53 protein-coding genes and 2 tRNA genes (2 of these 55 running past the window's edge) are annotated in these 57671 nt (G+C 50.4%); 31 read left to right on the top strand and 24 right to left on the bottom strand.

Going from position 1 to position 57671, the window contains the following annotated elements; all coding sequences use genetic code 11:
• From BLW37_RS07295 to BLW37_RS07280, 4 genes are all read left to right on the top strand, one after another.
• A protein-coding gene (locus BLW37_RS07295) for a flagellin (protein ID WP_091341452.1) crosses the window boundary here: on the top strand, positions 1 to 44 show its end. Its footprint begins 748 nt before the window's first position; only the last 44 of its 792 coding nucleotides appear in the window; its start codon lies beyond the left edge, outside the window; the stop codon is at positions 42 to 44.
• 135 nt (positions 45 to 179) lie between these two features.
• Positions 180 to 1622, top strand: a complete 1443-nt coding sequence (locus BLW37_RS07290; RefSeq protein WP_091341450.1) for a sigma-54 interaction domain-containing protein — start codon at positions 180 to 182, stop codon at positions 1620 to 1622.
• Positions 1623 to 1762: 140 nt separating this feature from the next.
• Positions 1763 to 2860 (top strand): sensor histidine kinase, encoded by a 1098-nt coding sequence (locus BLW37_RS07285; protein WP_091341448.1) that lies wholly within the window; start codon positions 1763 to 1765, stop codon positions 2858 to 2860.
• Positions 2847 to 4184, top strand: coding sequence for a sigma-54-dependent transcriptional regulator (locus BLW37_RS07280; RefSeq protein ID WP_091341447.1), 1338 nt, complete (start codon positions 2847 to 2849; stop codon positions 4182 to 4184). Before BLW37_RS07285 ends, BLW37_RS07280 begins: the two co-directional genes overlap by 14 nt.
• Positions 4185 to 4214: 30 nt before the next feature.
• Here the strand turns inward: BLW37_RS07280 and BLW37_RS07275 are convergent, their stop codons facing one another.
• On the bottom strand, positions 4215 to 5459 hold the full coding sequence (locus tag BLW37_RS07275; RefSeq protein WP_091341445.1) for a dicarboxylate/amino acid:cation symporter: 1245 nt from the start codon (positions 5457 to 5459) through the stop codon (positions 4215 to 4217).
• A gap of 372 nt (positions 5460 to 5831) precedes the next feature.
• On the opposite strand from BLW37_RS07275, the gene BLW37_RS07270 reads away from it, so the two are divergent.
• The 10 genes from BLW37_RS07270 to BLW37_RS07225 all read left to right on the top strand — a co-directional run bounded on the left by BLW37_RS07270 (position 5832) and on the right by BLW37_RS07225 (position 16477).
• A complete protein-coding gene (locus tag BLW37_RS07270; RefSeq protein WP_091341443.1) occupies positions 5832 to 6662 on the top strand; it encodes a beta-barrel domain-containing protein in 831 nt (276 codons plus the stop codon).
• A 37-nt stretch (positions 6663 to 6699) separates the two neighbouring features.
• The gene (locus tag BLW37_RS07265; protein WP_091341442.1) at positions 6700 to 6936 is read left to right on the top strand and encodes a hypothetical protein; all 237 of its coding nucleotides are present in this window, start codon (positions 6700 to 6702) and stop codon (positions 6934 to 6936) included.
• A gap of 94 nt (positions 6937 to 7030) precedes the next feature.
• Positions 7031 to 7717 carry a CPBP family intramembrane glutamic endopeptidase gene (locus BLW37_RS07260; protein ID WP_171907573.1) on the top strand — a complete coding sequence of 229 codons (687 nt, stop codon included), beginning with the start codon at positions 7031 to 7033 and terminating at the stop codon, positions 7715 to 7717.
• A 43-nt stretch (positions 7718 to 7760) separates the two neighbouring features.
• Positions 7761 to 8222 (top strand): cysteine peptidase family C39 domain-containing protein, encoded by a 462-nt coding sequence (locus tag BLW37_RS07255; protein ID WP_091341438.1) that lies wholly within the window; start codon positions 7761 to 7763, stop codon positions 8220 to 8222.
• 208 nt (positions 8223 to 8430) lie between these two features.
• The gene (locus BLW37_RS07250; protein ID WP_091341436.1) at positions 8431 to 9681 is read left to right on the top strand and encodes an HlyD family secretion protein; all 1251 of its coding nucleotides are present in this window, start codon (positions 8431 to 8433) and stop codon (positions 9679 to 9681) included.
• Between the two features lie 51 nt (positions 9682 to 9732).
• Complete coding sequence (locus tag BLW37_RS07245) at positions 9733 to 9876, top strand: class IIb bacteriocin, lactobin A/cerein 7B family (protein ID WP_091341435.1); 144 nt, start codon at positions 9733 to 9735, stop codon at positions 9874 to 9876.
• Positions 9877 to 10027: 151 nt separating this feature from the next.
• The gene (locus tag BLW37_RS07240; RefSeq protein ID WP_091341433.1) at positions 10028 to 10351 is read left to right on the top strand and encodes a hypothetical protein; all 324 of its coding nucleotides are present in this window, start codon (positions 10028 to 10030) and stop codon (positions 10349 to 10351) included.
• 50 nt (positions 10352 to 10401) lie between these two features.
• A complete protein-coding gene (locus BLW37_RS07235; RefSeq protein ID WP_091341431.1) occupies positions 10402 to 12489 on the top strand; it encodes a peptidase domain-containing ABC transporter in 2088 nt (695 codons plus the stop codon).
• A 373-nt stretch (positions 12490 to 12862) separates the two neighbouring features.
• The gene (locus tag BLW37_RS07230; RefSeq protein WP_091341429.1) at positions 12863 to 13501 is read left to right on the top strand and encodes a CPBP family intramembrane glutamic endopeptidase; all 639 of its coding nucleotides are present in this window, start codon (positions 12863 to 12865) and stop codon (positions 13499 to 13501) included.
• Positions 13502 to 13663: 162 nt separating this feature from the next.
• Positions 13664 to 16477 carry a M16 family metallopeptidase gene (locus tag BLW37_RS07225; protein ID WP_171907572.1) on the top strand — a complete coding sequence of 938 codons (2814 nt, stop codon included), beginning with the start codon at positions 13664 to 13666 and terminating at the stop codon, positions 16475 to 16477.
• Between the two features lie 30 nt (positions 16478 to 16507).
• On the opposite strand, the gene queC is transcribed toward BLW37_RS07225, so the two are convergent.
• Positions 16508 to 17164: a 7-cyano-7-deazaguanine synthase QueC gene (gene queC, locus BLW37_RS07220; RefSeq protein WP_091342015.1), complete on the bottom strand. Its 657-nt coding sequence runs from the start codon at positions 17162 to 17164 to the stop codon at positions 16508 to 16510.
• Between the two features lie 87 nt (positions 17165 to 17251).
• On the opposite strand from queC, the gene queE reads away from it, so the two are divergent.
• Entirely contained in the window at positions 17252 to 17917 is a 666-nt protein-coding gene (gene queE, locus BLW37_RS07215; RefSeq protein ID WP_091341426.1) for a 7-carboxy-7-deazaguanine synthase QueE, read from the top strand.
• The gene (locus tag BLW37_RS07210) at positions 17917 to 18321 is read left to right on the top strand and encodes a hypothetical protein (RefSeq protein WP_091341424.1); all 405 of its coding nucleotides are present in this window, start codon (positions 17917 to 17919) and stop codon (positions 18319 to 18321) included. The genes queE and BLW37_RS07210 overlap by 1 nt, the downstream gene beginning before the upstream one ends.
• Here BLW37_RS07210 and BLW37_RS07205 read toward each other — a convergent pair.
• Together BLW37_RS07205 and gloA are read right to left on the bottom strand one after the other, a co-directional pair.
• Positions 18302 to 18886, bottom strand: a complete 585-nt coding sequence (locus BLW37_RS07205; RefSeq protein WP_091341423.1) for an LON peptidase substrate-binding domain-containing protein — start codon at positions 18884 to 18886, stop codon at positions 18302 to 18304. The genes BLW37_RS07210 and BLW37_RS07205 overlap by 20 nt on opposite strands.
• A 66-nt stretch (positions 18887 to 18952) precedes the next feature.
• Positions 18953 to 19345 carry a lactoylglutathione lyase gene (gene gloA, locus BLW37_RS07200; RefSeq protein WP_091341421.1) on the bottom strand — a complete coding sequence of 131 codons (393 nt, stop codon included), beginning with the start codon at positions 19343 to 19345 and terminating at the stop codon, positions 18953 to 18955.
• 181 nt (positions 19346 to 19526) lie between these two features.
• On the opposite strand from gloA, the gene BLW37_RS07195 reads away from it, so the two are divergent.
• The 3 genes from BLW37_RS07195 to BLW37_RS07185 all read left to right on the top strand — a co-directional run bounded on the left by BLW37_RS07195 (position 19527) and on the right by BLW37_RS07185 (position 21140).
• A complete protein-coding gene (locus BLW37_RS07195) occupies positions 19527 to 19769 on the top strand; it encodes a type II toxin-antitoxin system Phd/YefM family antitoxin (protein ID WP_091341419.1) in 243 nt (80 codons plus the stop codon).
• Positions 19766 to 20029, top strand: coding sequence for a Txe/YoeB family addiction module toxin (locus tag BLW37_RS07190; RefSeq protein WP_091341417.1), 264 nt, complete (start codon positions 19766 to 19768; stop codon positions 20027 to 20029). The genes BLW37_RS07195 and BLW37_RS07190 overlap by 4 nt, the downstream gene beginning before the upstream one ends.
• Positions 20030 to 20198: 169 nt before the next feature.
• Entirely contained in the window at positions 20199 to 21140 is a 942-nt protein-coding gene (locus BLW37_RS07185; RefSeq protein ID WP_091341415.1) for a YihY/virulence factor BrkB family protein, read from the top strand.
• A 16-nt stretch (positions 21141 to 21156) separates the two neighbouring features.
• On the opposite strand, the gene nth is transcribed toward BLW37_RS07185, so the two are convergent.
• The 10 genes from nth to BLW37_RS07135 form a co-directional block, all read right to left on the bottom strand.
• A complete protein-coding gene (gene nth, locus BLW37_RS07180; RefSeq protein WP_091341413.1) occupies positions 21157 to 21789 on the bottom strand; it encodes an endonuclease III in 633 nt (210 codons plus the stop codon).
• A 10-nt stretch (positions 21790 to 21799) separates the two neighbouring features.
• A complete protein-coding gene (locus BLW37_RS07175) occupies positions 21800 to 22495 on the bottom strand; it encodes an electron transport complex subunit E (RefSeq protein WP_091341411.1) in 696 nt (231 codons plus the stop codon).
• Entirely contained in the window at positions 22496 to 23122 is a 627-nt protein-coding gene (gene rsxG / locus BLW37_RS07170; protein ID WP_091341409.1) for an electron transport complex subunit RsxG, read from the bottom strand.
• On the bottom strand, positions 23122 to 24186 hold the full coding sequence (gene rsxD, locus BLW37_RS07165) for an electron transport complex subunit RsxD (protein ID WP_091341407.1): 1065 nt from the start codon (positions 24184 to 24186) through the stop codon (positions 23122 to 23124). The genes rsxG and rsxD overlap by 1 nt, the downstream gene beginning before the upstream one ends.
• The gene (gene rsxC, locus BLW37_RS07160; RefSeq protein WP_091341405.1) at positions 24183 to 26402 is read right to left on the bottom strand and encodes an electron transport complex subunit RsxC; all 2220 of its coding nucleotides are present in this window, start codon (positions 26400 to 26402) and stop codon (positions 24183 to 24185) included. The genes rsxD and rsxC overlap by 4 nt, the downstream gene beginning before the upstream one ends.
• Complete coding sequence (gene rsxB / locus BLW37_RS07155) at positions 26402 to 26956, bottom strand: electron transport complex subunit RsxB (protein WP_091341403.1); 555 nt, start codon at positions 26954 to 26956, stop codon at positions 26402 to 26404. Before rsxB ends, rsxC begins: the two co-directional genes overlap by 1 nt.
• A complete protein-coding gene (gene rsxA, locus BLW37_RS07150) occupies positions 26953 to 27537 on the bottom strand; it encodes an electron transport complex subunit RsxA (protein WP_091341401.1) in 585 nt (194 codons plus the stop codon). Before rsxA ends, rsxB begins: the two co-directional genes overlap by 4 nt.
• A 115-nt stretch (positions 27538 to 27652) precedes the next feature.
• Positions 27653 to 29575, bottom strand: coding sequence for an EAL domain-containing protein (locus BLW37_RS07145; RefSeq protein ID WP_091341400.1), 1923 nt, complete (start codon positions 29573 to 29575; stop codon positions 27653 to 27655).
• Between the two features lie 149 nt (positions 29576 to 29724).
• Positions 29725 to 29801: transfer RNA gene (locus BLW37_RS07140), tRNA-Asn, on the bottom strand.
• Between the two features lie 15 nt (positions 29802 to 29816).
• A tRNA-Asn gene (locus BLW37_RS07135) sits at positions 29817 to 29893 on the bottom strand.
• A 476-nt stretch (positions 29894 to 30369) separates the two neighbouring features.
• On the opposite strand from BLW37_RS07135, the gene BLW37_RS07130 reads away from it, so the two are divergent.
• The 3 genes from BLW37_RS07130 (at position 30370) to BLW37_RS07120 (ending at position 34623) form a co-directional block, all read left to right on the top strand.
• On the top strand, positions 30370 to 31740 hold the full coding sequence (locus tag BLW37_RS07130) for an MATE family efflux transporter (protein ID WP_091342013.1): 1371 nt from the start codon (positions 30370 to 30372) through the stop codon (positions 31738 to 31740).
• The gene (uvrB, locus tag BLW37_RS07125; RefSeq protein WP_425426608.1) at positions 31737 to 33725 is read left to right on the top strand and encodes an excinuclease ABC subunit UvrB; all 1989 of its coding nucleotides are present in this window, start codon (positions 31737 to 31739) and stop codon (positions 33723 to 33725) included. Before BLW37_RS07130 ends, uvrB begins: the two co-directional genes overlap by 4 nt.
• Before the next feature lie 112 nt (positions 33726 to 33837).
• Positions 33838 to 34623 carry a putative porin gene (locus BLW37_RS07120; protein WP_091341397.1) on the top strand — a complete coding sequence of 262 codons (786 nt, stop codon included), beginning with the start codon at positions 33838 to 33840 and terminating at the stop codon, positions 34621 to 34623.
• On the opposite strand, the gene BLW37_RS07115 is transcribed toward BLW37_RS07120, so the two are convergent.
• Both BLW37_RS07115 and BLW37_RS07110 read right to left on the bottom strand, forming a co-directional pair.
• Positions 34607 to 36160: a diguanylate cyclase gene (locus BLW37_RS07115; RefSeq protein WP_091341395.1), complete on the bottom strand. Its 1554-nt coding sequence runs from the start codon at positions 36158 to 36160 to the stop codon at positions 34607 to 34609. The genes BLW37_RS07120 and BLW37_RS07115 overlap by 17 nt on opposite strands.
• Before the next feature lie 44 nt (positions 36161 to 36204).
• Positions 36205 to 36819 (bottom strand): thymidine kinase, encoded by a 615-nt coding sequence (locus tag BLW37_RS07110; RefSeq protein ID WP_091341393.1) that lies wholly within the window; start codon positions 36817 to 36819, stop codon positions 36205 to 36207.
• A 147-nt stretch (positions 36820 to 36966) separates the two neighbouring features.
• Here BLW37_RS07110 and BLW37_RS07105 point away from each other — a divergent pair, with 147 nt between their 5' ends.
• Together BLW37_RS07105 and BLW37_RS07100 are read left to right on the top strand one after the other, a co-directional pair.
• Positions 36967 to 37386 carry an MAPEG family protein gene (locus tag BLW37_RS07105; RefSeq protein WP_091341392.1) on the top strand — a complete coding sequence of 140 codons (420 nt, stop codon included), beginning with the start codon at positions 36967 to 36969 and terminating at the stop codon, positions 37384 to 37386.
• 34 nt (positions 37387 to 37420) lie between these two features.
• Positions 37421 to 37810 carry a DUF2750 domain-containing protein gene (locus BLW37_RS07100; RefSeq protein ID WP_245785647.1) on the top strand — a complete coding sequence of 130 codons (390 nt, stop codon included), beginning with the start codon at positions 37421 to 37423 and terminating at the stop codon, positions 37808 to 37810.
• Positions 37811 to 37858: 48 nt separating this feature from the next.
• On the opposite strand, the gene BLW37_RS07095 is transcribed toward BLW37_RS07100, so the two are convergent.
• The 3 genes from BLW37_RS07095 to tsaA all read right to left on the bottom strand — a co-directional run bounded on the left by BLW37_RS07095 (position 37859) and on the right by tsaA (position 41401).
• A complete protein-coding gene (locus tag BLW37_RS07095; protein ID WP_091341390.1) occupies positions 37859 to 39589 on the bottom strand; it encodes a proline--tRNA ligase in 1731 nt (576 codons plus the stop codon).
• A 77-nt stretch (positions 39590 to 39666) separates the two neighbouring features.
• Positions 39667 to 40719, bottom strand: coding sequence for a Kelch repeat-containing protein (locus BLW37_RS07090; protein WP_091341389.1), 1053 nt, complete (start codon positions 40717 to 40719; stop codon positions 39667 to 39669).
• Positions 40679 to 41401, bottom strand: coding sequence for a tRNA (N6-threonylcarbamoyladenosine(37)-N6)-methyltransferase TrmO (gene tsaA, locus BLW37_RS07085; protein WP_091341387.1), 723 nt, complete (start codon positions 41399 to 41401; stop codon positions 40679 to 40681). Before tsaA ends, BLW37_RS07090 begins: the two co-directional genes overlap by 41 nt.
• A gap of 187 nt (positions 41402 to 41588) precedes the next feature.
• Here tsaA and purU point away from each other — a divergent pair, with 187 nt between their 5' ends.
• Both purU and BLW37_RS07075 read left to right on the top strand, forming a co-directional pair.
• On the top strand, positions 41589 to 42425 hold the full coding sequence (gene purU / locus BLW37_RS07080; protein WP_091341385.1) for a formyltetrahydrofolate deformylase: 837 nt from the start codon (positions 41589 to 41591) through the stop codon (positions 42423 to 42425).
• Positions 42426 to 42500: 75 nt separating this feature from the next.
• On the top strand, positions 42501 to 43025 hold the full coding sequence (locus BLW37_RS07075) for an H-NS family histone-like protein (RefSeq protein WP_091341384.1): 525 nt from the start codon (positions 42501 to 42503) through the stop codon (positions 43023 to 43025).
• Positions 43026 to 43093: 68 nt separating this feature from the next.
• Here BLW37_RS07075 and BLW37_RS07070 read toward each other — a convergent pair whose 3' ends face one another.
• Positions 43094 to 43837: a YciK family oxidoreductase gene (locus BLW37_RS07070; RefSeq protein ID WP_171907571.1), complete on the bottom strand. Its 744-nt coding sequence runs from the start codon at positions 43835 to 43837 to the stop codon at positions 43094 to 43096.
• A 217-nt stretch (positions 43838 to 44054) separates the two neighbouring features.
• Between BLW37_RS07070 and BLW37_RS07065 the strand changes: the two genes are divergently transcribed.
• The 3 genes from BLW37_RS07065 (at position 44055) to BLW37_RS07055 (ending at position 48159) form a co-directional block, all read left to right on the top strand.
• Positions 44055 to 46436 (top strand): VolA/Pla-1 family phospholipase, encoded by a 2382-nt coding sequence (locus tag BLW37_RS07065; RefSeq protein WP_091341382.1) that lies wholly within the window; start codon positions 44055 to 44057, stop codon positions 46434 to 46436.
• An 80-nt stretch (positions 46437 to 46516) separates the two neighbouring features.
• Positions 46517 to 47509: a protease SohB gene (gene sohB, locus BLW37_RS07060; RefSeq protein WP_091341381.1), complete on the top strand. Its 993-nt coding sequence runs from the start codon at positions 46517 to 46519 to the stop codon at positions 47507 to 47509.
• Positions 47473 to 48159 (top strand): thiopurine S-methyltransferase, encoded by a 687-nt coding sequence (locus BLW37_RS07055; protein WP_091341379.1) that lies wholly within the window; start codon positions 47473 to 47475, stop codon positions 48157 to 48159. The genes sohB and BLW37_RS07055 overlap by 37 nt, the downstream gene beginning before the upstream one ends.
• Positions 48160 to 48170: 11 nt before the next feature.
• On the opposite strand, the gene BLW37_RS07050 is transcribed toward BLW37_RS07055, so the two are convergent.
• Complete coding sequence (locus BLW37_RS07050) at positions 48171 to 49514, bottom strand: dicarboxylate/amino acid:cation symporter (protein WP_091341378.1); 1344 nt, start codon at positions 49512 to 49514, stop codon at positions 48171 to 48173.
• Between the two features lie 169 nt (positions 49515 to 49683).
• Here BLW37_RS07050 and BLW37_RS07045 point away from each other — a divergent pair, with 169 nt between their 5' ends.
• Positions 49684 to 51912, top strand: coding sequence for an Ig-like domain-containing protein (locus BLW37_RS07045; RefSeq protein WP_091341376.1), 2229 nt, complete (start codon positions 49684 to 49686; stop codon positions 51910 to 51912).
• Between the two features lie 73 nt (positions 51913 to 51985).
• On the opposite strand, the gene astB is transcribed toward BLW37_RS07045, so the two are convergent.
• Complete coding sequence (astB, locus tag BLW37_RS07040) at positions 51986 to 53329, bottom strand: N-succinylarginine dihydrolase (protein ID WP_091341374.1); 1344 nt, start codon at positions 53327 to 53329, stop codon at positions 51986 to 51988.
• 218 nt (positions 53330 to 53547) lie between these two features.
• Between astB and topA the strand changes: the two genes are divergently transcribed.
• Positions 53548 to 56139, top strand: a complete 2592-nt coding sequence (gene topA, locus BLW37_RS07035; protein WP_091341373.1) for a type I DNA topoisomerase — start codon at positions 53548 to 53550, stop codon at positions 56137 to 56139.
• A 38-nt stretch (positions 56140 to 56177) separates the two neighbouring features.
• Here the strand turns inward: topA and BLW37_RS07030 are convergent, their stop codons facing one another.
• The gene (locus tag BLW37_RS07030; protein WP_091341371.1) at positions 56178 to 56948 is read right to left on the bottom strand and encodes a hypothetical protein; all 771 of its coding nucleotides are present in this window, start codon (positions 56946 to 56948) and stop codon (positions 56178 to 56180) included.
• Between the two features lie 37 nt (positions 56949 to 56985).
• Positions 56986 to 57671, bottom strand: the 3' portion of a protein-coding gene (locus BLW37_RS07025; RefSeq protein ID WP_091341369.1) for a sensor histidine kinase. It continues 7 nt past the right edge of the window; the window shows 686 of its 693 coding nt (coding positions 8-693); the start codon falls outside the window, past its right edge; it ends in the stop codon at positions 56986 to 56988.

Below are 57671 nucleotides of genomic sequence, written 5' to 3'. Positions count from 1 at the left end.
GGCGGGTGCAGCAGGAACAGGCATTACGTATTCTTGGTGGTTAGTTTAAAACCATGCGGTGCTCTGCTAAAGCGCTGGAAATTTGACATTACGTCAATTTTCCAGCGGTTTTTGTTTGGCAAGCGGGTGGTGCTTCGCTACAATGAGGACATAATCAGAATAATCGATCCCCGGTGACTATGCGCTCAACCCCCAAGCTGTATCTTGTTGATAGCAACCTTTCGCGCCAGCAGCGCCTTAGTACCATTCTCGACTTTGTGCAGGAGCCTTATCAGATCATTGCCTCTGCTGAACTGAAAAGCTGTTTGCAGCAGTCCGAGCCGGCTGTCGTTTTGCTTGGTGAGGTGGCCGATGAGTCACAAACCCTGATCGAGCAGTTTCCGGCCACCGCTTTTTTATTACTTGACAGTGGCGGAGAACGCTTGCTGCAGTTTGGCAATGTAGTGGCACTTCTGACTGAACCGTTTCGCTACGACAGCCTGATGCAATCTCTTCGCGATTGTCAGGAGTATCACCGCTTACTGCCTGGGCAACAGCGAAAAGATCAGACTGCTCGCCTCGTGGATATGGTAGGTTCTGCCGAGCCAATGCAACAGGTTCGCTTTTTGATTCAACAAGTCGCACCGACTGAAGCGAATGTCATGATCCTTGGTGATTCTGGCACGGGTAAAGAAGTGGTGGCACGTAATATTCACTTATTATCTCGTCGGGCGGATGGCCCCTTTGTGCCGATAAACTGTGGTGCAATTCCTGGCGAGCTCCTAGAAAGTGAGCTGTTTGGTCATGAAAAAGGTGCCTTCACCGGCGCATTTTCTACCCGTAAAGGCCGTTTTGAACTGGCACAGGGCGGCACCTTGTTTCTGGATGAAATTGGCGACATGCCGTTGCCGATGCAGGTCAAATTACTGCGCGTCTTGCAAGAGCGCATTTATGAGCGGGTGGGGGGGAATCAGCCAATCAAAGCCGATGTGCGCATTATCGCCGCCACGCACCGTAATTTAGAGCAAATGATTGCCGATGGCCGCTTTCGTGAGGATTTGTTCTATCGACTCAATGTATTCCCGATTGAAACCCCGGCGCTCTCAGAGCGCACGGAAGATTTACCTCAGCTGTGTCAGGAACTCATTCAGCGCCAACATCAAGCGGGCCATGCCAGGGTGAAATTTACCGAGCGGGCGATGGAAAGCCTGAAGCTGCATGCCTGGCCTGGCAATGTGCGCGAACTGGCCAACCTGGTGGAGCGTATGGCCATTATGTATCCGAATCAAGTGGTGGATGTGGCCGATTTGCCGCTACGTTATCAGCACCTGGAAGTGGACAGCTATGTACCGGACTATCCAGAGTCGTTGCAAGAGCGTGATTTGCTCAATGAGCTGTTTCAAGCTGATGACGATGAGGCGGCTTTTAGTGAGCTATCTGACGATAGCTTTCAAGCCGATCCACAACTGCCGCACGCAGGGCTCGATTTGAAGGAGCATCTGGCAGAGCTGGAAATTCAGTTTATTACCCAGGCACTGGAACGACATGACTTTGTGGTGGCGCGTGCTGCCGATATGTTAGGCTTGCGCCGGACGACTCTGGTGGAGAAAATGCGCAAGTACAATCTGGCGAAAGACGACTAAAAATCAACCACTGTGTCAGAATCCTGACGCAGCACCTTTCAATTGTTTTTTCTATCCATTTGTTTTTAAATGAATAATTTTTGGCACACTCTCTGCATGGTTCCGCTTAGAGAACCTGATATGCTTCGTAGAGGTGTGACATGCATACCGCCAGAACTTTGTTTGAGTTGGAATCGACACCTGATGCTGTGACCGATTTCAGCCGCTACCTAAAACCAGCCTCAGCCACCAGCGATCGTATGCATCACTTGGTGACCATGCTGCCGGTGGGGGTGGTGGTGCTGGATGAGCGTGGTTATGTTGCTGATGCAAACCCGATGGCACTGGATATGCTGGGTGAGCCGTTACAAGGCCAGCGTTGGCTGGATGTCATTACCCGCTCGTTCCGGCCTCGCAGTGACGATGGCATGGAAGTTTCCCTCTACAATGGTCGTCGGGTGAAACTGGCTATCAGTGCTCTGAGCCCAGAGCCTGGGCAGTTAATCGTGCTGACCGATTTAACCGAAACCCGTCAGTTGCAAAGCCGGCTGGCGCATATGCAGCGTTTGTCCACCCTGGGTAAGATGATGGCGACGCTGGCGCATCAAATTCGGACACCGCTCTCGTCAGCCATGCTTTATGCAGAGAACCTGACCAATCAACGGCTGAACGACGATGCTAAGTCGGTGTTTCAACAAAAGCTGGTGGCCCGATTGCAGGATTTGGAGCAGCAGGTTAATGATATGCTGCTGTTTGCCCGCTCTGGCAATGAAGCCAGTGTCAGCTGCATATCGGTTGAGGTCTTATTGCAGGAAGTACAGGCTGGTATTGAAGCGCAGTTGGCAGCCCATAATGCATCACTGAACATTGATCTCAGCAAGCCACAGCTTCAGCTATGGGCCAATCAGAGCAGCCTGGCTGGCGCTATTCAGAATCTGTTGCACAACAGCCTGGAAATTATCGGCCAAGGGGCAGAGCTTAGCATTCGTTGCCAGCAGCAGGGTGGATGGCTGCTGCTCGATGTGTGTGATAATGGCCCTGGTGTACCGGAGCATTTGCAGCAGCAAATTTTTGAACCTTTCTTTACCACCCGCAGCCAGGGCACTGGTCTTGGTCTGGCGGTGGTGCAGGCGGTCGCGAATGCGCACAAGGGCCAGATCAGTTATCTGCCACAAAGCCGTGGAGCCGGTTTCCGTTTGCAGCTTCCTTTGCACCATACCGAATTCAACACCCAGGAGAATACCCATGACGCCCACTAAAATCATGGTGGTAGAAGATGATGCCGGCTTGCGTGAGGCGCTGGTGGATACTTTGAGCCTGGCAAGCTACCAAGTGATTGCTGCCGACAGCGCTGAACAAGCCCTGCTGCACTTAAAGCAGCAAAGCATTAAGCTGATTATCAGCGATGTGCAAATGGCTGGTATCACCGGGTTGGAGCTGCTGGCGACTGTGCGACAGCACTACCCTCATATTCCGATGCTGATTATGACCGCTTATGCCAATGTGAATGATGCAGTTCAGGCCATGCGTCAGGGCGCGGTGGATTATTTATCCAAGCCTTTTTCACCGGAAGTGTTGGTCAATATGGTTGGCCGTTATGTCCCGGCTGAGCAGCTGGCTGGCATTGAGCCTATTGTGGCTGCCGAGCAAAGCAAGCAGCTAGTGCGTTTAGCGGCCAAAGTGGCCAAATCCGATGCCAGTGTCATGGTGACCGGCCCGAGTGGTTCCGGTAAAGAGGTGTTGGCGCAGTATATTCACCAGCAATCTCCCCGTGCCGATGGCCCCTTTATTGCGATTAACTGCGCGGCTATTCCGGAGAATATGCTGGAATCCACCTTGTTCGGTTACGAAAAAGGCGCTTTTACCGGGGCGGTGCAGGCTTGTCCGGGTAAGTTCGAACAAGCTCAGCAGGGTACCATTTTGCTGGATGAAATCACCGAAATGGACTTAAATCTGCAAGCCAAGTTACTGCGGGTGTTGCAGGAGCGCGAAGTCGAGCGCCTTGGTAGCCGCAAAACCATCAAGCTGGATGTGCGGGTGCTGGCCACCAGCAATCGCGATTTAAAAGAAGCGGTGCAGCAGGGGCGTTTCCGGGAAGATTTGTACTATCGACTGAATGTGTTTCCACTGAATTGGCCGGCCCTTAGCGAGCGGCCAGAGGATATCCTGCCTCTGGCCGAGCACCTGATGGAGCGGCATTGCCAACGCGATGGTATTGCTATCCCACAACTTGAAGGGGGCGCCATTCAAAAGCTGCTGCAACACAGCTGGCCGGGCAATGTTCGCGAGCTCGATAATGTGATGCAGCGGGCACTGATTATTCACAGTGATGGGGCGATTACTGCTGAGGATATCTACATTGAAGAGTTAGCACCACCTGCTATAGGGGTTGCTGAAGCGGATGCCGATGTCAGCCAGTTTAAGCAGGAAATCCATGAGCAGGAGCATCGTTTGATCCTGGCAACGATGCGGGCCTGTGACAACAAGCGCAAAGATGTGGCTGAGCGCTTGGGGATCAGCGACCGCACGCTGCGCTACAAGCTGGCGCGGATGCGTGAAGCCGGTATACAGCTACCGGCTTGAGTGGAAGTTAGCAGTTAAAACCAGTCCACACTAACTTTGGCTGGCTGCAACAGCAGCCGGCGCTTCGTCCTCTTGCCCAATCAAACCTTCAGAGTGCGCTATCACCCGGGCCACCATGGTATCACCGGTCACGTTAGTGGCGGTGCGCATCATATCAATAATTCTGTCCACCGCGGCAATAAAGGCAATGCCTTCCAGTGGCAAACCCACCACACTTAAAGTCACTGTCAGCATAACCATGGCACTGCCTGGCACGCCTGCTGTGCCAAGAGACGCCAGGGTAGCCGTTATAGCAATCAGCAGGTAACTGGTCGCATCCAGTGGAATGCCATACAGATGAGCAATAAAAATCGCAGCAATGGCCGGGTAAATACCGCCGCAGCCATCCATGTTGATGGTGGCGCCAAGCGGCAGCACAAAGCTGGCGTAGTTCTTCGAAACTTTAAGATCCTCGGTCACCACTTTATGGGTCACCGGCAGGGTGCCAAAGCTGCTGGCACTGCTAAAAGCGACCAGCTGGGCGGGCAAGATGGCCTTGAAAAACGCCAGTGGCGACATGCCGCCAAAAAAACGCACCATGCCACCATAGGTAAAAATAATATGGATAAAGCAGGCGATGTAGATGGCCAGAATAAACTTGCCCAGGGGCAATAAAGTTTCCAGGCCAAAGCTACCAACGACCCAGGCCATCAGGCCCAGCACGCCAATCGGCGTCAGTTGCAGCACCATACGGGTGATCTGATACATGATCTCGGCACCGGCCTCCATCACTTTGCGCATCGGTTCTGCTTTTTCACCCACCACATTGATGGCAATACCCACCAGCACCGCAAACACAATAATCTGCAGCACATTGCCACTGGCCAGCGCCGCTACCGGGTTGGTTGGGATCAGGTTGGTCAGCACGGTCGCCACCGGCGGGATATCGCGTTCACGTACTTCGGTAGTGGTCAGCTCAGTGATGGTACTGAAGTCCATCAAACTGCCCACGGTTAAACCAATCAGACTGGCTATCATGGCAGTAAGCAGAAACAGGCCTACCGTTTTTAGCGCCAGTCGTTTCATTTTTAAGGTATCACCCAAGGAGGTGATGCTGGTAATCAGGGCAAAAAATACCAGCGGCACCACTAGCATGCGGATGGCATTGATAAACAGCGTGCCCAGCGGCTGCAGTACAGTGGCTTTTTCACCAAAGACCACACCCAGGCCAATGCCCAGCAACATAGCGCCCAGCACACGCTGCCAGAACGGAATACGAAACCAAAAAGCAAGCATTAGGGAGTTGCTCCAAAAAAGAAGGCTGTAAGGCGGTCAGTCTAATGGTAGGGCAGAGGCCTGTCCAGAATCCTTGGTTATATGGCAGAACACGATTGAAGTTGAACGTTCTTTGTTTCAGCAGCGAAGTATCAGCTTGCGCTAAGGTTGTTACATAAAATTTTTTAAATCATTCACAGCTGGAGTGGTTGTTTTTTCAAGGCTAAGCAACTGTTTCCTTGCTAAAAAATTGGATGTTGTAAATTTTGTGGTGGTTTAATTCTAAAAAGTTATACAACAAAGCATTGAATGTTGCATGCCCCGTCAATAGAATCCGCGCCGTTCACAGATGTTTGCAGTTGTTAACGGACCAATAGTAGTACAGAGGTTATTGTGTCAGAGCAGAGATTATTCCGCGTTAATGCGGTAAAGCAGCAGGCCGCCAAGCTGGATGGCGATGTCATTATTGCCCAGCCGCTTAGCAGCAGCGTACTCACCATCGCGTTGTTGTTGCTGGTATCCATCCTGATTACGTTTCTGGCGCTGTCGTCTTTTCACCGCAAAGAAACCGTCGCCGGTTATTTAAAGCCGGATTTGGGGTTGGCTAAGATCAGCAGCCCGCGCCCGGGCATTGTCAGCCAACTGTTTGTTGAAGGTGGCCAGCAGGTCGATGCTGGTGCGCCGCTGGATACCGACCGCTCACAGTTAGAACAACAAAAAGTGGAGCTGGATGCGCGTGGTCAGCTATTAATTACCGCACCGATTTCTGGCCGGATCACCAATCTGGTGGCCGATATCGGCGCCAGCTTAACCAGTCAATTGCCGTTTTTAACCATATTGCCGGAAAATGCCGAGCTTAGAGCGGTATTGCTGGTGCCCACCCGGGCCTATGGCTTTGTGCAGCCAGGCCAGGATACCCGCATTCGGTTTGATGCCTTTCCGTACCAGCGTTTTGGTTTGTACGACGGGGAAGTGATTCGCACAGCGCAGGCCATCGTGCTTCCGGGGGAAGTCGATATGCCTGTCGCCGTGCAGGAGCCAGTCTACCGGGTCGAGGTAGCGCTGGCAGCGCAAGAGATCCGCGCTTACGGCAACAGCGTCCCGCTGCAATCGGGCATGCTGCTAAGCGCAGATATCGTGCTGGAACAACGCAGCCGCTCTTTTCAACAGACAAGAAGCAGCTGGTTGTTTGAGCCGATTTTAAGCCTGAAAGGGCAATTGTAACGCTCAATCAAGAGCAAATTGACAACAAGAAAAGGGAATGAATCAAGATGGTGGCGGTTCATCTGGAGGCTTCTGGTCGAGCATTGGCCAAGGTGTTGGTAGTGCATTCAGCAGCATTGGTAGGGGGATCGAAAATATAGCTGGTGCATTTAAAGATGCAACTGGCGCCGTTAAAGTCTTGACTGACACAAACAATATACAGCGTATGTGCGAAAGTGGTGCGGTTGAAACTGTTAAAACAGATGCTATGGAAGTAACGTGTAAGACTGATTAATACAAGTATAGAGTCTGTAACGGCATAATGGGCATACAAGTCTCATTATGCCTTTTAAAATGGTTGTTATGTTTAGGAAATGCTGGGGATTGGTATGTGGGGTTACATCAAGCCATTTATTTTGTTTTTTTTGATTGTTATATTTGTGGCTGCATTTCCTGCAATCGCTCTTCATTCATCCTGTTTTCTTTTGTGTGGAAAAGGCCAGCTGGTGTTCGAGTTGGTTGATAAATTTTCAATGGCCGTAGGGATGGCGCTGGCACTGGTGTTGTTTTCAGGGTTTAAGCTTGCCAGAATTCAACATAACTTCGCGCTTCATTCTACCAGTGTGCAGCACTACCCTAAATATCTGCTGGGTTTATTTGGGGTTTATGCCGTTGCAGTTGTTTCAGGTCTTACTTCTACATGGTTTTTCCCTGGCAGTGGAGAAAGCTATGCCTCGGATCGAGGTCAATATGCCTATGATGGGGTTGAGAATTATTACATTTATGTTGTTAACACGATCATGATAATCCCTATTGTAGAGGAGCTTTGGTTTAGGGGGTACTTGCAAACTAAATTGATGCCGCTGTTTCGGAGAGTTTATGTCAGATATCTGATAGTTTCAGTTATTTTTACTTTGATGCACTTTCATTATAGCGTGTTTACTCTGGTGAATATTTTCACACTGTCCATACTGCTGTGCTGGGTAAGGGAGCATAGCAATTCAGTATACCCGGCTATATTACTTCATATGATATTCAACACTATTGGTGTGGTGGCTAGAACACTTATGTCTTGAGTTTTGGCGGCAATATTAGATAAATAATTGTATGGGGTAATAGGTGATCCTTCAAACTGAAGCCGCTGAATGCGGCCTGGCCCGCATGGCGATGATAGCCAATCATTATGGCCACCAAATCGATCTGACTACTTTGCGTAGCCGCTATGCGGTGTCGCTGAAGGGGGCCACCATGCAGCAGCTGATGCGGTTGGCAGAGCAGCTGGATATGACCGGGCGGGCGCTAAAGCTGGAGCTGGATGAGCTTAGCAAGCTGAAAACTCCCTGTATTTTGCACTGGGAAATGGACCACTTTGTGGTGCTGAAACAAGCGCATCGCACTGGCATTACCATCTTAGATCCTGCTATGGGCGAGCGCCGGTTAAGCATGGCGGAGGTGGATAAAGCTTTTACCGGTGTAGTGCTGGAGCTTAGCCCAAGCAACGAATTTAAAAAAATCGACGAGTGCGTCAAACTTGGCCTGACGGCCTTCTGGAGCAAAGTCGAAGGCTTGCAGCACTTTTAGAAAAAATTTTTTGCATCAAGCTGCTGCAAGGTCATTTTTTAGGTAATTGTTTTCTGAGTAAAAAATGAACGAGTGTAAATTTAGCGATGGTTTAATTCCAAAAAGTTATATAACAAAGTGTTGAATGTTGCATTCCCCGTCAATAGAATCCGCGCCGTTCACAGATGTTTGCAGTTGTTAACAGACCAATAGTAGTACAGAGGTTATTGTGTCAGAGCAGGGATTATTCCGCGTTAATGCGGTAAAGCAGCAGGCCGCCAAGCTGGATGGCGATGTCATTATTGCCCAGCCACTTAGCAGCAGCGTACTCACCATCGCGTTGTTGTTGCTGGTATCCATCCTGATTACGTTTCTGGCGCTGTCCTCTTTTCACCGCAAAGAAACCGTCACTGGCTATTTAAAGCCGGATTTGGGGCTGGCCAAGGTCAGCAGCCCGCGCCCCGGCATTGTCAGCCAACTGTTTGTTGAGGATGGCCAGCAGGTCGAGGCTGGTGCACCACTGGCGCTTATTCATATCCCCGAGCATCTGGCCGATGGCCTGTCGCTCAGCCAAAGTTTGTTTCAGGGCTTAGTGCAGCAAACTGAGTTACTAAGCTTACGCCAGCAGCAACTGGGCCAGCAATTTACCCAGCAAGAAACCGAATTAAACAGCCGTTTGCTGTTAAGCCAGAGCATGCTGCAAGAGCTAAAAGGCCAGCAGCAGTTGCAACATGAGCGGCTGGCGCTGCAGCAAAGCCGTTTGCATAACTTCCAGCAATTGCAGCAGCAAGGTGCTATCTCAGAGCTGGAGCTGCAGCAGCAAGCTGAACTTATTTTAGGCATTCGCCAGCAACTGGCCGAACTAAGCGCCAGTGCCCAGCAACAGCAGGCCAGCATTGAGCAACTGCAGGGCCAATTGGCACGGCTGCCGGTTGAGCAGGCGCAGCAATTGGCGCTGCTGGATACCGACCGCTCACGATTGGCGCAACAAAAAGTAGAGCTGGATGCGCGCGGTCAGTTGCTGATTACCGCACCGATTTCTGGCCGGGTGACCAATCTGGTGGCTGATATCGGTACCAGCTTAACCAGCCAATTGCCTTTTTTAACCATTTTGCCTGAGAACGCAGAGCTTAGAGCGGTATTGCTGGTGCCGACCCGGGCCTATGGCTTTGTGCAGCCGGGCCAGCACACCCGCATCCGGTTTGATGCCTTTCCGTACCAGCGTTTTGGTTTGTATGAAGGGGAAGTGATTCGCACAGCGCAGGCCATCGTGCTTCCGGGGGAAGTCGATATGCCTGTCGCCGTGCAGGAGCCAGTCTACCGGGTCGAGGTAGCGCTGGCGGCGCAAGAGATCCGCGCTTACGGCAACAGCGTCCCGCTGCAATCGGGCATGCTGTTAAGCGCAGATATCGTGCTGGAACAACGCAGCCTTATCAGCTGGTTGTTTGAGCCGATTTTAAGCCTGAGAGGGCAATTGTAGTGCTCGAAAAAGAGCAAATCGTAAACTTAAAATGTCTCAAGGAGAGATAGTATGCAAGAATTAACATTTGATCAAGTGGAAGAAGTGAGTGGTGGTGCGGCTCCTGTAGCGATCTTTGTCGCTAGAGTCATTATTGGAGCCCTTATAGTGCCTTCAATTACAAATGAAGCTCATGCTCCAACTCTAGACGACTGATAAATGAAAGAATCGGCTGGCTTTTTAGCTGGCCGATTTGTCTTGCAGTGTATGCATTTGAACTTTAATTTTACTTTCCAATTTTATTTTGCTGCAAATGATTAAATATTTAATTAAAAAATGAGTTGGCTGGATAGTTGCGGGCTTAGTTATGAAAAAAGAGATTAGATACAAAAATGCATTTATTGAAGTAAGTTACAATGTAATTACCTCCAAGATCTTAGTAAGATTCGATGGCAAAGCTGTTACTTCTAAATTCATTTGGCTACCCTTCTCAAACCATAAGTTCAGAATTGGTGATGAAGAATTTATATTGAAATCTTGGTTGTTTCCTTTGTGTAAGTTTAAACTGCAAACCAGTAGTGTGGTTTTGTGCGAGGATTTATTTCCTAAGCTAAAAAGATACTCAATTGTAATGTTGGTAACAGGTCCGATAAAACACATTATTATTTTAATTGCTTGGGTGGTTTCGTAATCAGCTATTCGGTAGTCTCAAAAAATTAAACTTACTAGAGTGTGATCTAGATGATCTTGCAATCAGAAGCAGCTGAATGCGGGCTAGCCTGCATGGCGATGATCGCCAATCACCATGGCCATCAGCTCGACTTAACTACGCTGCGTAATCGCTACAGCGTGTCCTTTAAAGGTGCCAATTTGCAGCAGCTGATGCTGCTGGCCAATCAACTGGATTTAACCGGCCGGGCGCTCAAGCTGGATTTGGCTGATTTAAAAAACCTGAAAACCCCCTGCATCTTGCACTGGGAAATGAACCACTTTGTGGTGCTGAAAAAAGTGCACCGCAATGGCATTACCATTTTAGACCCTGCCATGGGCGAGCGTCGCCTATCCATGTGCGATGTGGATAAAGCCTTTACTGGCGTAGCGCTGGAACTTACCCCAAGCAACGAATTTAAAAAAATCGACGAGCGCGTTAAGCTTGGCCTGACAGCTTTCTGGAGCAAAGTCGAAGGCTTGCTGCCGTCGTTGTTCAAACTCTTTGCGCTCTCTTTGTTACTGCAACTATTCTTGCTTGCCACTCCTTATTACACCCAGCTGGTAGTGGATGAAGTACTGATTAGCCACGATAAACCCTTATTGGTGGTGCTGGCGCTTGGCTTTGGCTTGTTGGTGCTGTTTCAGGTAGTCACCCAAACTCTGCGCGGCTGGGTGGTGCTGCATTTAGGCTCGGTGATGAGCGTGCAAATGGCCACCAATTTAATGCGCCATCTGCTGCACTTGCCACTCAGCTACTTCGATAAACGCCATATGGGCGATGTGGTATCACGCTTTGGCTCGCTTAATTCAGTGCGGGAATTGCTGACCAACAGCCTGGTCGAAGGGGTGATTGATGGCCTGATGGCCATTGCCGTGTTGGTAATGATGTTTTTATACAGCCCCAAGCTGGCACTGGTGGTGGTGCTGGTAGTGCTGCTGTACGCTGCCATTCGTTTTATCTTGTACCGCCCACTGCACCAACTGACTGAAGCCAGCATTATGGCCAGCGCCAAAGAGCAGAGCAACTTTATGGAAACGGTGCGCGGCATGCAGAGCATCAAGTTGTTTGGTCAACAAAGCCAACGGTTAAACCTGTGGCAAAATCGCTATGCCGATGCCATTAATCAAAGCTACCGGCTGGGCAAGTGGCAGATTTCCTATCAAACCATCAACCAGTTGCTGTTTGGCATCGAGAACATTCTGGTGGTGTACTTGGCTGCGCTAACTGTGATTAGCGGCGATATCACTGTCGGCATGCTGTTTGCCTTTTTGGCCTACAAAACCCAGTTTACCAACCGGATGGCGGCTTTAATCGACAAACTGATCGAAATTAAAATGACCCGGCTGCATTTAGACCGCCTGGCCGATATCGCTTTAACCGACAAAGAAGACGAAGGGCTGAACCAGCCGAGCCGAGACATCAGCGGCCAGTTGAGTTTAACCAATATCCGCTTTCGCTACGCCGATAATGAGCCGCTATTGTTTACCGACCTGTGCATTGATATTCCGGCGGGAGCCAATATCGCCATTATCGGCCCGTCTGGTACCGGCAAAACCACCCTAATGAAACTGATGCTGGGTTTATTGCCCGCTGAAAGCGGCAAGGTGGAAGTGGATGGCATTGAAATTAAAAAGCTGGGGCTGCGCAATTACCGCAGCCAGATTGCGGCGGTGATGCAGGATGACCAACTGATGTCCGGTACTTTGGCTGAGAACATCAGCTTTTTTGACCCGCAATTGGATATGCAACAGGTTTATCAAGCCGCCCAGCTGGCCGGTATTCATCAGGATATCAGTGCCATGCAAATGGGCTACAACTCACTGGTGGGCGATATGGGTAGTGCGCTATCCGGCGGCCAGAAACAGCGCTTATTACTGGCCCGCGCCTTGTACCGCCAACCCAAAATCCTGCTGCTGGACGAGGCCACCAGCCATCTGGATGTGGCGCTGGAGCACTATGTTAATCAGGCCATTCAGCAGCTTAGTATGACCCGGATTGTGATTGCCCACCGGCCGGAAACCATCCTCAGCGCAGAGCACATTTACCAGCTGGCAGGCGGCCAGTTGCAGGATGTAACAGAGGCCTACCGGGCGCAGTTTGGTAAAGCAGCCAGCTAACTTGTAAAATCTATCCACTTTCTATAAGGATATACACAACATCAAGACAGAGAAAAGCGTTGATTTTTTCATCCGCTGCGGAGGTTGTTAGCAGCAAGACTTGGATTAGGGCTGGTGCTGGCAGTTTTGTTGCAGGACATTGCTCCAAAATACCTCAGTGATTAGTTCGCCAGTCTACTGGCAGGGGGGCAGGCCTGTCCAGAAAAGTGGGGGGCCAGCCACAATGTTATCAGCCTGACTGTGAATATTATGCGGGGCGTCTATTTATCTAATTAATTCCAAAAGGATATGCAATAAATCCTTGACCATAATTTCTTCATACGTAAAGTGCTATCGGCTACAAAGCGACTGGTTTGTTTTATAGGGTATTTACATGAGTGAGTTGACTAAGGGCGGCATTTTCGTTGGGCTGGTCAAATCCATTATCTTAGCAGCCTTGTTGATTGGCATTATCGAACTAACGATGCAGCCAACTGGGCTGAGTGTTTTTTATACTGAGATTTTTGCTCTCACTTTGATTTTCTGGCTGTTCTGGTTTGATGTCGGCTCGGTTAGCGCTGTGTTTAACATCTCAAATCATGCTGACTTTAACTGGACTACTGGGTACATCGTACTGATTCCAACCCTGCTTTGTAACGGGCTAGCTCTCACATTTTTCCTTTTCGATATTCAGGCGTCCAACGTTTCTTTATCAAAAGAGCAATTTTTTCAACTGCTTATCTCTGCTGTATTCATTATGCCACTACTGGAGGAGTTAATTTTCCGGCAAATTACTCCCCAGATCTTACATGCTCATTTCAAAATAAAGCACTGGTTGGTGGTCGCAATATGCTCTGCTTTATTTGCTGTCAGTCATCTGAGCTTTGATATTCTCTGGTTCAGCTATTTCTTTGTGATGGGGTTGAGTTTTCACTACGTTCGTGACTCTTCGGGTTCATTAATCCTGGCCTTTCTTAGTCATGCCATTCTTAATTTATCCATAATCATTTTGGATATGATTTTTTTTAGTTAAGCTATGGTTTTAATTCGAGTCGAATATAGTAAGAGAGCTTCAAGTATCCTGGTGCAGCACCCACCTTGCCTCAGGGGCTGAACTGAGCATACCAGGCGCAGTTTGTTAAAAAGCCGGTTAGCCTGTAACATTTATCAATTTTTAGGTAAGGACATGCACAAGATGCAAGGAAAGAAAGGCGTTGTTTTGTTTCATCCGCGGCGTTGGCTGTTAGCGGCTAAGGTTGGATTTGGGCTGGTGCTGGCGGCTTTGTTGCTCACCGCCTGTGCAATGACTACTGAGGATGCAGCCCACGTACTTTACGATGCTACTACCGTTGTGCGACTGCCGGCAACCCCAGAGCGGCCGGAAATTATCATTCTACCTGAGCACAACAGCCAGTTCAGCAATCGGGCTCGGGTGATGCTGCTGGTTGGGACGGGGGCTTTGCAAGAAGAAGACGATCAATTGGGCCTTGCCCATTTTGTCGAGCACATGGCCTTTCGTGGTACCGAGAAGTTTCCCGAGCAGCGGATGCAAGAGCACATGCGGGAGCTGGGGATCCAGCTTGGCCGCCACAGCAATGCCTACACCACTTTTGACCATACTGCTTATTGGCTGGATTTGCAGGACTTGAACCGGGGCCAGCTGGAGTCTGCATTGACGATACTGGCGCAGTGGGCTTATCACATCGAATTTGCACCGGCAGCAGTGCAGGAAGAAATTGCGGTGATTGTTGAGGAGTGGCGGCTTTATCAGCAAGAGCAGGATCGTATTGAACCACGTTTGAAAGAAGCTTTTTTCCGCGGCTCCCGTCACCTGGATCGGCTGTCGATTCTGGGCGACCGTGCCAGCATCGAAGCGACAACGCCTGAAAAATTAAAGACCTTTTACCAGCAGTGGTACCACCCGGAAAACATGGCGATTGTGGTCAGTGGCGATGTGGATGCTGAACAGACGTTGGCTTTTATCAAGCAAAAATTCACCAGGTTGGAGCTGGCATCAGAGCCTTTGCTGCCAGAGCAGTTCGATATTCAGCCGCAGGCCATTCCCGATGTTATTACCTTAAGCGATGCCTATACGCCTATTGCAGTGTTAAGTCGTTTTTGGTTTGCTCCGATTGTCCCATACAATCAGTCTGTTGAGCGGCAGGAAATGGCGCTGTCGTTTGCTCTGGGGGTATTGCGTAAGCGATTGGAAAGTCGTCAGCTAAACAGCGAAGGGGTAGTGCTTGCTGTTAACGTGCAGAGTCGCCGTCAGACTGCCAATGTCAATGCGTTTAATATGGCACTGCTGATGACTGAGCCAAATTATGCTCTGGCTTACGAACTACTGGAGCATGAATTACAGCGAATGTTGGCCTTGGGTATCACCGAGGACGAGTGGCAAACAGAACGAAGCAACTGGCAGGCCTGGTTGCAGGATGCGCAGGACAGCCCTTCCGATTTGGTGGAGATGGCAAGAGATTTTTGGCTCTACCAGGAACCCATTTTTAATCAGCGCAGCCATAAGCAGCGGCAGCTCGAGCTGCTGGAATTAATCACTCCAGAGGAGGCGATTGCAGCGCTAACGCAATATAGCTCAGGCCGGGAAGTGACGGTTGCTCTTTATCCACATGGCACCGAGGCGCCCAGCGCTGAGCAGTTAAAGGGTTACCAGGAGCGAGCGAAGCAGCTGCCTTTTGCACCCCTGCATCAACGTGCAGAGCCGCAATGGCAGCCTTTAGCCCCTTCTGCTGGGATTTTATCCGAGCAGCAGCAAGCCGACGGCATTATTGAGTGGCAATTGGCCAATGGGATGACAGCCTATTATCGTTACAGCGATGCCGTTCCCAACCGTGCTTTTGCCCGTCTGGTGGCCCGCCATGGAACCAATCAGGTTCCTGATGCTCAGGTAGCGGCTGCCCGCCTGGCCAGTGATTTGATCCGTGATGGCGGGCAGGCAGGCTTGAACAGTGCTGAGATCCGCCAGTGGCGACAAAGTCTGGATATCGGGCATAACTTTTCAGTAGACTTTGATGCCCGGAGTTTTTATCTGGCTGCGCCGGTCAGCAACATCGAACAAGGCTTGATGGAGCTGCATCATCGCTTGCTACACCATAGGATTGATGAGGAGCTTTGGCGCTTTAACCAGGGCCGTGAGCTGCAGTTATGGCAACAATTTGAGGAGCACCCACATCTGCCCTGGCATCAGGCGCAAAGTAAAGCATTGTGGCAAAACGACATTCGCTACCGTAATCTGATGGCCGCTGAGATTGAAGCGACCACGGTGGATCAGCTGCAAGCTTTTTATCAGCAGTGGGTTCAGGGCAACCAGGGCTATCAGCTGGCTTTGGTCGGGGATCTCACGGCCGAGCAAGCCTATGCACTGGTGGACCGCTACTTTGCCAGCCTGCCCAAAGCAAGCCCGCAGGGCGAGAGGCGTTCTTCGCCACAACCGCTACAAGCCAGTCAACAGCGGATCAGCGGTAGTGGTGAGCAACATGCCCGTATCTCCTTGCGTTATTATCTGGATAAAACACAGCTGCCTTCATCTTTGCAGCAGGCTACGGCTGCCCTGTTGACCAGTTGGCTGGATGAGCAGTTGTTTGATCGCATTCGTACCGAGTCAGGTCTGACCTACAGCATCCGCGCACAGCTGGGAGGCTTTAGTCCGGTGCATCAGCAAGCGGTACTGCACATTTCACTGCAAACCGATCCCGACAAGGTTGATACTGCCATTGCCGCAGTACAGCAACTGCTGGCTGCAGCGAGCAAGCAGGCACCGAGTGAGCGACAAGTTGAAATTTGGCATCAAAGCCTGGCTGATGCACGGATGCAGGCACGGCAACAACCGCGTTGGCTGGCCAACCGAATTGGCTATAGCGCCTTGGTGGAAGAGCTTCCCTGGGCACGGATCGCTCCGTTGGAGCAAACTGCTACCGCCGAGGGCCTGCAGCAGCTTTTAGTAAACATCGTGGAACAAGGCCATTTGGTGGAAATGGTCTGGTTGCCTTAGCGTATTCTCGGCCCTGAATTCAGGGCCGCTTTATTCATAGGGCAGGGGATCTTTGGCTTTATTCAGCGCAAACGCTTCCAGCCGTTCCTGGCAGGCACCGCATTTGCCGCAAGCTAGTTCGCGGCCGTTGTAGCAGGTCCAGGTTTTGCTGTAATCCAGCCCCATGGCCAGGCCATCGCGCAGGATTTCGATTTTGGACTCGTGCAGATAAGGGCTAACGATATCAATCGGATCGTAATTGGCGATTTGGCAGACTGCATTCATTTTTTCCACAAACTCTGGCCGGCAGTCCGGGTAAATAAAGTGATCGCCCGAGTGAGCGCCGTAATACACGGCTTTGGCTTTGATGGAATCGGCATAACCCACCGCCAGTGAAATCAGGATCATATTACGGTTCGGCACGATGGTCGATTTCATGTTCTCGGCCTCGTAGTGGCCCTCCGGCACCTCGATGTTGTCGGTAAGCGATGAGCCCGCCAGCAGCTGATTGATGGCCGAAATATCCACCACCTTGTGGTTGATACCTAGCTCACGGCAGACCTGGGCAGCGCATTCCAGCTCTTTGACATGGCGCTGGCCGTAATTGAACGATAAGGCATAAACATCGTGGCCGTCGGCGATGGCTTTGTGCAGCACGGTGTACGAATCCATCCCACCGGAGTAAATGACAACAACTTTTTGCGGCATCATGGCGGCGCTCCCGTTATAATGACAAGCTGAAAAGCCGGGCATTGTACTCTAAATTGAAAGCTGGCTAAAGCGTAAGGCGTCTTTGTGTATAAAGTGAATGAACTATTTGAAACCATCCAGGGCGAGGGCAGTTACACCGGTTGCCCGGCTATTTTTATCCGTTTGCAGGGCTGCCCGGTCGGTTGCAGCTGGTGCGATACCAAGCATACCTGGACGGTGGATCCTGAGCAGCAAATTCCGCTGACCGATGTGTTGGCCAAAACTACCGATACCGAGGGGTGGTGCAACCTGAGTGCCGAACAGCTGCTAACCGAATTTCAACGCCAGGGCTTTCGGGCCCGTCATGTGGTGATCACCGGTGGTGAGCCTTGCCTGTACGATTTAAATCCGCTGTGCGAGTTACTGCATCAGCAGGGCTACAGCACTCAGATTGAAACCAGCGGTACTTTTGAAGTGCTGGCACCAAGCGAGACCTGGGTCACGGTGTCGCCGAAGGTCAATATGAAAGGGGGCTACGAGGTACTGGATTCGGCATTGCTGCGAGCCAATGAAATCAAGCATCCGGTCGCACGTGAGCGCGATATCGAGGAGTTGCAACAGTTGTTGCAGCGCGTACCTGCTTCGGGTAGGCTGGTCTACCTGCAACCTATCAGTCAAAAAGCCAAAGCGACCCGGCTGGCGATCGAGCAGTGCAAACAACACAACTGGCGCCTGAGTGTGCAGGTGCATAAATATTTAGGGATTAACTGATGCGACAGGCAGTTGAGCACTTTTTTCAGCTTTATGCTGAAGCCTACTCCAACTTTGATGTAGACAAAGTCACCGAGCTGTTTTCCCTGCCATGCCTGTTCTTAACTGACGACAGCAAGTTAATGATGGCTGAAGTCAGCAGCCTGGAGAAAACCATTCGCCATCAGTTTAACCTGTACCGTAGTCTTGGGGTGGCCCAGGTGAAAAACCGGGTACAGCATCTGGTGCGTTTGTCCGAGTCCATGGTCTTTGCCAGTCTGTACTGGTATTTTTGCGATGCCAACGGCAAGGTACTGCAAAACTGCCACACTTCATACACCCTACAACGCAGCGGTGAGCATTGGCGGCTGGTGGCGGTGATGATTGACGATGAGCGCTTTGCCCTCAAATCGATTCAGCCTTGAGGCAGCGCTGCAAATAATGCAGGCAGGCCTCTGGCGTGGCCTGCTCTGCCAGATGCTCTTTTAGCAGTGGCGGCAAGGGCAGTAATTCCAGCCATCGCGCCGCCAGCCAGCTGGCGTCTGCTGTGTTGCTTTGAGGATAGAGACTTGCCAGCTCCGGTTCACGTTGCAGTAATTGACGAAAGCTCTGTTGCAGCTCTTGCTGAGTCTGGCTGATGGGTTGTGAGGGCCAGAAAGCCACTGTCTTAGTGTCTGCCACATGCAGCTTGTCGACTTCCTGCCAGCGTTTCTCAATGTGCACCCGCTCCAGCCCAATCACTTCAATCCCCAGCAGGCCATCATCAAGCACATCAAAATCAGTCACCTGCACCTTAGTAGCAAAAGGAAAGATCCGATCAGGGTGCGTTTGGCTGACCAGCGGATTCAGCAACGCCATGGCAAAAGCCCGTTTGCCGGCGGTGGCTTCTTTTACCAACCGAATGTAACGGGGCTCAAACACCCTCAGCCGGGTTTTCCCCTCCGGCAACAGCAAACCATTCAGCGGAAACAGGGCTAGTTGCTCTGACATCATCATTCCACACCATACCACAATGAACACATCTGTGATGTTATACGGGCTGCTGTCTCTGCTGGATTAGCTTTGGCTTTTTTTCTGGATCAACTCAATGGCGTAGCCATCCGGATCTTTAACAAAGGCAATTTGGGTTTTTCCGCCTTTCACCGGCCCCGGCTCGCGGCTAATTACACCACCACGGCTGCGAATATCGTCGCAGGCCTGGTACACATCGTCCACCTCCAGCGCAATATGGCCATAGGCACTGCCCAAATCGTAGCTGTCAACACCCCAGTTGTAGGTCAGTTCCAGCACGGCGTGTTCGGACTCCGGACCATAGCCGACAAAAGCCAGCGTATATTTGTACTCGGTATTCTCGGACTGGCGCAGCAGCTGCATGCCCAGTACCTGGGTGTAAAACTCGATGGAACGCTCCAGATTGCCAACCCGCAGCATGGTGTGTAATAAACGCATACAGAACCCCTTGACTGTGTTTACTGCTGATGAAAGTAGATAATAACATAGACTGATTGCCAACAAATGCAGTGACGTGGGGGCAGTCTGGTTGGGGCGTCACTGCAATATTGTCGTTCGCATTGACGTACGTACTAAAAAGCGTACAATAATTGAGTGATTATACAGCAAGAGGTGCAACATGACCGGAATTACCGCAACAGAAGCGCGCAGTAAGCTGTATCGGTTGATTGATGAAACTGCCGAGTCCCATCAGCCCATCGTCATCACGGGCAAGCGGAACAAAGCTGTTTTAATCTCCGAGGAGGATTGGTCTGCGATTCAGGAAACACTTTTCCTGCTCTCTGTACCGGGTATGCGTGAGTCGGTTCGTGAGGGCATGGAAACCCCTGTGGAGCAATGTGATGAGGAATTGGACTGGTGACCTGGAAGTTGGTTTATACCAGGCAAGCCCAAAAAGACGCCAAAAAACTGGCATCCAGCGGCCTCAAGCCCAAAGCTCAGGAATTGCTAGCGCTAATTGCCGAAGATCCGTTTCGCAAGCCGCCTCCGTTTGAGAAGCTTATTGGCGATCTTGCCGGGGCCTATTCACGGCGTATCAATATCCAGCATCGCCTAGTGTACCAGGTGCTTGCAGAAGATCAGTTGATTAAAGTTCTGCGTCTTTGGAGCCACTACGAGTAGGGCATCATCTGATGCTATGGTGGTTTGGTGTAAAATCGACACTGTTTTGGGGGGGCTTGCCTCATTCGAAACACTACTTTAAGTTACAGGCTTAACGCGGCTTCAATGTCAGATCAGCAGGGGCTTACGGTTGATTACTCTTTCTGTTAACTACTAAGGCACTTTAGCTATGGTTTCCAGGCTCTACAATAAACTCCCTGCTGTAATCAGGCATTGGTTCAGTATTTTGGGCGCGGCAACCCGTAACTGGCTGGATAGCCAGGCCTTTATCTATGCAGCGGCGCTGGCGTTTTTCACTGTTTTTTCCATTGCGCCCATTCTGGTGGTGGTAGTGGCTCTGGTTGGATTCTTTTTAGGCCAGAGTGTGGTAGAAGGCCAGCTGTTTGAGCAGCTGGAAGGAACTCTTGGCCCGGAAGCCGCGGGCGTGGTGCAAACCGCGGTAACCAATTCGCAGATAGATCAAAGCGGCATCTGGCCAGCGTTGATTGGCATTGTGGCCACCATCGTTGGTGCCACTACGGTGTTTGCACAGATGCAGCAGTCGTTGAATCAAATTTGGGATGTAGCGCCTCGCCCTAACCGCAACAACCTGTGGGGTTATATTAAAAGCCGTTTATTATCCATGACCATTATCCTGGCTATTGGTTTTATTCTGATGGTGTCCTTGCTGTTGTCAGTGGCTTTACGAAGTATCATGGTATTCGCGGAAGAGTGGATGCCGGTGCCCGGCTGGGCCATGGTGGGCATGGAAGTCGTTTTATCGTTGCTGGTGATTACCTTGCTGTTTGCCGCTATGTTCAAGATCCTGCCCGATGTCTTGCTGTCCTGGAAGGATGTGCTGCTGGGCGCCTTTATCACCGCGATTCTGTTTACCCTGGGCCGTTCACTAATCGCTATCTATCTGGCGCACACGGCAACGGCATCGGCATACGGTGCTGCCGGCTCTTTGGCGCTGCTGTTGCTTTGGGTCAACTATACATCGATGATCCTGCTGTTTGGCGCTTCTTTTACCCGAGCGCATCTGGAGGGCAGGGGCCTGCCCATCCGCCCTAAGAGCATGGCGGTGTGTGTGCACCGGGAATTGATTGAAGAGGGACCGCGAAGCGGCTAGAAGCTTGCAGCTTGCCCTAGTCCGTTTTTTCTTTAAACTCGCACAAGTCTTCAATGATGCAGGAGCCGCACTTGGGTTTTCTGGCCACACAAGTGTAGCGGCCGTGTAAAATCAACCAGTGGTGCACATCCAGTTTAAACTCGGCGGGTACGACTTTCAGCAGCTTTTGCTCAACGGCATCTACATTTTTCCCAGGCGCTAGTTTGGTGCGGTTGCTGACCCGAAAAATATGGGTATCCACAGCGATGGTAGGCCAGCGAAAGGCGGTGTTCAGCACCACATTGGCGGTTTTACGGCCGACACCAGGCAGGGCTTCCAGCGCTTCGCGGTTTTCCGGCACTTCGCCGCCATGTTGCTCAACCAGAATACGGCAGGTTTTAATCACGTTTTCGGCTTTGGTATTAAACAGACCAATGGTTTTGATGTAATGCTTGACGCCATCCACGCCTAAATCCAGCATGGCCTGAGGTGTGCGGGCCACTGGAAAAAGATGGCGGGTGGCTTTATTGACACCCACATCAGTGGCCTGAGCCGATAACAGTACGGCTATCAGCAGCTCAAAGGGCGAGCTGTATTCCAGCTCAGTGGTGGGCTCGGGGTTGGCGGCCCGCAGCCGCGATAGTAACTCGATGCGCTTTTGTTTATTCATATGGTTCTATTCACACAATGGTTCCGGTCACCCGGGCACGGGTAATGGCCGTTTTCACCTGTTGCTTACGCTGTTTGCGCTGATCGATGGCGTTCTTGCCGGCGATCAGCAGCCCCATGCCAATAAAGGCACCTGGGGGCAGCAGCGCCAGCAGAAAATAATGATCCAGCGCCAGTACTTCTACCCGCAGCGCCTGCGCCCAGGAGCCGAGCAGGGCATCGGCGCCGTCAAACAAGGTGCCCTGACCCAGCAGCTCACGCATAGCACCTAACGCCAGCAACACGGCAGCAAAACCCAGCCCCATCATCAGCGCATCGAAGGCCGAAGGTAGCATTGGGTTCTTGGAGGCAAAGGCTTCTGCCCGGCCAATGATGGCGCAGTTGGTGACAATCAGCGGGATAAAGATACCCAATGCCAGATAAAGCTCGTAGGTAAAGGCATTCATCAGCAGCTGAACGGCGGTGACAAAAGAAGCAATGACCAGCACAAAAATTGGAATACGAATCTCCCGCGGCACCCAGTTACGAATGGCGGATACCACCAGGTTGGAGCCAAGCAGTACCAGCAAGGTTGCGATGCCAAGCCCCAGGGCATTGGTGACGGTATTGGTTACCGCCAATAAGGGGCAAAGTCCGAGCAGCTGCACCAGGCCCGGGTTGTTGCTCCAGAGCCCCTGGGTGGCAAGCTCCTTGTAGTTTTGGCTCATTTAAAAGGCCTCACAATTGGCTGGTTGTTCTGCCAGCTCCGGGTGTTGCTGGACAAAGAGTGCCGCGCGCTTAACAGCATTGACCACAGCTCGGGGTGTAATGGTGGCGCCGGTAAACTGATCGAAGTCACCACCGTCTTTACGAACCGCCCAGCTGCGTACATTGGCTTCGTGCACTGCCTGATTGGCAAAACTGTGCATCCAGTCGGATTTGCGCAGTTCAATTTTATCACCCAAGCCGGGTGTTTCCTGATGCGCCAGCGTACGCGCAGCCAGCACAGTACCATCGGGTGTGATGGCCACCATTAAGTCGATATTACCACTGTAGCCATCCGGGGCTGTGGTTTCCACCACAAAGGCACTGACCACCCCTTGCTCACGCCAGCGAAACACCGATTGCGGGCTGGTGCGCCCCAGCCATTCGGGAGCTGTGATGCTAATGCAATCATCCAGCAATTGTTGCTCGGCAGCAGCGGGTAAGACATCGTGCAACAGAGCCAGCCGATTGGCCAGCCGTTGCTCGGCAATACGGGGGGCTGTAAGTTGTTGCAGCAGGGTCAGAATGCTGACACAAATGATAGCAACCAGTGCCAGCAACAGCGCATTTTTTGTCACTGGGTGTTTCATCAGCGCCCCTTCACTACTTTATGGCCGTAGGTGCGGGGCCGGGTGTAATAATCAATCAAAGGTACTGCCATATTGGCCAACAATACGGCAAAGGCAAAGGCATCGGGATAGCCGCCAAAACTGCGGATCACAAACACCAGCACACCAATCAGTACACCATAATAAATACGCCCTCGGGCGGTGGTGGAGGCACTGACCGGATCGGTGGCGATAAAAAAGGCCGCCAGCATGGTAGCACCAGAAAACAGCTGAAATAGTGGAGAGAAGTTGGTATCTGGATTGACGGACCAGGCAATCAGGCTGCAAAGCGCCAATGAGCCAAGCACACTGACCGGTATGCGCCATTGAATGACGCGTTGTTGCAACAGGAGCAGGCCACCGGCCAGCCAGGCCAGGTTGAGCCAAAACCAGCCAACCCCGACGCCGCCCTGGAACAGCGGCTTTTGATAGCTTTCCGGCAGGGTCAGTCCCATCATTAAATCGGTGCGGGCGGTATCAAGCGGGGTGGCCATGGTCATGCCGTCCACGCCTTGTCGAAGTTGTTCCAGACTGAGGCCCTGGCAACTGGCCTGATTAAACACCGCACACACAGCATCCAATGGCCCAAGTGCATGCTGCTGCAATGCTGCTGGTGGCAGCCACTGCGTCATTTGTACCGGAAAAGCAATCAACAGTAACACGTAGGCTGCCATGGCTGGGTTAAATAGATTAAAACCAAGGCCACCATAGAGTTGCTTGACCATGATAATGGCAAAAGCAGTGCCTATCACCACCAACCACCAGGGGGCGTAGGCCGGAATGGATACGGCTAACAGCACGGCGGTGACTAAGGCGCTGTGATCCTTTAAGCGTGGCAAAATGGTTTTATCGCGCAGCATTAGCACCAGAGCTTCACTGGCCCAGGCCGTGACTATCGCCAGCAGCAACTGCACCAGCACACCATAGCCAAACAGATAACTTTGCACCGCAATGGCGGGCAGGGCGGCAATCACCACCCACAGCATCAACTGGCTGGTGGTTTTCTGATTGTGCTGGTGCGGGGAGCTGGCAATTCGAAAACTCATTTTAGCTCCGTCTCCTTTCGTTTCCTGGCCTTGGCCCGGGCAACGGCTGCGGCGATAGCGGCTTTGCGCGGATCGCTGGGTTGCTCAGTGGGTGCGATGTGTTCATCAGGCGCCGATGCTGGATCCGTCTGATCTGATTTGGCTTCTTCAGGCCCGGCTTTTTCTGGTGCTGGCCTTGCTTCCGTCTGTTTCTTCGCTTTGGCGCGCGCTATGGCGGCAGCAATTGCAGCTTTGCGTGGATCACTGGCCTCGCTGGCTGCGGCTGTTTGGGCAGGCTCTGCAGCAGCTTGCGCTGCCCCAGTGTGTGCTGGCTTAGCCTGCTCTTGCTCTGTTTGCCCGTTGTCACTTGCTGAGGCTGCGGCTTGTTTTTTTGCTTTAGCGCGGGCTAAAGCGGCTGCAATCGCAGCTTTGCGTGGATCACTGGCCTCGTTGGCTGCGGCTGTTTCGACAGACTCTGTAGCTGTTTGCCCGGGCTCAGTTTGCTGAGATTGCACTCGCTCAGAGTCACTTGTTGCTGCAGCTTGTTTTTTAGCTTTGGCGCGGGCCAGCGCGGCCGTAATAGCTGCCTGGCGGGGGTCTGTAGCTGACACTGAGTCTGCTGGAGCCTCTGTTTTTTCAGCCTGACGTTCGCGCGCCTGCTGCTTTTTGCGTTCGCGTTCGGCTTTGATGGCCTCCAAATCACCAGGCGTCTGTTGTTGCTGGCTTTTTACCCGAGCCAGTGCAGCGGCCACGGCATCAGGGGCGCTGGCACTTTGTTTGGCGGCACGCTCTGCCGCCAGTTGTTCGTTGCGGCGCTGGCGCTCCAGTTTTTCGGCTTCCAGTCGTGCCTGTCTTGCTTCAAAGCGTGCCTTGGCTTGTTCTGCTTTTAAAGCTTCGCGTTGTTGTTCGCGGATCTCAGCTTTGGCAACCCGGTAGTATTGCACCAATGGGATCTCGCTTGGGCAGACATAGGCACAGGCACCACATTCGATGCAATCAAACAGGTTGTATTCGTCAAGTTTTTCAGTGTCTTTGGCTTTGCTAAACCAGAGCAATTGCTGTGGCAACAAGCTGGCTGGGCATGCCTCGGCGCAGGCAGTGCAGCGAATGCAGTCCATTTCCTCACCTGCTGCCGGAAGTTCTTGCTGCGTTGGTGCCAGAATGCAATTGGTGGTTTTAATAATCGGGACCGACAAGTCGGGCAGGGTAAAGCCCATCATAGGGCCACCCATAATGACCCGCTGCGGACGCTCGGGTTGAAAGCCACAAAAATGCAATAAGTCACTGACTGGGGTCCCTATCGGTGCCAGTACATTTTGTGGGTGCTGCAGGGTGTCCCCGGCAACAGTTACGATACGTGACAGTAAAGGGATATCGTGCAGCACTGCCTGAGCAACTGCAAAGCTGGTACCCACATTGAACATCATCATGCCAATATCAATGGGACGGCGACCGGCGGGTACTTCCCTGCCTGTTAGCAGTTGAATCAACTGCTTTTCACCACCCGAAGGGTACTTGGTGGGCACCGGACGCACATACCACGGCTGCCGGCCATCGCAGGCATTCTGCATGGCGCTGATCGCTGCTGGCTTGTCGTCTTCTATGGCAATCAGAACTGCTTTGGGCTCAAGGATATGGCAAAGGATCTCAATGCCTTGCACTATAGTATCGGCTTGTTCTTGCATCAGGGCATCATCGGCACTGATGTAGGGTTCACATTCGACCCCGTTAATAATCAGCAACTCAACGTGCTGTTGCACAGCTGATTTTAGATGGGTTGGAAAACCCGCACCGCCCATGCCGGCAATGCCGGACTGCTGGATACGTTCCAAGAGTTGTTCCGTGGAACATCGTGGGTAATGCATGGGCTCACGCTCACGCCATTCATCCAGCCCATCGGGTTCCAGTACGATGCATGGCTCTGGCAGGGCGGAAGGATGCGGGCTGGTGTGTTCAGTTACAGCCAGGATCAAGCCTGAGGTTGGGGCATGCACCGGCACCGACATTGAGTTATCGGCCAGTGTCAGGGGCTGGCCTTTCATCACGTGATCGCCTTTATGCACCAGGCAGTGACCGGCCACACCGATATGCTGGCGCAGTGGAATGTAGAGTTTGTCCGGTAGCGGCAGGCTGGCAATTGGCTTTTTGCTAAGCTCTGCCTTTCGGGTCGGTGGATGAACTCCGCCCGGGAAACGCCAGAGCAGTCCGGCAGCCACTTGTTCTAATAAGCTTTGCATTAATCCGCCTCAACCATGCGTACCGGGATTGCCTGCAAGTCCCACTTCCAGCGCTCAGCTGTTTCTATCAGTGGGATCATATCGATGCAATCGACCGGACAGGGCTCCACACAGAGATCGCAGCCGGTGCACTCATCCACGATCACGGTATGCATCTGGCGGGTAGCACCGACGATGGCATCGACCGGGCAGGCCTGAATGCATTTGGTGCAACCGATGCATTCATCCTCGCGGATAAAGGCGACTTTTTTTACCGCATTCTGCGCTTCTTCATGCAGCGGCTTGGGCTCTACGCCCATCAAATCCGCTAGTTTTCGCACCGTCGCTTCACCGCCGGGCGGGCATTTATTGATGTCATCGCCATTGGCAATCGCTTCGGCATAGGGGCGGCAGCCGGGGTAGCCACATTGACCACATTGGGTTTGCGGCAGGATATCGTCTATCTGTTCGATCAAAGGATCGCTTTCAACCCGAAAGCGGATAGCGGCGTAGCCTAAAATGGCACCGAACAACAGCGCAAGTACACCAAGGACAGCTAGAGCAGTGGTCATCATGAATGGGTCACCAGTCCGGTAAAGCCCATAAAGGCCAATGACATTAGGCCTGCTGTGATCATGGCGATAGCAGCGCCACGAAAAGCTACCGGAACATCGGCAGCGGCCAAGCGTTCGCGCATGGCGGCAAACAGGATAAGTACCAGTGAAAAACCAGCCGCAGCGCCAAAGCCAAACACCAGCGACTGGACAAAGTTATAGCCGGCACTGACATTCAGCAGCGCCACGCCAAGAACCGCGCAATTGGTCGTGATCAGTGGCAGGAAAATGCCCAGCAGCCGATACAGGGTTGGGCTGGTTTTATGCACTACCATTTCGGTGAACTGAACGACCACGGCAATCACCAGAATAAAGCTGAGGGTGCGCAAATACAGCAAATCAAAAGGTGCCAGCAGGTAGTGATCCACCAGATAGCTGCAAACCGAAGCCAGGGTAAGCACAAAAGTGGTAGCCAGTGACATGCCTATGGCCGTTTCTAACTTGCCGGACACACCCATAAAAGGGCAGAGCCCTAAGAACTTGACCAACACAAAGTTGTTTACCAGCACGGTACTGATTAATAAGAGTAAGAATTCGGTCATGGTTGTTTGGTTACAGGCTTAAGGCGCATATTATGCGCTGAAGCCGGGTTGATAACAACCGACAGCCAGTAGGGGTATCTGTTGACTGTCGGTTTATCTGACTTTCTTTAATGACTCAAAGCGGAGCCGGTTTACCAATGTAGTAGCCCTGGCAGCCATCCACAAATAAGGAATCCAGCATGTGCTTTTCTTCCTGGGTTTCGACGGACTCCGCAAAAACACTTACTCCGATGCGATGCGCTAAATCAATCATCAGACGCAAGAAATACTGATTGTTTTTGTCTTCGTCAATATGCCGAGTGTAACTACCATCCATTTTAATGTAATCCGGCTTCAAATCGCGGAAAAATTTAAATGAGGTAATCCCGACACCAAATTTTTCCACGGTGACTCTGGCGCCGGCGCGGTGCACCATATCGATGAAACGTTTGCTGGTTTTTAGATTCTGCTGCAAACCAAATTCGGTGACTTCAAAAATCAGTTTTGATGCAATGGTGGCATCTTTTAGTAAGCGACGCTCCAGCCAGATCACGAATTGATCGTCATGCACTGAACGAGGCGATAAATTCAGCCCAAAATACTGATCCTGCATATTCTTATTCTTAATCGTACTCAGAGCGGTTTCAATGATCAGCCGATCAACTGCAATGATGCGATCGAGCTTTTCCGCCATGGCCAAAAAGGATGCTGTAGGCAGTACTTGATTTTCCTGGGTTTTAAAGCGCACCAAAATTTCTGAGTAGGCTTTATTGGACCGTTTCGCTGGTTGAATGCTTTGTACCAGCAAGTTAAGACGGTTGTTGGCAAGGACATCATCAATCACATTACGCCAGTTCTGATTACCATAACCATAACTCGCGGTTTCTAAGCCGGAAGATTCTTTTTGCAAATGCCAGGCATTGGCTTGCTTGGTTTGCGCCAGACTGATGGAAGTATCAGCAATCGCAAGCAACTCGCCAAGAGCTCTGCCACTTTCATAGCTGACCAACCCAGTGTAAGCAACGGATTCCAGCTCTGCTGTTTGCTGGTATTGATTCAGGCGGCTTTGCAGCTGAATGGCGAAGTTCTCTGCTTCTTTGGCCGTTACTCTGGGTAAAAGCACGCCAAAGTCAGAACTGTTCAATCGAAATAACTGGCCGTCAGCATAGGCATGAACCGCTTTGGTCAGGATTTGACAAACCTCTTGAATGTATTTATCTCCTTCCTGGTAGCCTCTGGTCTGGTTCAGGCTTTGCAGCTCAGTACATCGCGTAATGGCAAAAATACCAAAATCAACTTTATCATTCTTGCTAAGCTGCTCTTCATAATATTGTACAAAACGATTTCTGTTCGGCAGGCCTGTTATCACATCTTTGTATGCATCAGCAGTGACCTGGCGGGCATTTGCGGACATTTCGCTGAACTTTTTCATGGTCTGCTGAGCAAGCACCTGAAGATTTTCAACGACCGCCTCAAAGCCAGCTGGCTGCTTGTCTGCTTCAATGGTTTGCAACGGGTCATGGCTTAATTGCTCAATCACCTTATTCAGTTGTCGGCTGCTTTGTTGCAGCCGTTGGTGTTGCCACCAAAGCAGAGCGGGAATAAAGAGCAAATAGATCACTAAGGTGAGCAGCAAAATCAACCAGAGTATTGAGTTTAAAGCCTCTATCTGGTGACTGTGATCCAGCTGATAGCGAACCTGTAGCTCGTGTTGCGGGGCACCAATATGCTGTGTCGAAAACTCGACACCTTGCCAGTTCAATAGAGTTGCTGACAGACCCGTAGCTATGTGGCCACTTCGATACTGAAAAAGCTCCTGGCCTTGCAAATTTTGAATGTGCAGTTGGGATAGCGGCAGGGCCATACGTAGTTGCTGGCCAAGCTCTGCACCATCATGATTAGCTGAGTGCTGCATCCATTGCTGTACAAAGGTTTGTGCTTGTTGCTCAGCCCGTTGCAATTGTTGGCTGGCAATGTTCAACTGAACAATAATGAGCGCACTAATCAGGATTAGCGCTGCAATAAGCTGAAAAATCACAAGTTGGAACGTTGTCTTCATAACGATGACCACCTGCACAAATAAAGGCGTTATCGAATAAATCGATATGGGAGCTATGGTTTAGTTATAGCTGTACAAGGCGGATTAAAGCAAAAATTCGTGCAAAAATAAATCTTTATACCGAATTTCCAGCGAGATTTAGAAGCTTGTGGCTCCCCAGGTTGGGCTCGAACCAACGACCTACGGATTAACAGTCCGCCGCTCTAACCAACTGAGCTACTGAGGAATCGTGTGTTGCTGTTGGCTCCCCAGGTTGGGCTCGAACCAACGACCTACGGATTAACAGTCCGCCGCTCTAACCAACTGAGCTACTGAGGAACAGCAAACAACGGCCGCAATACTAATGCCAGTCCGGAATACTGTCAACAGGAAAGCCGGTGCATTTTTTGATTTTCGAACTGCTTGGACACAGAATCGTCAATCCTTGATTACCATTTCATAAGGGTAGGTAAAACTGCTGATGTTTTAACCGGACAAACCACTTACCCACAGAAGCTGTGGATAAGTCTGTTAATTACACGGTGATGCCTTGAGCAATCATAGACAATATAAGGGGTAGAGCTTGGTCAATAGGATTGCGATAAAAAATAATCTTATTAACTATCAGTGACTTACATAATTGCGATTGTTGGGTTGATATGGGGCCTTGGCTGGGTATGGATTGTTCAGCTCAATGAGCAAATGTGGACTAAATTGACATTTACCCCTTGTTTTGCTGGTTTTTGGTAACTGACGTGGTATCGGATGCGGCTTTTCATTACAATAGCGCCTTCCGATTGCAACGGGTTGCAGGTATGTCTGTCCCTGATAAACGCTCTTTATTGCACAATGACATTGGGTCTACCTTGTATCGTATGACCGTGCCAATGTTAATTGGCATGTTTACCTTAATGAGCTTTAACTTGGTAGATACCTTTTTTATCAGTCTACTGGGCACCAAAGAGTTGGCTGCCGTGAGCTTTACCTTCCCAATAACCTTTACCTTTATCAGTTTGGCTATTGGCCTTGGTATTGGTACTTCAGCCGTGATTGCGAAAGCGCTTGGTAGTGGCAATCCGCAAGAGGCCAGGGCTGATGCTTTAGCTTCGCTCTGGTTAGCGGCTTATCTGATGGTGGCGCTCACCTTTATTGGCTGGTTGGCGCACGACAGCTTGTTTCGCCTGCTCGGTGCCGGTGATGACATTGTGCCGCTTATTCGGCAGTACATGTTGATTTGGCTCGGTGGTGCAGTATTTTTGATGATCCCCATGATTGGAAATAGTGTATTGAGAGCGGCCGGAGATACCCGGCTACCAGCCTATATTATGGCTGCCGGTGGGGTCATTAATGCGGTGTTGGATCCTTTATTAATTTTCGGTCTTGGGCCTTTCCCTGCGCTTGGTATGCAGGGAGCTGCTATTGCCAGTGTTGTTTCCTGGGTGTGTGGTAGCCTGGTGGTCTTGCTGGTATTACATCAGCGTCGTTTAATTGACCGAGGGTGGCAGATATGGCGAAAAGCACTGCCGATTTATCGCAAAATTCTGCGTATTGGTTTTCCGGCGGCTGGCGCCAATATGTTAACCCCGCTGGCTATGGCGGTTCTGACAGCCATTATTGCAAGTCATGGTGCAGAAGCGGTCGCTGCCTTTGGTGTTGGTATTCGCCTGGAGAGTATGGCTTGTCTTGTGGTGTTGGCGCTATCCACAACGTTACCACCTTTCATAAGTCAAAACTTTGGTGCGGGTTATCTGCCCCGGGTACAAGCTGCCTATAAGCAGAGCATCCGCTTTATTTTGGTGTGGCAACTGGTTGTTTATGGTCTGTTGGCTTTACTAGCCCCCTGGATAGCCCGGATATTTTCTGCAGATGCCGAAGTGCAGCGCCTTATAGAGCTGTTCTTGTGGATCTTACCCGTAGGCTATGGTTTGCAAGGACTGATTATTCTAACCAACTCATCGCTAAATGCTTTGCATTTACCATTGCAAGCACTTGGCCTTAGTATGTGCCGCCTGTTTGTTTTCTATGTACCTTTTGCCTGGCTGGGTGGCCAACTGGCCGGTATACAGGGACTTTTTATTGGCTGCGTAGTGGCCAATCTGTGCATGGCATTGCTCAGTTATTTTTGGTTTCAACGTGCCTTGCAGCGTATGGAGTTAACTGAGGCTTCACAAGGAGTGGCATCATGAAAGCGTTTCGACTGGTCTCCGATTATCAGCCGGCAGGCGATCAACCGGAGGCTATCGCCAAGCTGGTGGACGGGCTGGAATCGGGGTTGGCACATCAAACCTTACTCGGTGTTACAGGCTCGGGCAAAACCTTTACCATGGCAAACATCATTCAGCAGGTAAGCCGTCCGACGCTGATTATGGCCCATAATAAAACCCTCGCTGCGCAATTGTATGGTGAGATGAAAGCCTTCTTCCCGGACAACGCGGTTGAATACTTTGTCTCTTACTACGATTATTATCAGCCAGAAGCCTATGTGCCATCCACCGATACCTTTATTGAAAAAGATGCGTCCATCAACGAGCATATTGAGCAAATGCGCCTCTCTGCCACCAAGGCACTGATGGAGCGGCGCGATGTGGTGATTATTGCCTCGGTTTCTGCCATTTATGGTTTAGGTGACCCGGAATCGTATATGAAGATGCTGCTGCATCTTCGTCAGGGTGATACGCTGGACCAGCGTTTTATACTCCGGCGTTTGGCAGAGCTGCAGTACCAGCGCAATGATCTGGCTTTTGAACGAGCCAGTTACCGGGTTCGTGGCGATGTCATTGATATTTTCCCGGCTGAGTCAGATAGTTTTGCCGTTCGGGTGGAGTTGTTCGATGAAGAAGTGGAACGTATTAGCTTGTTCGATCCTCTGACCGGCAGCATTGAAAAAGTGGTTTCACGTTACACCATCTATCCAAAGACCCATTATGTTACTCCGCGTGAAAAAATACTCGCCGCCGTTGAAAACATCAAAGGTGAGTTGCAGCATCGCAAGCAGCAGTTGCTGGCGGATAACAAATTGGTGGAAGAGCAGCGCCTGACCCAGCGAACTCAGTTTGATATAGAAATGATGGTTGAGCTTGGTTATTGCTCTGGCATTGAAAACTACTCTCGCTACTTATCTGGCAGAATGCCAGGTGAGCCACCGCCAACGCTGTTGGATTATTTTCCGGCCGACGGTCTGATGTTTATTGATGAATCGCACGTCACTATTTCGCAGATTGGCGCCATGTACAAGGGCGATCGTTCGCGCAAAGAAAATCTTGTCAATTATGGCTTCCGGTTGCCGTCTGCACTGGATAACCGGCCCTTGAAGTTTGAAGAGTTTGAAAGCATTGCGCCCCAGCGGATCTATGTATCGGCTACCACCGCCAAGTACGAGTTGGAAAAATCCGACGGTGAAGTGGTGGAGCAGGTGGTGCGGCCGACCGGACTGATTGATCCGGAGATTGAAATCCGTCCGGTTGCCACCCAGGTGGATGATCTGTTATCGGAAGCCTACCTGAAGGCGAAGCGAAATGAGCGGGTGTTGGTGACTACCCTGACCAAAAAGATGGCAGAAGATTTGACCGATTATCTGCAGGAGCACCAGGTGAAAGTGCGTTACCTGCATTCGGATATTGATACGGTGGAGCGGGTTGAGATCATCCGGGATCTACGTTTAGGTGTGTTTGATGTGCTGGTAGGTATTAACCTGCTCAGAGAAGGGTTGGATATTCCTGAGGTCTCGCTGGTCGCCATTCTGGATGCTGATAAAGAAGGCTTTTTGCGCTCTGATCGCTCTTTAATTCAAACCATTGGACGTGCTGCCCGTAACCTGCATGGTAAAGCTATTTTGTACGCCGACTCCATTACCGGTTCCATGCAGCGGGCTATGGACGAAACCGAGCGTCGGCGAAATAAGCAAATTGCGTTTAATGAAGCCCATGGTATCACGCCAAAAGGCCTGAATAAGAAAATCGCTGATGTGATGGATCTGGCACAGCAGCCATCTGACCAGAAAATGGTTGCTGAGCAGGCTGCTGCCTACCAGCATGACCGTAATGCACTGGCTGATGAGATGAAAGCGTTAGAAAGCCAAATGCGGCTGCATGCAGAAAATCTCGAGTTTGAGCAAGCCGCGGCATGCCGTGACCGTTTGCAACTGCTGCAGCGACAGTTGCTGCAAGACTAAGCAATCAATGGCTCAGAACACCTTGGTGGTGGCAATGTTCAGTTTTCATTAAGTTTCAGAGCGCTAGCATGCCGCCAATCGTTTTACTTAGTAGCATTAAGGATAAAAAATTATGAAGCGTACTCTGCTCGCCTCTTTACTGTCGGTGATTTCTGTTTCCGGCATGGCAGCCAATTATCAGCATGAATCGACCGTTCATTATAACTGGGGCGATCTGGCTCAGGCTGATCTGCAGCGCTTTGATTTGTCGCACCGCTTTTATCTTACGCCGGTGCAGGGCAATGTAGCGGCTCCATTTGCAGAAGCAGCATTCCTTGGTCGTAACAGCAGTGTGTTTGGCGATTATGTGCGTGGCACCTTAAAAGAGGATGGTTTAAAAGAAAGTTTTTCTGCTTGGCGTCTTGGTGGCGAATACATGGACAGCAGCCATAACTTTTATGCTGGTTTAGAGTTCGAAAGTATCAATCGCTCCAGCACTGTGTCGGCATTGACTCAACTAGGCTACTTTTTTGACTCAGATTGGCTGGTGACTTTTGATATCGAGCATACCCGCCCGGATGGTGCCGGTACCCGCACCGAGTTCGGTTTTAGTACGAAGAAATTGATGCGTCTTCCAACCGGTGATCACCTGAATATCGAAGCCAGCTACCGTGACTTGCGTAGCACCAGTCGAAATGCCTATCGCTTTGGTGGTGATTATTATTTCGGCAAGGAATTGTCGGTTGGGTTGTTTTATGACTGGACGTCAAAAAACATGATCAGCACTGAGCGGGACTCCTTCACGGTGCGTGGCCAATGGTTCCCAATGCCGAGCCTGGCCGTACGAGCTTCTGTCAGTTTCGATAGCTTTGAAACCGGTGAAGACGTGTATACCTTAGGCGCTAGTTATCGTTTTTGATTGCTGATACCTGCCGGCTGTTTTCGGCCGGCAGGATCACTTCAGCCTGATTCCGGCCTTGTGCTTTTGCCCGGTACAAGGCGGTATCGGCTTCATTGATCAGCTCACTGCTGCTGGTGTGTTTGTCGGGCTCGGTCAGGCTGGCACCCAAGCTGATGGTTAGCTGATTGGTTGGAGCCTTAGAATGTGCAATGGCCAACTGCTCGATACGGCTTCGCAGCTTTTCCAGCAGTAAGCACAGTTCGGCTTTGGAGCAGCCGGGGACGATAATTGCAAACTCTTCACCACCATAGCGAGCCACCAGCTCACCTTGGCGTTTGACGGTCTGCAACAGTTGCTGCGCCACTTGCTTTAGTGCGTCATCACCAGCCAGATGACCATAACTGTCGTTGTAACTTTTGAAGTAATCAATATCCACCATAATAAGGCCAAGGGGGAGATGCAAACGCGCACAGCGATTCAGTTCTTGTTGCAAGACCAGGTCGAAGTGGCGACGATTGGCAATGCCGGTAAGGCCATCACGGCTGGCAAGCTCCTGCAATTCGCGATTGGCGCGCAACAGCTCTTGCTGCATCTGTTTTAATGACAAGCGGTAATTCACATTTTGGATGGTATTGCCAATCATGTTGCCAACCAATTTAAGGCGGCGTATATCTGAGTTGGTCCAGGCACGTTTGCGTGCCACCATATCACAGCCGACAAAACCGATCAGCTGGCCTTGACTGTACATGGCTGAACAAAGAATAGACTGTATGTCTTCTTTTCTGAACTCTTGTTTTTCCAGGGCCGCAGCTGCAGGTAGCTGTTCAATATCGGAAGCCGCAAAAACATGCTCTGTTTGAAGGACTTGCCAGATATAGGGTTGTGATGCCTCAGGCATGTTTTGCAGATGATCTTTGTGCGATGATATGCCAGCCCGGACCCATTCATGGGTATTACTCATCAGGGTCATGTCGTCATGAAACAAAAACACATAACTGCGATCGGCATGGCAGAACTCTCCTAAGGCGGTTAAGGCATCATCAATATGCGTATCAAGATCTTCAGGCTGCACATTAATCAGCTCTGCGGAGATTAATGAAATCAACTTGTCAAAAGCGAGTGCCTCTTCCAGTTCACTGACTTCATGTGTACTGCTCTGCCTGGCCGCCGCAATATCATGCGGTTGCTCAGGTTTTAAAACAATGAGTACCGATTTGCTCAGGGTAAAACTTAGCTGAATCAGCCTCGATTCCAGTTGTACTCTGAATTGATTCTGGTTAAGATAAACAACCTGGTGCAGTGAAGAGCCACCTAGCGCTAGCAACAGTGGATTTTGAACGAGGCCAAGCACTTCGTTGCTATCCGGCTCGGTCAGCTCAATATGGCGAATATCGCTTAAGCTCAACACCTGCTGGCTTGGTTCTAGCCCAAGAAGTTGAAGTGCCTGTTGATTGGCAAATATCTCAGGCTTGGCGGTATCTTTTAACAAGACCGCAATGGGAAGCGCATCGATAATGGCCCAAAAGTGCGGCGTATCTTTTCGTTTTGCTGGCATGCACAGCCTCGTTACCCTGAGGCGCTACGCGCCTACTAGAACAGCTAGCTTAGCGTAGCTTTGGCAGTATGACAAAGCGTTTCCTCGGGCGGGGACGACCAAACCAATTCTTTGAAATGCAGCCGGCACATCGATACATAACGCTCGTTGCCGCCAATTTGAATTTGATCGCCATGCCGGCTTGGCTTGCCATCAGCATCCAGCCGCACCACAAAGTTGGCTTTGCGGCCACAATGACAAACAGTTTTCAGCTCGACCAGCTTATCGGCCCAGGCCAATAAAGCTTCGCTACCGGCAAAGGTAGCCCCAGTAAAGTCCGTACGCAGACCATAAGCCAGCACGGGAATATTCAGTGCATCCACGACATCGGTTAGCTGCCGCACCTGAGCCTGGCTGAGAAACTGTGCTTCATCAATCAACACACAATCAACAGACTGTGTTTTTAACTCGTTGTAAAAATGGAAATCTGAGTCGAACAACGTAGCAGGCATGGATAAACCAATGCGTGAGCTGATCACACCTTCACCGAAACGGTTGTCGATGGCCGCGGTAAACAGGGCGACTTGCATACCGCGCTCGCGGTAATTGTAAGCGCTCTGCAGCAAGGAAGTAGATTTACCAGCATTCATTGCGGAGTAATAGAAATAAAGTTGAGCCATAAGTGCTCCGATGCATAAATGATGCGAGTATATCAGAGCATGCTATGAATTTGACTGCTTTGTTCAACCTTGCTTAGCCAGTGCTGGTATCCGTTAGCCGGATGCTATAAGCTGAGCAAAAATTCAGGCTGAGTGAGTAATGACGTGATGGATAAATGGTTGCTATTGACGGTCTTTGGTCAGGTGTTGCTAACCAGTGTGGTGCTGGTGTTGATGGGACGTCGACGTTTCGCTGCTGCGCGCCGTGGGGAGTTGACGATGGATGCTTTTCAGTTGATGCAACTGGATAAAGCAAGTGCAAAGGTGATTGCCACTGGCCGCAATTTTGACAATCAATTTCAAATGCCCATGCTGTACTTGTTTTCAGTTGTGTTTATTTTACAGCAGGGGCTGGCTGATACGGCTTTTGTTTTGATGGGGGCCTTTTATCTGTTGCTGCGGGTCTGCCATGCTGTGATCCACACCGGCAGTAACCGCTTGCGCTGGCGTTTTCGCACCTTCATATACAGTTGTGCTGTACTTTGGGTGATTTGGCTGCGTTTGTTGTGGTTGGTTTTTTTCGGATAAATCAGGCCGGACAGCTCCGGTAAAAGTGAGGGAAATGATGGAATATCAGTTAAATCAAGACGAATTGAATAAGTTGGTTCAGTTAACTCCGGAGCAGCGGTACGAGTACTTTGTGCATGCAGCAGCAGATCTGGATGCCATTTGGATCCTGGTGGATGATGAAGGTTTCGTGCTGGTGAGTGCAGAAGATGAGCGTTGCATTCCAGTTTGGCCTCATGCGGAGCTGGCTGAGCTTTGGATTGATGGCGAGTGGAGCGAGTGTCAGGCTCAATCCATTCCATTAGCCACCTGGTTGGAAAAGTGGACATCTGGTTTGCAGGGCGATGAGTTGGCGATAGCCGTGTTTCCAGATGCTGAAGGTCCTGGAGTGGTGGTTAATCCGCTTGAGTTGGAAGAAGCCTTGCAGGCTGAACTGAGCGATTGAAAGATGGATCCGCTTCAGGGCTTGGCCCTGAAGCGGATAAGAAACCACTTAAATTGTCTGGATCTTGGCCTGCATCTCGGCCACAACAGCATCCAGAGTAAGTAAGGATTTTTCGCCAGTACGGCGGTGCTTGTACTCCACCTGTTGCTGGTCCAGGTTACGCTCACCAATCACAATCTGATGCGGAATACCGATCAGTTCCATATCGGCAAACATCACGCCAGGCCGCTCTTTGCGATCATCAAATAGCACTTCAAAACCAGCTGCGGTCAGTTGTTCATACAACTGTTCAACCGCTTGCTGAATGCGGACGGACTTGTGCATATTCATTGGGATCAGAGCGATTTGGAAGGGAGCAATGGCATCTGGCCAGATGATGCCATGTTCGTCATGGTTTTGCTCAATGGCCGCAGCCAGGATGCGTGAAACCCCAATGCCGTAGCAGCCCATGGTCAGGATCTGGTTTTTGCCATCCTCATTCAACACGCCGGCTTTCATTGCCTGAGAGTATTTATCCCCAAGCTGGAAGATGTGTCCAACCTCAATGCCACGGCGGATTTCCAGGCAGCCCTTACCGCAAGGGCTGGCATCCCCACTCACCACATTGCGTAAATCAGCTGTGTCAAAGTCCGGAATATCCCGCAGCCAGTTCACTCCGGTCAAATGAAATCCCGTTTCGTTTGCACCACAAATAAAATCGGCCAGTTGAGCAGCGCTGTGGTCGGCAATCACTGGAATAGCAAGACCAACCGGACCCACGGAGCCGGGCTGGGCACCGGTCAGTTTCAAGACTTCAGCTTCGCTGGCAAATGTTAGAGGCTGAGCAAGGAGCGGGTGTTTTTCTGCTTTTACTTCATTTAGCTGATGATCACCACGTAAGACCAGAGCTACGAAAGCAGGGCCGGTTGCATCTGCATCCTGCCGTGCATGGACAAACAAGGTTTTGGCAATCTGAGCTGGCGCTACCGCAAGCAAAGTGGCTACTTCATCCACACTGACGGCATTTGGCGTGCTGACTTTGGTCAGTGACTGAGTCGGTTCAGGTCGATTGCTCTGTGGGGGCAGTGCTGCCGCCATTTCAACATTGGCTGCATAATCACTCTCGGTTGAAAAAGCGATGGCATCTTCACCTGAGCTTGCCAGCACATGAAATTCGTGCGAAACACTGCCACCAATAGCACCACTGTCTGCCAGCACAGCTCGAAAATCCAAGCCCAAACGGGTAAAAATGTTGGTGTAAGCCTGGTACATGGCATCGTAGGTTTTTTGCAGGCAATCCTGCGACAGATGGAAGGAGTAGGCATCTTTCATCAGAAACTCACGCGCCCGCATCACGCCAAAACGCGGCCGCCGCTCATCGCGGAACTTGGTCTGGATTTGGTACAAATTTAATGGCAGTTGTTTGTAGCTGGTGACTTCACGGCGAATCAGATCGGTAATGACTTCTTCGTGGGTTGGCCCAAGCACAAAGTCACGCTGATGGCGGTCCTGAAAACGCAGCAACTCTGCATCCATCTGCTCCCAACGGCCGCTTTCCTGCCAGAGCTCAGCATTTTGTACCATTGGCATCAAAACTTCGATGGCACCAGCTTTATCAAGCTCTTCACGAACTATGCGTTCAACTTTGCGTAAAGTGCGCACGCCGGTTGGCAGGTAGGTGTATAAACCGGATGCCAGCCGGCGAACCAGACCAGCACGCAGCATCAGCTTGTGGCTGATCACTTCAGCATCGGCTGGGTTTTCTTTCATGGTGGAGAGTAAATACTGGCTACTGCGCATTGTCGACCCTGTCTGCAGTTTATAAAATTGCCGTATTCTAGCAAGGGCATGACGGCAACGCCATGCCCAATCATCAGCTATTTTACCCGCTCAATGCGGTGCTGAATGACTTGAGGCGTCACCTGCTGATCGGCCAGCATGCCACCGATAGAGTAGATGGTGTTATTCACTTTCACTAGCCCCTGTAAGTCCATCACTGGTGTGGTTGGCTTTGCAGCAAGCCAAGCTTGTTTCGCCGGAGAGTACAGCCAGACATTGGCTTCCGGTTGAGCTTTCATCCCTTGTTCACTGATGCCGTCAAAGTGGTAAAAGGTCTTGCTGCCGCCCATGAAAACCGCAACCGCTTCACCTTCCACAGTGCTTTCGATGGCAGCCATCCGAAATCGAGCTTGGCCAGTTGGGTGAGGGATAGGTTGCCATTCAATGCGCAGTGCATTGCGTGCATTGATTTTGCCTTGATAGCAGGCAGGTTCGGTGGCTTTAACCCGTTGGCCACTTTGATAATCCAGACTGACGCCATCGCAAAAAACGATATGGTCATTGACGATGGTGCCGGCGAGACCATAGCTGGCTTTGCCTGGCATAGGAGTTGCCTGACTCCACTGCTGGGTAAAGTTATCAAAAACCTGTACCAGATTAACCGCACCATCATCACTCCAGCCACCCACCAAATAGACGTAACGATCTTGATAGGTCAGCGCCAGGGTATCGTCCACTGGCACCGGAATAGGATTGACTCTGGTGTAGCGCTGGGTGACTGGGTTAAAGCGGTAGCTTTCAACCGAGGTATTGCGATTACCCTGACGATCAACGCTGTAGCCACCAAATACAAAAAAATTATTATTTAGTGCTACTGCACTGGCTGCAACCCGGCCGGTTAAACGCGTCTGGCTGGGAACCTCCGGCATGCTGCTCCAGCCAAACTCACCAACGGTATGCACCCATACTTTGTTGTGCATGTCCTGACTGCTTTTGCCCTGACCCATGCCCATCATGCTGATCACGTAGGTTTTGCCGCGCACCGTTGCACTGGCAACAGCATTGTTGCTGACTGGCTCGGGTAATGGCGGTAGTGCCAGCACGCTGCCACTAACCAGCAAGCTCACCAAGGGGAGTGATCGCATAGACATAATGGTTTTCTCCTGTCACTTTCCATTGAATATTTAAGTTATAGAGTGTCATACCATAGCTCTGTTCGCCAGTGTGTTTCTTCTTATAAGGCGGCCTTGGATCTTGTTTCAACACCTTTTCGATCAAAGTTTTAAGTTCAGGCCAACGGCTCTGACGTTGACAAAACTGCTCTGCTTCAGCAGAGAAACTCACCGTCATTGCGGTTTCGGGCGCGGTGTCGGCAAAGCTGGCGCTGGCATGAGGGATAGCATCTGAGTAGGGCAGATAAGGCTTAATATCCAGAATGGGCGTACCATCCAATAAATCAATACCTGCTAAATCCAGTTGCCACTGCTTATTGACGCAGCGCACCCCTTCCAATTGTACGACAGAAAGCCCAATTGGATTAGGACGAAAGGTCGCGCGCGTGGCAAACACGCCTTTACGGGTATTTCCGCCAAGGCGCGGAGGGCGCACCATAGGAGACCAGCCCTTGTCCGCGGTTTCATGGAAAACAAACATCAGCCAGAGATGGCTGAACTCTTCAATGCCACGGATAAAAGGCTCGGCATTGTAGGCTTCAGCGAAAATTAACTGCGCTTTGGCTTCGGGGACTAAGCCAGGCTGACGTGGGATGGCAAATTTTTGTTTGTAAGGAGAGCGAATAGTGCCAATCACATTAAATGCAAATTGCTGCTGCATAGTTCTGCTGGAGTTCTGTTCTAAAGCAATGACATAGTATGCCAGCTGTGGCGGTAAAACACCAAGCTGGTAGGGATCTTATTATTCTTGCTTATGAATGCTCTGGCTATCTAAATGTCTTTATTTCTGGATGGGTGCAAAGTACTATAAATCATCGAACCAGATAAAAAACAGTGAGAGCTGCCCAATGGAGCGTAAGATTTTACGGACCGAATGTCCGGACTCGAAAGGATTAATTGCCCAAATTACCGGCATTTGTTTTCAGCATCAGCTAAATATTATTCGCAATACCGAATACGTTGATCCTGTATCTGGCCAGTTTTACATGCGGACTGAGCTGGAAGGACAGTTTGATGATGCCAGACTCCTATCCGATTTGGACCGCATATTACCTGAAGGCAGTGAGCGTAGTTTACGTTCCACCACCAAACGCAAACGAGTGGTTATCCTGGTCACGAAGGAATCGCACTGCCTCGGAGATATCCTGATGAAGGTATTCGATGGCAGCCTGCAGCTGGATATAGTCGCTGTGCTTGGGAACTATAATGAATTGGCTGGTTTGTCGGAGCGTTTCTCCATTCCGTTTCATCATATTTGTCATCAACAGTTAAGTCGTGCAGCGCATGAGCAGGCGATGCTGGAGCTGATTGAGCGTTATGCTCCGGATTATCTGGTGCTGGCAAAGTTTATGCGGATTTTAACACCGGGTTTTGTGGGTCGCTTCCCTGAACGTATTATTAATATTCACCATAGTTTTTTGCCTGCATTTATTGGAGCTAAACCCTACCAGCAAGCCTTTGAACGTGGTGTTAAAATCATCGGAGCGACCGCGCACTTTGTCAATAATGAGCTGGATGAAGGTCCCATTATTGAACAAATGGTCAGTCGGGTTGATCACAATTACAGTGCTCAGGATATGGCAAAAGCCGGTCGAGATGTTGAAAAAGCAGCTCTATCCAGAGCATTGCAGTTACTACAAGAAGACCGGGTTTTTGTACACGGCAATAAAACGGTGCTGCTTTAAAGGTTTCTGGAAATATAATTGAGAACTATGTTAGTATGCTTGCATTCACTGCAACAATATTATTGAGGTCATACGATGTCTTTATTATTAAATAAAAAAGATTTAAAAAAAGCCGCCGAAGAGTTATCGGTTATTAAATTACAAGATGTTATCCGCCAACTAAACGATGTGCTCGAGGAGCGTCAGCGTGAGGCTGAAACCATTGAAGAATTGAAGGCTTTAGCCAAGCAAAAAGGTTTTTCATTACAGCAGTTAGGGTTTCAGGTGCAGCATGAGCTGGTCAGCTCGGAGGTGCCGGGTGAATCAGCAGAAAAAAGACCTGTTAAACCTAAGCTGAAAACAATCAATAAAGATAAACAGTACTTTTATGTTGATGGTGGAAAACTTCAATTATTAAAAACTCATACCATGAAGCAAGGGTTGCGGGATCGTGGTATTGATATTCTTTCTTATAGTGATGTGAGTAAAAAACATCAGAAAGAAGTGCAAGCTTTGTTGGCAGAAGCTGAAAAACAAGCGATTGCAAACTTTAATGCAAAAGTGAAAATCTGGAACTTGTGGGCCGAAGCGAATGGTGGTGAACAGTTAAGTGCTAAGTAATCTTAGGTTCTAAACCAAAGCCCTGATGCTGTGACATCAGGGCTTTTTTACTCATTATTGCCGCGCTTTTATTTTGGCTGGGCATCCAGCGACTGACCGTTGATGTTGATACTGTCATCTCCCATTAAATACAAGTACAACCACATTAAATCAGCAGGTGTTTTTAATTTCTGGGCATTTTCTGCCGGATACGCTCTAGCGCGCATGCTGGTGCGGGTGGCTCCCGGATTGATGCAATTGACCCGAATGCTGCTACCGGCATACTCATCAGCCAGGGTTTGCATTAAACCTTCAGTGGCAAACTTGGACACCGCATAACTCCCCCAGTATGCTCGTCCCTGACGACCAACCCCAGAAGAAGTGAACACTATTGAGCTGTGGGCGGCTTTACGCAGCACTGGCATCAGTGCTTGGGTCATCAGCATTGGGCCAGTCAGGTTTACTTGGAGAACATCTTGCCAAATATCGGCTTTGATGTGCTCAAATGGGGCTAAGCCACCCAAGATACCTGCATTGTGTAGCAGGCCATCCAAGCGGCCGAACTCAGCAAGAATGGTGGCGGCTAAATCCTGATAGTGTTTTTGGCTGGCGCCTTTCAAGTCAAGCGGGACTATGGCTGGTTCTGGCCATTGGCTTGCGCAAATTTCATCGTATACAGCCGTCAGTTTGTCGGTGGTTTTACCCAATAAAATAACAGTGGCACCATGGCGGGCAAAGGTCAATGCGGCTTCTTTGCCGATACCATCACCAGCACCAGTCACCAGAATAACCTTGTCAGTCAGTAAGTTTGCCGGGGCCTGATAACTCTTCATTGCAATATAAGGTCCTTGTTTCAAAGGCTGACAGCATACGCCTTTTGCACTTTTTTTTCATCTTTTGCGACAGAAGCGTTGTTTTCAGCTAGCGATTTCTGTTTGATTGGGTTAAGTTTAACTGGTCTAAGCTGTTGGTGTAGACAGCTCAAACTTAAAAAAGATCAGTCAACACACGCTGTTGCAAAAACAAAAAAGTGAGGACAGGGGAGAATCTATGAAAAAGCTTGCGATTAGTTTGGCGGTAGCCGCTGCATTGGGCCTTACTGCTTGTGGCGATTCACTGGAAGATATTCAACAACAAGTAGAGCAAGAGGGCTCGCAGGTCATTGCTGCCTCACGGGTGGTGTTTGATCCGGGTGCTGGTGCAGTGTCGGTGCCCAATGACTTATTATTCTTAGGCACCACCGATGGTACTTTAACACTGGATAGTGGAAGCCAAAATTATGCCGATCCGCAGACAGCGCTAGGTGTACTGGATGGCTGGTCGACGCAAAACCCCTTTAGCATTGAACTGCGTTTTGCTCCTGGCGTTGGTTTAAATGCGCAATCAGCCAGTGCTCCGGGTGCTGTGCGTATTTTTGAAGTCGTTATGGGTGGCCCAACCTCCAGTGTGGATCAATGCCGGGCTGTGCCTCAGGGCGTGGCCTGTCAATTGGTGGGTGAGCTTGCCTTTGGTCAGGACTTCGTGACTGCCGCAACGGGCAACAATGTCGCCGTGATCCCCATCCGGCCATTAAAAGCAAAGACCACCTATATTGTCGCCTTGACCAATACGTTGCAGGATTCTGAAGGTCGCGCTATTAAACCATCGACCACCTATGAACTGTTACAACAGGATCTGAATACCTTGCCACTTGGTTCTGCGCAACAACGCCAGCTGCAAGGTGTGATCAATAGCTTTGAATCTGTAGTGTCTTCAGGCGGCCTGAGCCGCTCCAGTATTATTTATACTGCGGCTGTAACGACTCAGTCTACCGCCGATGTGTTGGCAACCACTAAGCAGCTGCTGGCAGCCGGCATTCAGCAAGGTGCTCAACCTGTAGTCCAGGTTCAGGATACCGGCTTGCGTGTCTCAGATTTAAGCCCTCAATTCCCTGTGGCACAGGGCTTTGGTCTGGTTCGTTTGTTCCAGGGGACCGTCACATTGCCATATTACTCGGGTGTTCCAACGGAAGATGATCCAATGGGACCACTTAACACAAGCTGGACAGCTCGATGTGATAGTGGGGCTATTATCGCAAGCCTTAGCCAGGAGCAAATTACAGCCATTGAAGCTGGGATCACCGATTCTGCACAGTTGCAAAACGATGGTTTCTGCAATGCTGCCTCTGGCGGGGCATTGCGCGATTTTGGTTTGGATGAGCGTCGTCATTTAACCAAGTTCAACACCATTCCATTACCTCGGATGCAGGCTTCACTGGCGGTGCAAATGACACTGCCTGATGAGGATGTTTTTACTAAACCTGCCAATGGTTGGCCCGTGGTGATGCTGCAGCATGGTATTACTTCCTGTAAAGAGAATATGTTGGCAGTCACCAGCGCTTTAACTCAGGCTGGTTTCGCCACGGTGGCAATTGATCACCCATTGCATGGCAGTCGTGGCTTTGGGCCGCTCAATGCCTCAGGTGCTTCCTGTGGCCAGCAAGGCAATGCGACCGTCTACATGAATCTGGGTAATTTGCCAGTAACGCGTGATAATTTGCGCCAGAGTATTGCTGATATGCTGGGTTTACGCCTGGCGCTAAACTTTACTCAAGGCGCACAGCTTGATACCAGTACAGTGCATGTGTTAGGGCACTCACTTGGTGCTATAGCAGGCTCTTCTATGGTCGCTTTGGCCAATACGCCAACGGGTAACCCTCAGTTGGACTTCCTTTATCGGGTACAAAGTGTCGGCCTGGCGATGCCAGGTGGTGCCGTTGCTAACTTCTTGTTGGACTCGCCGCAGTTTGGAGGTTTAATCAAGGCCAGCGTTATTCTGGGTGCTGGTGATGCTAATAGTTCAGCTTTAGCCGGCTTTGCTATCCAAGCAGGTTGTCCTATGCCAGATACTGTATCCCAAGCGGTATTTACTGGTTGTGTGGCTCAGCATGTGGATAACTTCCTGGCGGAGTTAACCATGGGTGGTGAGACGGCTGCCTTGGCACAAATTAGTGGCAATCTGACCCGCTTTGCCTTTGCCGCTCAAACCATTACTGATTCTGGTGATCCAAACAACTACCTGCAACAGCTACTGGCGACTGAAACACCGGTGCATATCTTAATGGTGGCTGGTGATGGTGACAACCTGCCGGATCAGGTGATCCCTAACGGTTATTTCTCACCAATGGCTGCCCTGCAGGCTGGTAAAATGCCTTTAGCAGGTACTGAGCCGATGGCGCGTTTGCTTCAGGCTGATACGATAGGTCCAGTCGCCGGACCTGTGATGGTGGAAGGCGCATCCATAAGCCGTTTTGTTGCCGGTGATCATGGCTCGATTTTAAGCCCTGCTGCCAGCCCTGCGGTAACAGTTGAGATGCAAAGCCAGATGGCTAGCTTCTTCGCCACAGGTGGTGCTACAGTCGTAGTGACCAACCCTGCGGTGTTGCATGACTAAGCTTTGATGCTCTCAAATAAAGCCCGGTTCGCCGGGCTTTATTTTTATGTACAATATCTAAAAAAGCATAGGAGAATCACGTGGACTTTTTATACGAATATAGCCTTTTTCTGGCAAAGGCAGCCACCATTGTTATTGCGATCGGAATTGTTATTGGATTGGCGGCTGGTGCAGCTATGCGTAACAAGCCAAAAAAAGGTGAGTTTCAGTTTACGGATTTATCCGATGAGTTTGCCCGTTTGCAGACTGATTTAAAAGCGGAGCTGATGGATAAAAAAGTGTTTAAGCGCTGGCTCAAAGAGCAAAAAAAGAAGGAAGAGAAGCCACGTCAAACAACTTTTGTTATCGACTTTCATGGCAGCATGGGTGCTTCTGAGGTGGATGCATTGCGGGAAGAAGTAACGGCTGTGCTGGCTGCCGCAGACGATGGTGATGAGGTTCTTGTTAGGTTGGAAAGTGGTGGTGGGGTGGTACATGGCTATGGCTTGGGTGCTTCGCAGCTTGAACGTTTGCGACAACGTGGCATTGAACTGACTGTTGCTGTTGATAAAGTAGCTGCCAGTGGGGGCTACATGATGGCCTGTATTGCCAACCGTATTATTGCGGCACCTTTTGCCATTATTGGCTCCATTGGTGTATTGGCCCAGCTACCCAATTTTCACCGCTTTTTGCAAAAAAACGATATTGATTTTGAGCAATTTACGGCAGGTGAGTACAAAAGAACCGTGACACTTTTTGGTGAGAATACCGAGAAAGGGCGCGAGAAGTTTCAGCAAGAATTGGAACAAACCCATCAGTTGTTTAAAGATCATGTCTATAGTCATCGTGATGTTCTAAACATGGAACAGGTGGCTACCGGTGAGTATTGGCTGGCTACTCAAGCTTTGGAATACAAATTGGTCGATGTATTGCAAACCAGTGATGATTTTATATTGCAGCGTGTGCAGCAGCGGCGGGTATTACAGGTGAAGTTCCAGCCCCGTAAAAAGCTTGCGGAGCGGATGGGGGCCGGTGCCAGTGTAGCGCTGCAGCAAATGTGGCAAAAGCTACCTTTCTGGCACTGGAGTCGGTGACGGTGGATGCTGAATTCTGGCTTGAATGTTGGCAGCAACCGGAACCAGGCTTTCACTTAGACCAAGTGCATCCTTTGTTGCCGGCTTGCTGGTCACGCGTATGGCAACCTCAACATATGCAAGTGTTGGTGCCGCTTTGCGGTAAGAGCTTGGATATGCGTTGGTTGCAACAGCATCTACCGGTGTTGGGTGTGGAATTGGCTGAGCGGCCCTGCCGTGAATTTTTTGCGGAAAACCGTCTGGCCGTGCAGCATCAGCAAGTGGAAAACTTTATCGTTCATCAGTCCGACCATATAAGTCTGTTGCAGGGCGATTTTTTCCAGTTGTCAGCACAGCAGCTGTCTGGTCCTTGTTTGGTGTATGACCGAGCTGCGTTGATCGCTTTGCCAGAGCTTATGCGTCTGCGCTATGTTCAGCATCTACGGCGGCTGCTACCTGCTGGTAGCACCATTTTATTGCTTAGCCTGGAGTACCCACCTGCAGAAAAGCAGGGGCCACCTTTTACAGTGCCTGCTGTCGAAGTCGAGCAATTGTTTCACGGTTGTCAGCTTGAGCTGTTGGCTATTCGAAACCTGACCGGGCAAGGTTTTGCCCGGCGGGCTTTTGTAACCAGCTTTTTGCTCGAAAAGGCCTGGCGGATACAGCTGTAATGCTCATGCACTCAGCTGTTGTGCAAGTGTTTAAAATCAACTGACTCCTCTTCTTTGCGGCCAGCATTAGGATCATTAAACACGGCTTCATCAAGCTGTTTTTCGCTTTTGGCTATGACACAAGATACCATGGAATCACCGGTGATATTGACGGAGGTGCGAGTCATATCAAGTAGGCGATCCACCCCGATAATCAGTGCAATGCCTTCCACAGGCAAGCCAACTTGCTGCAGTACCATGGCCAGCATAATCAAGCCAACGCCAGGGACTCCTGCCGTACCAACTGATGCCAGAGTGGCAGTTAACACCACCATCAGGTAGTCGGTCAGGCTAAGATCGACACCAAAAACCTGGGCAATAAATACCGTGGCAACCCCCTGCATAATCGCAGTACCATCCATATTAATAGTTGCTCCAAGCGGAACGGTGAAAGAGCCAATACTGTTTTTAACCCCAAGCTTTTTGGTGACTGTCTCCAGGGTGACGGGTATGGTGGCGTTGCTGCTGGATGTGCTAAAAGCAAACAGGGCGGCATCGCGCATCTTGCGCAAAAAGATAATGGGGTTCAAGCCGGTAAGTAGTTTGAGCAGCACAGGGTAGGTCAGAAAACCATGCACCAGCAAGACGCCCAGAACCACAAAGAAATAAGCGGCCAAGCTGCTGAACATATCCAACCCCATGGTACTGAATACCCGTACCATCAGACAGAAGACGCCGTAAGGTGCCAGGTTCATCAGTATCGTGACTAGCTTCATCACAATGGTGTTCAGATCCTGAAATAAGTCAGCGATACGCTCGCCGGTTTTACCACTCATGGCCGTTGCGATACCAAACAACACCGCAAAAATAATAATTTGCAGCATGTTGCCTTCGGCCATCGCGTTGATAGGGTTGCGGGGGAACATATTGATAATAACCTGAGCAAGCCCCGGTGCTTCAGCGGTACTGAAACTTGCATCACTGTGCATTTCCACGCCATGGCCAGGGCCAATCAGTAAGGCGGCAGTAATGGCCAGGGTAATTGCAACAGCGGTGGTAAATAAGTACAAGCCAATCGACTTTGCGCCTAATCGTCCGAGCGTACTAGTGTCGGATAGGGATGTTGTACCACAGACTAAGGAGATAAATACCAGCGGCACCACCAGCATTTGTAGGCTGGCAATAAAAATCTGGCCACCAATGTGGAAGAGCCCATCAATAAAAAAAGCTTTAATGGGTAAGTCAAACAAATAGAGTGGCAGCATCCGCTCTTCTTGTCCTGCCAGCAGCCATTGGAACAAAGCTCCAAGCACGATGCCCGCCACCATGCCGATGACAATTCGGCTGGTCAGGCTCAATTTTTTATTGTTTTGCATACTGCATTTCAGTGTGGCTTTAAAGATGCTTTAGGGTATCAGTTTGCCCTGATTCAACCAACAGCAATTGATTTTTTTTTAAAAAATGCTGTGACGGCTGGATAAATCGTGGGATAAGATACAGAATAGATATCAAACAATTAAAATTATAAAGCTTGGGAGCCTGTTGATGCGATCAATCCTGCTTGTGTGCACATCAGTTATTCTATCTGTATTTTTAGTCGCCTGTGGAGGCGGGGGGAGTCTGGATACCGGAGGCGGTGGCGGTGGTACCGGCGGTACTGCACCTGAATATCAGCTTCAGTTGGTTTTAGTGAATGCCAGTAATGCTGAAACTTCCAGTCTATCTGAGCAGCAGCCTTTAACTGCACGAGCGACTTTAACGGCCACACAGAATGCTGCTGTGTCAGGAAAAGTCATTCGCTTTTCCATCGATCAGCCTGGACTGGCTATTTTATCAACCGGTACTGGCAGTGTTCTGACGGATGCCAATGGTGTAGCAACCATTAACCTGACCGCTGGTGATGTCAGTGGTGCAGGTGAGCTGACTGCCGAGTTTATCGAAGGAGAAAGTGTGCGGGCAGTCACCAGCTCTGGCTTCCAGTCTGCTGGTGATGGTGGTGGTGATACCGGTGTTGTCATATCAAGTGTTCGTTTGCTAGGTGATCGTACTCAATTAGGATCTGGAGCCTCCGATAAGGTTCAGTTATCTGCTTTGGTTCGTGATAGCAATAATGTGTTGCAAGCAGGTATACCTGTTACTTTTTCTGCCAACTCAGGAGAGCTGGTTGTCGCTTCGGCTGTCACTGAGCAGGATGGTATTGCCAAAGCGACATTGACCAGCCAAATTGACAAGTCTGTACGGGATATTGTTGTCAGTGCCAGGGTAAATACTATTCAGGATGAGCTCATCATTCGTGTGGTTGGGACTACGCTTGAAGTCGTTGCCCCATCGGCAGTCGTGCTTGGTGATCAGGTCTCTATCAATTTTTCGCTGCAGGATGCTGCCGGGCAGGGGATTGCGAATGAAGTTTTGTCGGTTTCCTCTGAGCTAGGCAATCCGTTAAGTCGAACCTCGCCAGTGACTGGTCCGAATGGTCAGGTGAGTGTTACTTACGATGCAGTAACGAGTGGCGATGACAGTATTCGTGTTTCAGCTTTGGGTTTAAACCAAACCATTGCTCTAAGCGTGAAAGCGGACAGTTTTGTGTTTGTTGCCGCTGACGATGATCCGGCGATACCGGAAGTTGATTTAAACACGCCGGAGGCCATGTTGCTGGAATGGTTGACGGATAATGTACCGAACGCAAATCGTGATGTTTTGTTTTCAACCACGCGCGGTAGCATCGCCAGCACAGTGCCTGGATTGGCGGCTCAAAGTGTGGTTGCCCAAACCACGACGGATGGTACTGGCCAGGCGGAAGTTTATGTGCAATCAGCTTTTGCTGGTTTAGCAACTATTTCAGCCCGTGGTGGAGACAATGAGGTCAGTACGCAAAAACTGATAGAGTTTGTTGCCACCAACCCTACCAAAATGGAAGTGCAAGCTTTCCCGGCGCAACTCGTGCCTGGTGATAGCAGCTCTGTTCGTGCCATTGTGCGGGATGCCAACAACAACCCTGTTAAAAACCAGTTGGTGGCATTCTCATTGGATAACAGCGCTGGCGGCTCCATCAGCTCAGGCACTGCCACAACCAACTCGCAGGGTGTGGCAACCACGTCCTTTACCGCAGATCAAACCACCGGTGGCGGTATAAACGGCGAAAACCTGGTTATTACCGCTTCTTTGGTGAACAACTCAGCTGTCAACGACTCAACGGATATAGCAGTTGGCGGCAGAACTCTGTTTTTCAGGTTTGGCACCAGTAATATTGTTGAAACGCCAAGCAATAGCCTGTATCGAAAAGAATTTTCAATTATTGTCACGGATTCATCCGGCAACCCTGTTGCCAACCAACCTTTGAATCTTGCGGCTGTGTCGTTGCGGTATCGCAAAGGGATTTGGATCAAAGATCCTCCTCCACCAGAAAGTTTTAAAACCTGGATCCCAGATGTTACTGTTCAGTGTGTGAGTGAGGATGTCAACTTCAATGGCATTTTGGATGATGGCGAAGACATCAACGGTGATGGCCTGCTGACACCTGGAAATCTTGCCACCGTTCCGGCTACAGTGACATCAGATGCGGATGGTATTGCCGTGTTCCATGTGACTTACCCGCGTGATGTAGCTCCCTGGCTGGATATTCGTTTGCAAGTAACAGGCTTTGCGGCAGGCACTGAGAATATGAGTTATCGGGAGTATGGTTTGCCGGTTTCCGCTGCTGATGTCACCGTGGAGACATCCCCACCACCTGCGAACCCATTTGGTAGCAGTGGTAACTGTGGTGATACGCTTTAACAAGAGAAAATTGCAAATAAAAACCCGCGAAAGTCGCGGGTTTTTTTATTGCTCGAGCAACCAGCTAAATGATTTAGCCGCGCTGGAAGGGATACACCGAGCCCAGATGCAGGATTTGAGTCAATTCATCCAGAGCGGCACGGGATTCTTGCAGCAACTGTGGGTCGGCCAAATCGGCTTCGCTGATTTCATCGCGGTAGTGCTTGTCTACCCACTGATTCAGTGTAGTGAATAGCTCGTCGGTTAGCAGGACATTTGGATTGACAGCCTGGCGCTCTTGTTCGCTCATGGCGACACGTAATCGCAAGCAGGCCGGGCCACCGCCGTTACGCATGCTCTGTTTCACATCGTAGTAGTGCACATGGCGGATTGGTGTACCACGCCCGGTCAACTGCTCCAGGTAACCGGCAACCCGATCATTTTCGCGGCATTCGGTTGGCGCGATAATGGCCATTTCGCCATTCGGCAGCGTGATCACCTGGGTATTAAAGAGGTAGGTTTTAATGGCATCGTCAACCGCCACTTCCGAGCTTTTCACTTCAATCAGGTGCAGTTCACTGGCATTACCGAACTTACGCTGCAACTCAGCCAGTTTTTGTTCGGTATCAACAAAGGCTTCCTGGTGATAAAACAGAACGTTCTGATTGCCAACAGCGATCACGTCGTTGTGGAACACGCCCTGATCAATCACATCTGGATTTTGCTGCATGTAGACCACATGTTCGTCCGACAGGCCGTGCAGACGAGCCACCGCCTCGCAGGCTTCCAGCGTATGACGCGCTGGGAAGCGCTTAGGAGCCGGTTTGCTGGCATCAAAGGCATAGCGTCCAAACACAAAGAGTTCGACGCCCCTGGCGCCATACTCGCTGCATAAGCGGGTATGGTTAGCCGCACCTTCATCACCGAAGTGATCATTGTCTGGCAGATGGCGGTGATGCGCGAAGTGATTCGGATCAGCGAACATAGCCTGCAAAATTCGACCGGTGGTATCTGGCTCGAGCGAGCGATGGAATTTGTTGGTCAGGTTGGCCGGGGTAAAATGAATTTTGCCATCGGCGGTATCAGCACTGGGTGAGATAGTGGCGGCGTTGGCCGTCCACATACTGGACGCAGAGCAGACTGCGCGCAGTACAGCAGGCGCTTGTTTCGCAGCCTTGCTGATGATATCGTGATCACTGCCGGTAAATCCCAGGCGGCGTAAGGTGTAAACGTCTGGCCGCTCCTGAGGAGCCAATACGCCTTGTACCATCCCTAGATCACGCAGTGCTTTCATTTTTTGCAGGCCTTGCTTGGCTGCCTGGCGCGGGCTGGAGGTATTGCGGGCATTGTTCAACGAGGCAACATTGCCAACGGATAAGCCGGCATAGTTGTGCGTAGGGCCTACCAGCCCGTCAAAATTTGCTTCAAAATACTTCATTTTTACTTTGTATCCTTCCGTTTGGCTGGCACTATTATTTTTATTCGGCCAGAGGGATTTGCTTTATTGATTTGGTGAATTAACCACCAAGGAGCTCAAAAAACAGAGCTTGACAGCATAATAATGAGTTTATGGGCTTGTCACAACTTCAGTTTGCAGATATACGTTAAAAAAGAAGGTTCCAAAAGCGCAAAAATTCAAACATTCTTAGGGTTGAGATGGCGAAATCACTGGTAATAGTCGAGTCACCGGCAAAAGCAAAGACGATTAATAAGTATCTGGGCACAAATTTTATTGTGAAATCCAGCGTGGGGCATATTCGCGATTTACCGACCAGCTCCAGCAAGGAAAAAGCCAAAAAAGCCAGTACGACGCTCAGTAAGGAAGAGAAAGCCTATCAGGCTTTGGTCGATCGAATGGGTATTGACCCGGCCAACGGCTGGCAGGCCAGATACGAAATTCTGCCGGGCAAAGAGAAAGTAGTCAAAGAGCTAAAAACACTGGCTGAGAAGGCTGAGACTGTGTATCTGGCAACGGATTTGGACAGAGAAGGGGAAGCCATCGCCTGGCATCTGCAGCAAATTATCGGCGGTGAGCCTACCAAGTTCAAACGGGTGGTTTTTAACGAAATCACCAAAAATGCTATTCAACAAGCTTTTGAAGAGCCAGGTGTTGTGAATGTCGATCGGGTAAATGCCCAGCAGGCCCGTCGTTTCTTAGACCGGGTGGTAGGCTTTATGGTGTCGCCGCTGCTGTGGAAGAAAATTGCCCGCGGTTTATCCGCTGGCCGGGTGCAGTCGGTTGCCGTGCGGCTGGTGGTGGAGCGCGAGCGCGAAATCAAGGCTTTTAACCCGGAAGAGTACTGGACAGTTCAAGCCGATACCACCACCGCCTCTGCCACCCCTTTGCTGCTGGATGTCAGTAAACATCAGGGCCAAGCCTTCCGGCCTGTCAACAAAACGCAGACTGACCAGGCGTTGGCGCAGTTGCAGCAAGCTGACTACCGGGTCGCTAAGCGTGAAGATAAACCTAGCAGTAGCAAGGCATCAGCACCTTTTATCACGTCGACTTTGCAACAAGCTGCCAGTACCCGTTTAGGTTATGGGGTGAAAAAAACCATGATGTTGGCGCAGCGCTTGTACGAAGCCGGCCACATCACCTACATGCGAACCGACTCGACCAATCTAAGCCAGGATGCTGTTAATGCCTGCCGTGATTTTATTGAGCAGAGTTTTGGTAAGCAGTACTTGCCACCTGAGCCTTTGCGCTACGGCAGTAAAGACAATGCCCAGGAAGCGCATGAAGCCATTCGTCCATCCGATGTTCAGGTTCAGGCGACAGCGCTGGGGGATATGGAAGCCGATGCCCGTAAACTGTACGATTTAATTTGGCGCCAGTTTGTGGCCTGTCAGATGCCGGCTGCACAATACGACGTTACGACCATCACGGTTGATGCAGGCGATTATGAATTAAAAGCCAAAGGCCGGGTGTTACGCTTCGACGGTTGGACCCGGGTGCAGCCAGCCGTAAAGCGGAAGGGCGAAGAGGATTCGGTATTGCCGGATGTAAAGCCAGGTGAGGTGTTAACCCTGGAACAGTTAGTTCCTCAGCAGCACTTTACCAAACCACCAGCTCGTTTTAGCGAAGCCAGTTTGGTGAAAGAGTTAGAAAAGCGAGGTATTGGCCGGCCTTCAACCTATGCGTCTATCATTTCAACCATTCAGGACAGAGGTTACGTACGGATTGACAATAAACGCTTCTATGCCGAGAAAATGGGAGAGATTGTCACCGACCGGCTGCGGGATAACTTCGAAGAACTGATGAGTTTTGACTTTACCGCCAATATGGAACTGAAGCTGGATGACATTGCTCATGGCGAGGTGTCCTGGCGCGAGGTGCTCGATAGCTTTTACCTCGGTTTTTCTGAGCAACTCAAACAAGCCGAATCAGATGAAACTGAAGGTGGTATGAAAGCCAACCAGTTTGTCCTGACCGATATTGACTGCCCGACCTGCGGCCGGAAAATGGGCATTCGTACTGCTTCAACCGGCGTGTTTTTGGGATGTTCGGGCTATCAATTACCACCCAAAGAGCGCTGTACCACCACCATGAACCTGGTGCCTGGTGATGAAGCCGTGGCCGATGTGGATGACGAAGAGCAGGAAGCCGAAGCGTTGCGCCATAAACGCCGCTGCGTTAAATGCGGTACCGCGATGGACTCTTACCTGATTGATGAAAAACGCAAACTGCATGTGTGTGGTAATAATCCCACCTGTGATGGCTTTATGGTGGAGCAGGGCAGCTTCAAAATCAAAGGCTATGATGGCCCCGTGATAGAATGCGATAAATGCGGCTCAGAGATGCAGTTAAAGTCTGGCCGTTTTGGTAAGTATTTTGGTTGCACCAACAGCGCCTGCAAAAATACCCGTAAGTTGCTGCGCAACGGCGAAGCAGCGCCACCAAAAGAGGATCCGGTGCACTTGCCTGAGCTAAAATGCGAAAAGTCGGATGCGTACTTTGTGTTGCGTGATGGGGCGGCAGGAATTTTCCTGGCGGCGTCTACTTTCCCGAAATCACGTGAAACCAGAGCGCCTTTGGTGGAAGAGCTGGCGCGGTTTCGGGAGCGGTTATCACCGAAATTTCATTATTTAGCGGATGCACCAAACAAAGATGCTGAGGGCAACCCAACTATTGTACGCTGGAGCCGGAAAACCAAGCAGCAGTACGTGATGACTGAAAGCAACGGCAAAGCGACCGGTTGGTCAGCTTGGTTTGAAAATGGACGCTGGAAGGTGACTGAAAAAGCCTGAACGATCAGTCTTAAAAAAAACCAGCTTCGGCTGGTTTTTTACCATTTGCGCTTTGGTGCGAACAACTCGTCCAGATCTTTGTTTTCTTGTTGCGCTTTTTTGTCCCGATCGCGTTGGTTGCTGTTTTTAAGCTCGTCGGAAATCTCCTGCAGCGACTGGATCACTTCAGATTTGCGAGTCACCACGTACTCGGTTTGGTGGGGTGAGCCATCCAGTGCTGTTAAGGCTTTCTCAAAATATTGACGGGCTGATCCCAGCATCTGAGTTGAGCGTGCTTTCATACCACGTTTAATTTGGCTTTCAACATTGATGCGCAACTGCAGGGCCTCTAGCCGTTTGTCTTCTTGTATCACCACCTGAGTGTCAACATTGCCTCTGGCATGCTCAGAGCGCAAGATTAAGCGTAATTTTTTAATGCCTTGAATTAAAGAGATTAAGAGCTTATCGTCATCCGGCAGACTAATGCCCTCAGCTACCTGACCCTCAGCTGATTCGCTATCAAAGCCTTTTAAGCGGCTCTGAGTTTCATTTAGGCGGTTTTTAATGTCTTTGGAGCCAGGTTCAAGTTCGGCCATAGCTTTTAACGTAAAGGCAATACGGCGAAGTAGCACCTGGCTAATGGCTGGAGTCATAGGGACATTGGCAGCATTGATCAAAATGTCTTCTGTATCTTCTAAAATGGTGCGTAGCTTGCTGAACTCAGCACGCTTAAGCGCAGCCATACGATTACGGTGCTGCTGCACAGCATTGACAATCACTGCGATAATCACCAGAGCGATGACCAGAATGATGATCAGAGTTAGTAACATCTACACCTCGAAATCATAATAAATAACTGCTCGCTGCTCATGGCAGTTGCAGCTGAAAAACACCACCACCATAGTAACCGCCATTAGTCAGCGCTATGCGTCCCGTCTGCCCTTGATGTTGGTGAGCTGAGGCAATTAAGTGTGCAAAAAACAGGCCAAGCCCTGTATGGCCACGGCTTAATTCAATTTTGTTCATTAATTGCTTGCTATTGGTTAGCATGTTTTCCGGAAAGCCGGCACCATCATCATGCACTTCGATCACCAGCACCTGGTCTTTTTGAAAGGCCCTAATGCATAATCTTTGTTGAGTATAGCGTATTGCATTCACCACAATATCATTCAGTAGGTTGGTGATCAGATCGCGATCTAAAAACCAATGCAGTGCTTCATCACAGTCTATTTGAAGCTCAATCTGCTTCTGGGCTATGTAGAGTTCATTTTTGAGCTGAATCTCTTCCAGAAGGTCAGTCAGGTAATAATCATCCACTTGCAGTGGCAGCTGATCCCGCTCAAGGCGGTATAATGAGAGCAATTGCAGTAAGTTGGTATTTAACCGATTGGCTTCATAGTGAATTTTGGCTAGCTCTTGTTGTGAGTCGGGCGCTTTTTCTTTCAGCTCGGTATGCATCAACTCAATGGATTGCAGCAGCATGCACAGCGAGTTTTTCATATCGTGGACAGAAGAAGCCAGCACAGAGGCGAAATCAATCGGTAGTGGCGATT

This window comes from Alkalimonas amylolytica, assembly GCF_900107845.1.
GTDB classification, from domain to species: Bacteria; Pseudomonadota; Gammaproteobacteria; order Enterobacterales; family Alteromonadaceae; genus Alkalimonas; species Alkalimonas amylolytica.
This window is presented reverse-complemented; position numbering and strand designations above follow the sequence as displayed.

Coding starts and splice junctions, on each gene's coding strand:
- BLW37_RS07290 (WP_091341450.1), top strand. CDS start 180: ATGCGCTCAACCCCCAAGCTGTATCTTGTTGATAGCAACCTTTCGCGC.
- BLW37_RS07285 (WP_091341448.1), top strand. CDS start 1,763: ATGCATACCGCCAGAACTTTGTTTGAGTTGGAATCGACACCTGATGCT.
- BLW37_RS07280 (WP_091341447.1), top strand. CDS start 2,847: ATGACGCCCACTAAAATCATGGTGGTAGAAGATGATGCCGGCTTGCGT.
- BLW37_RS07275 (WP_091341445.1), bottom strand. CDS start 5,459: ATGCTTGCTTTTTGGTTTCGTATTCCGTTCTGGCAGCGTGTGCTGGGC.
- BLW37_RS07265 (WP_091341442.1), top strand. CDS start 6,700: ATGAATCAAGATGGTGGCGGTTCATCTGGAGGCTTCTGGTCGAGCATT.
- BLW37_RS07260 (WP_171907573.1), top strand. CDS start 7,031: ATGTGGGGTTACATCAAGCCATTTATTTTGTTTTTTTTGATTGTTATA.
- BLW37_RS07245 (WP_091341435.1), top strand. CDS start 9,733: ATGCAAGAATTAACATTTGATCAAGTGGAAGAAGTGAGTGGTGGTGCG.
- BLW37_RS07240 (WP_091341433.1), top strand. CDS start 10,028: ATGAAAAAAGAGATTAGATACAAAAATGCATTTATTGAAGTAAGTTAC.
- BLW37_RS07235 (WP_091341431.1), top strand. CDS start 10,402: ATGATCTTGCAATCAGAAGCAGCTGAATGCGGGCTAGCCTGCATGGCG.
- BLW37_RS07230 (WP_091341429.1), top strand. CDS start 12,863: ATGAGTGAGTTGACTAAGGGCGGCATTTTCGTTGGGCTGGTCAAATCC.
- BLW37_RS07225 (WP_171907572.1), top strand. CDS start 13,664: ATGCAAGGAAAGAAAGGCGTTGTTTTGTTTCATCCGCGGCGTTGGCTG.
- queC (WP_091342015.1), bottom strand. CDS start 17,164: ATGCCGCAAAAAGTTGTTGTCATTTACTCCGGTGGGATGGATTCGTAC.
- BLW37_RS07210 (WP_091341424.1), top strand. CDS start 17,917: ATGCGACAGGCAGTTGAGCACTTTTTTCAGCTTTATGCTGAAGCCTAC.
- BLW37_RS07205 (WP_091341423.1), bottom strand. CDS start 18,886: ATGTCAGAGCAACTAGCCCTGTTTCCGCTGAATGGTTTGCTGTTGCCG.
- gloA (WP_091341421.1), bottom strand. CDS start 19,345: ATGCGTTTATTACACACCATGCTGCGGGTTGGCAATCTGGAGCGTTCC.
- BLW37_RS07195 (WP_091341419.1), top strand. CDS start 19,527: ATGACCGGAATTACCGCAACAGAAGCGCGCAGTAAGCTGTATCGGTTG.
- BLW37_RS07185 (WP_091341415.1), top strand. CDS start 20,199: ATGGTTTCCAGGCTCTACAATAAACTCCCTGCTGTAATCAGGCATTGG.
- nth (WP_091341413.1), bottom strand. CDS start 21,789: ATGAATAAACAAAAGCGCATCGAGTTACTATCGCGGCTGCGGGCCGCC.
- BLW37_RS07175 (WP_091341411.1), bottom strand. CDS start 22,495: ATGAGCCAAAACTACAAGGAGCTTGCCACCCAGGGGCTCTGGAGCAAC.
- rsxG (WP_091341409.1), bottom strand. CDS start 23,122: ATGAAACACCCAGTGACAAAAAATGCGCTGTTGCTGGCACTGGTTGCT.
- rsxD (WP_091341407.1), bottom strand. CDS start 24,186: ATGAGTTTTCGAATTGCCAGCTCCCCGCACCAGCACAATCAGAAAACC.
- rsxC (WP_091341405.1), bottom strand. CDS start 26,402: ATGCAAAGCTTATTAGAACAAGTGGCTGCCGGACTGCTCTGGCGTTTC.
- rsxB (WP_091341403.1), bottom strand. CDS start 26,956: ATGATGACCACTGCTCTAGCTGTCCTTGGTGTACTTGCGCTGTTGTTC.
- rsxA (WP_091341401.1), bottom strand. CDS start 27,537: ATGACCGAATTCTTACTCTTATTAATCAGTACCGTGCTGGTAAACAAC.
- BLW37_RS07145 (WP_091341400.1), bottom strand. CDS start 29,575: ATGAAGACAACGTTCCAACTTGTGATTTTTCAGCTTATTGCAGCGCTA.
- BLW37_RS07130 (WP_091342013.1), top strand. CDS start 30,370: ATGTCTGTCCCTGATAAACGCTCTTTATTGCACAATGACATTGGGTCT.
- uvrB (WP_425426608.1), top strand. CDS start 31,737: ATGAAAGCGTTTCGACTGGTCTCCGATTATCAGCCGGCAGGCGATCAA.
- BLW37_RS07120 (WP_091341397.1), top strand. CDS start 33,838: ATGAAGCGTACTCTGCTCGCCTCTTTACTGTCGGTGATTTCTGTTTCC.
- BLW37_RS07115 (WP_091341395.1), bottom strand. CDS start 36,160: ATGCCAGCAAAACGAAAAGATACGCCGCACTTTTGGGCCATTATCGAT.
- BLW37_RS07110 (WP_091341393.1), bottom strand. CDS start 36,819: ATGGCTCAACTTTATTTCTATTACTCCGCAATGAATGCTGGTAAATCT.
- BLW37_RS07105 (WP_091341392.1), top strand. CDS start 36,967: ATGGATAAATGGTTGCTATTGACGGTCTTTGGTCAGGTGTTGCTAACC.
- BLW37_RS07100 (WP_245785647.1), top strand. CDS start 37,421: ATGATGGAATATCAGTTAAATCAAGACGAATTGAATAAGTTGGTTCAG.
- BLW37_RS07095 (WP_091341390.1), bottom strand. CDS start 39,589: ATGCGCAGTAGCCAGTATTTACTCTCCACCATGAAAGAAAACCCAGCC.
- BLW37_RS07090 (WP_091341389.1), bottom strand. CDS start 40,719: ATGTCTATGCGATCACTCCCCTTGGTGAGCTTGCTGGTTAGTGGCAGC.
- tsaA (WP_091341387.1), bottom strand. CDS start 41,401: ATGCAGCAGCAATTTGCATTTAATGTGATTGGCACTATTCGCTCTCCT.
- purU (WP_091341385.1), top strand. CDS start 41,589: ATGGAGCGTAAGATTTTACGGACCGAATGTCCGGACTCGAAAGGATTA.
- BLW37_RS07075 (WP_091341384.1), top strand. CDS start 42,501: ATGTCTTTATTATTAAATAAAAAAGATTTAAAAAAAGCCGCCGAAGAG.
- BLW37_RS07070 (WP_171907571.1), bottom strand. CDS start 43,837: ATGAAGAGTTATCAGGCCCCGGCAAACTTACTGACTGACAAGGTTATT.
- BLW37_RS07065 (WP_091341382.1), top strand. CDS start 44,055: ATGAAAAAGCTTGCGATTAGTTTGGCGGTAGCCGCTGCATTGGGCCTT.
- BLW37_RS07050 (WP_091341378.1), bottom strand. CDS start 49,514: ATGCAAAACAATAAAAAATTGAGCCTGACCAGCCGAATTGTCATCGGC.
- BLW37_RS07045 (WP_091341376.1), top strand. CDS start 49,684: ATGCGATCAATCCTGCTTGTGTGCACATCAGTTATTCTATCTGTATTT.
- astB (WP_091341374.1), bottom strand. CDS start 53,329: ATGAAGTATTTTGAAGCAAATTTTGACGGGCTGGTAGGCCCTACGCAC.
- topA (WP_091341373.1), top strand. CDS start 53,548: ATGGCGAAATCACTGGTAATAGTCGAGTCACCGGCAAAAGCAAAGACG.
- BLW37_RS07030 (WP_091341371.1), bottom strand. CDS start 56,948: ATGTTACTAACTCTGATCATCATTCTGGTCATCGCTCTGGTGATTATC.